Annotated in this window: 36 protein-coding genes; 9 read left to right on the top strand and 27 right to left on the bottom strand. The window is 39.8% G+C overall.

Annotation, left to right across the window (positions count from 1 at the left end; genetic code table 11):
- Window positions 1–219: 219 nt before the first annotated feature.
- Together BTN98_RS09035 and BTN98_RS09030 are read right to left on the bottom strand one after the other, a co-directional pair.
- Entirely contained in the window at window positions 220–1,083 is an 864-nt protein-coding gene (locus tag BTN98_RS09035) for a TraB/GumN family protein (protein ID WP_060997406.1), read from the bottom strand.
- Between the two features lie 200 nt (window positions 1,084–1,283).
- Window positions 1,284–4,196 carry a cation transporter gene (locus tag BTN98_RS09030; RefSeq protein ID WP_060997430.1) on the bottom strand — a complete coding sequence of 971 codons (2,913 nt, stop codon included), beginning with the start codon at window positions 4,194–4,196 and terminating at the stop codon, window positions 1,284–1,286.
- A 103-nt stretch (window positions 4,197–4,299) separates the two neighbouring features.
- Between BTN98_RS09030 and cueR the strand changes: the two genes are divergently transcribed.
- Window positions 4,300–4,692, top strand: coding sequence for a Cu(I)-responsive transcriptional regulator (gene cueR, locus BTN98_RS09025; RefSeq protein ID WP_060997405.1), 393 nt, complete (start codon window positions 4,300–4,302; stop codon window positions 4,690–4,692).
- A 36-nt stretch (window positions 4,693–4,728) separates the two neighbouring features.
- On the opposite strand, the gene BTN98_RS09020 is transcribed toward cueR, so the two are convergent.
- Complete coding sequence (locus BTN98_RS09020; protein ID WP_060997404.1) at window positions 4,729–5,166, bottom strand: hypothetical protein; 438 nt, start codon at window positions 5,164–5,166, stop codon at window positions 4,729–4,731.
- Window positions 5,153–5,818 carry a winged helix-turn-helix domain-containing protein gene (locus BTN98_RS09015; RefSeq protein WP_060997403.1) on the bottom strand — a complete coding sequence of 222 codons (666 nt, stop codon included), beginning with the start codon at window positions 5,816–5,818 and terminating at the stop codon, window positions 5,153–5,155. Before BTN98_RS09015 ends, BTN98_RS09020 begins: the two co-directional genes overlap by 14 nt.
- 712 nt (window positions 5,819–6,530) lie before the next feature.
- Between BTN98_RS09015 and BTN98_RS09010 the strand changes: the two genes are divergently transcribed.
- Window positions 6,531–7,559, top strand: a complete 1,029-nt coding sequence (locus tag BTN98_RS09010; protein WP_060997402.1) for an OmpA family protein — start codon at window positions 6,531–6,533, stop codon at window positions 7,557–7,559.
- A 157-nt stretch (window positions 7,560–7,716) separates the two neighbouring features.
- The gene (locus BTN98_RS09005) at window positions 7,717–8,127 is read left to right on the top strand and encodes an META domain-containing protein (RefSeq protein ID WP_060997401.1); all 411 of its coding nucleotides are present in this window, start codon (window positions 7,717–7,719) and stop codon (window positions 8,125–8,127) included.
- A 69-nt stretch (window positions 8,128–8,196) separates the two neighbouring features.
- On the opposite strand, the gene BTN98_RS09000 is transcribed toward BTN98_RS09005, so the two are convergent.
- From BTN98_RS09000 to tesA, 3 genes are all read right to left on the bottom strand, one after another.
- Window positions 8,197–9,051 carry a co-chaperone YbbN gene (locus BTN98_RS09000; RefSeq protein WP_060997400.1) on the bottom strand — a complete coding sequence of 285 codons (855 nt, stop codon included), beginning with the start codon at window positions 9,049–9,051 and terminating at the stop codon, window positions 8,197–8,199.
- A gap of 432 nt (window positions 9,052–9,483) precedes the next feature.
- Entirely contained in the window at window positions 9,484–10,311 is an 828-nt protein-coding gene (locus tag BTN98_RS08995) for an SDR family oxidoreductase (RefSeq protein WP_060997399.1), read from the bottom strand.
- Window positions 10,308–10,922 (bottom strand): multifunctional acyl-CoA thioesterase I/protease I/lysophospholipase L1, encoded by a 615-nt coding sequence (tesA, locus tag BTN98_RS08990; RefSeq protein ID WP_060997398.1) that lies wholly within the window; start codon window positions 10,920–10,922, stop codon window positions 10,308–10,310. Before tesA ends, BTN98_RS08995 begins: the two co-directional genes overlap by 4 nt.
- Between tesA and BTN98_RS08985 the strand changes: the two genes are divergently transcribed.
- Together BTN98_RS08985 and BTN98_RS08980 are read left to right on the top strand one after the other, a co-directional pair.
- Window positions 10,921–11,631 (top strand): ABC transporter ATP-binding protein, encoded by a 711-nt coding sequence (locus BTN98_RS08985; protein ID WP_060997397.1) that lies wholly within the window; start codon window positions 10,921–10,923, stop codon window positions 11,629–11,631. The genes tesA and BTN98_RS08985 overlap by 2 nt on opposite strands.
- Entirely contained in the window at window positions 11,624–14,131 is a 2,508-nt protein-coding gene (locus tag BTN98_RS08980; RefSeq protein WP_060997396.1) for an ABC transporter permease, read from the top strand. Before BTN98_RS08985 ends, BTN98_RS08980 begins: the two co-directional genes overlap by 8 nt.
- 11 nt (window positions 14,132–14,142) lie before the next feature.
- Here the strand turns inward: BTN98_RS08980 and BTN98_RS08975 are convergent, their stop codons facing one another.
- Entirely contained in the window at window positions 14,143–15,045 is a 903-nt protein-coding gene (locus tag BTN98_RS08975) for a TIGR01777 family oxidoreductase (protein ID WP_060997395.1), read from the bottom strand.
- Window positions 15,046–15,280: 235 nt separating this feature from the next.
- On the opposite strand from BTN98_RS08975, the gene yfcE reads away from it, so the two are divergent.
- Window positions 15,281–15,829: a phosphodiesterase gene (gene yfcE / locus BTN98_RS08970; protein WP_060997394.1), complete on the top strand. Its 549-nt coding sequence runs from the start codon at window positions 15,281–15,283 to the stop codon at window positions 15,827–15,829.
- 69 nt (window positions 15,830–15,898) lie between these two features.
- Here the strand turns inward: yfcE and BTN98_RS08965 are convergent, their stop codons facing one another.
- The 4 genes from BTN98_RS08965 to BTN98_RS08950 all read right to left on the bottom strand — a co-directional run bounded on the left by BTN98_RS08965 (window position 15,899) and on the right by BTN98_RS08950 (window position 20,586).
- Entirely contained in the window at window positions 15,899–16,174 is a 276-nt protein-coding gene (locus BTN98_RS08965) for an Rdx family protein (RefSeq protein ID WP_060997393.1), read from the bottom strand.
- 18 nt (window positions 16,175–16,192) lie between these two features.
- Window positions 16,193–16,954 (bottom strand): sulfite exporter TauE/SafE family protein, encoded by a 762-nt coding sequence (locus BTN98_RS08960; RefSeq protein ID WP_060997392.1) that lies wholly within the window; start codon window positions 16,952–16,954, stop codon window positions 16,193–16,195.
- 131 nt (window positions 16,955–17,085) lie between these two features.
- On the bottom strand, window positions 17,086–19,233 hold the full coding sequence (pta, locus tag BTN98_RS08955; RefSeq protein ID WP_197432872.1) for a phosphate acetyltransferase: 2,148 nt from the start codon (window positions 19,231–19,233) through the stop codon (window positions 17,086–17,088).
- 156 nt (window positions 19,234–19,389) lie between these two features.
- On the bottom strand, window positions 19,390–20,586 hold the full coding sequence (locus BTN98_RS08950; protein ID WP_060997391.1) for an acetate kinase: 1,197 nt from the start codon (window positions 20,584–20,586) through the stop codon (window positions 19,390–19,392).
- Between the two features lie 336 nt (window positions 20,587–20,922).
- On the opposite strand from BTN98_RS08950, the gene yfbV reads away from it, so the two are divergent.
- Window positions 20,923–21,372 (top strand): terminus macrodomain insulation protein YfbV, encoded by a 450-nt coding sequence (gene yfbV, locus BTN98_RS08945; protein ID WP_060997390.1) that lies wholly within the window; start codon window positions 20,923–20,925, stop codon window positions 21,370–21,372.
- A 109-nt stretch (window positions 21,373–21,481) separates the two neighbouring features.
- Here yfbV and BTN98_RS08940 read toward each other — a convergent pair whose 3' ends face one another.
- From BTN98_RS08940 to xthA, 14 genes are all read right to left on the bottom strand, one after another.
- A complete protein-coding gene (locus BTN98_RS08940) occupies window positions 21,482–21,790 on the bottom strand; it encodes a DUF6172 family protein (protein WP_060997389.1) in 309 nt (102 codons plus the stop codon).
- A gap of 393 nt (window positions 21,791–22,183) precedes the next feature.
- Window positions 22,184–23,110: a ChaN family lipoprotein gene (locus BTN98_RS08935; RefSeq protein ID WP_060997388.1), complete on the bottom strand. Its 927-nt coding sequence runs from the start codon at window positions 23,108–23,110 to the stop codon at window positions 22,184–22,186.
- Window positions 23,111–23,217: 107 nt separating this feature from the next.
- On the bottom strand, window positions 23,218–24,048 hold the full coding sequence (gene rlmA, locus BTN98_RS08930) for a 23S rRNA (guanine(745)-N(1))-methyltransferase (RefSeq protein WP_060997387.1): 831 nt from the start codon (window positions 24,046–24,048) through the stop codon (window positions 23,218–23,220).
- Between the two features lie 121 nt (window positions 24,049–24,169).
- Window positions 24,170–25,444 carry a sigma-54-dependent transcriptional regulator gene (locus tag BTN98_RS08925; protein WP_060997386.1) on the bottom strand — a complete coding sequence of 425 codons (1,275 nt, stop codon included), beginning with the start codon at window positions 25,442–25,444 and terminating at the stop codon, window positions 24,170–24,172.
- Window positions 25,434–27,836: an ATP-binding protein gene (locus tag BTN98_RS08920; protein WP_235859478.1), complete on the bottom strand. Its 2,403-nt coding sequence runs from the start codon at window positions 27,834–27,836 to the stop codon at window positions 25,434–25,436. Before BTN98_RS08920 ends, BTN98_RS08925 begins: the two co-directional genes overlap by 11 nt.
- Before the next feature lie 261 nt (window positions 27,837–28,097).
- On the bottom strand, window positions 28,098–28,604 hold the full coding sequence (locus tag BTN98_RS08915) for a YfbU family protein (RefSeq protein ID WP_060997384.1): 507 nt from the start codon (window positions 28,602–28,604) through the stop codon (window positions 28,098–28,100).
- Between the two features lie 314 nt (window positions 28,605–28,918).
- Entirely contained in the window at window positions 28,919–30,673 is a 1,755-nt protein-coding gene (locus BTN98_RS08910; protein ID WP_060997383.1) for a formate--tetrahydrofolate ligase, read from the bottom strand.
- Window positions 30,674–31,234: 561 nt separating this feature from the next.
- Window positions 31,235–31,975 carry a pyruvate formate lyase 1-activating protein gene (gene pflA / locus BTN98_RS08905; protein ID WP_060997382.1) on the bottom strand — a complete coding sequence of 247 codons (741 nt, stop codon included), beginning with the start codon at window positions 31,973–31,975 and terminating at the stop codon, window positions 31,235–31,237.
- A 137-nt stretch (window positions 31,976–32,112) separates the two neighbouring features.
- The gene (locus BTN98_RS08900; protein WP_060997381.1) at window positions 32,113–33,327 is read right to left on the bottom strand and encodes an EAL domain-containing response regulator; all 1,215 of its coding nucleotides are present in this window, start codon (window positions 33,325–33,327) and stop codon (window positions 32,113–32,115) included.
- Window positions 33,328–33,336: 9 nt separating this feature from the next.
- The gene (locus BTN98_RS08895) at window positions 33,337–37,269 is read right to left on the bottom strand and encodes an ATP-binding protein (RefSeq protein ID WP_060997380.1); all 3,933 of its coding nucleotides are present in this window, start codon (window positions 37,267–37,269) and stop codon (window positions 33,337–33,339) included.
- 23 nt (window positions 37,270–37,292) lie between these two features.
- Window positions 37,293–38,894, bottom strand: coding sequence for a response regulator (locus tag BTN98_RS08890; protein WP_060997379.1), 1,602 nt, complete (start codon window positions 38,892–38,894; stop codon window positions 37,293–37,295).
- A 205-nt stretch (window positions 38,895–39,099) separates the two neighbouring features.
- The gene (gene pflB / locus BTN98_RS08885) at window positions 39,100–41,373 is read right to left on the bottom strand and encodes a formate C-acetyltransferase (RefSeq protein ID WP_060997378.1); all 2,274 of its coding nucleotides are present in this window, start codon (window positions 41,371–41,373) and stop codon (window positions 39,100–39,102) included.
- A gap of 54 nt (window positions 41,374–41,427) precedes the next feature.
- Complete coding sequence (gene focA, locus BTN98_RS08880; protein ID WP_060997377.1) at window positions 41,428–42,294, bottom strand: formate transporter FocA; 867 nt, start codon at window positions 42,292–42,294, stop codon at window positions 41,428–41,430.
- A gap of 530 nt (window positions 42,295–42,824) precedes the next feature.
- The gene (gene xthA / locus BTN98_RS08875) at window positions 42,825–43,634 is read right to left on the bottom strand and encodes an exodeoxyribonuclease III (protein WP_060997376.1); all 810 of its coding nucleotides are present in this window, start codon (window positions 43,632–43,634) and stop codon (window positions 42,825–42,827) included.
- 257 nt (window positions 43,635–43,891) lie between these two features.
- Between xthA and BTN98_RS08870 the strand changes: the two genes are divergently transcribed.
- Together BTN98_RS08870 and BTN98_RS20305 are read left to right on the top strand one after the other, a co-directional pair.
- Window positions 43,892–44,140, top strand: coding sequence for a GlsB/YeaQ/YmgE family stress response membrane protein (locus BTN98_RS08870; RefSeq protein WP_060997375.1), 249 nt, complete (start codon window positions 43,892–43,894; stop codon window positions 44,138–44,140).
- A 37-nt stretch (window positions 44,141–44,177) separates the two neighbouring features.
- Window positions 44,178–44,333, top strand: a complete 156-nt coding sequence (locus BTN98_RS20305) for a hypothetical protein (RefSeq protein ID WP_156451830.1) — start codon at window positions 44,178–44,180, stop codon at window positions 44,331–44,333.
- On the opposite strand, the gene BTN98_RS08865 is transcribed toward BTN98_RS20305, so the two are convergent.
- On the bottom strand, window positions 44,282–45,967 hold the full coding sequence (locus tag BTN98_RS08865; RefSeq protein ID WP_065190132.1) for a response regulator: 1,686 nt from the start codon (window positions 45,965–45,967) through the stop codon (window positions 44,282–44,284). The genes BTN98_RS20305 and BTN98_RS08865 overlap by 52 nt on opposite strands.
- Window positions 45,968–46,102 lie beyond the last annotated feature (135 nt).

Genomic DNA, 46,102 nt, shown 5'->3' with positions numbered 1-46,102 from the left:
TTTGGTAGCGCATCTGGTTTGGGACCAGAGGGTCGGGGGTTCGAATCCCTCTTCACCGACCACCATTAAGAAAACCGTATCGAAAGATACGGTTTTTTTCGTCTGTAGTTAGTGGTAGTAATAGTGAATAGTGCAGTTTGGTAGCGTATCTCTGGTTTTTGAGAAAAGAGTGGATCAGAGGGTCGGGGGTTCACCGCTATTAGAACCTAGCTCTTCATCTTAATCACAATCAGCGGTTGTGCCGAAGGTGATCTTCTCAACGGCAAAGCCCTGTTGTTTCATTAAGTTCGGCAATCCTTGTTCACCAATTAAATGAAATGCGCCGACTACCACCATAAACTTGCCTGATTGATAAGCAGGATCTTTGACTAAGGTTTCTGCCCAGCGCTGATTGCGGTTAAAAATTAAGGCATCATCAGTGGTGGGATCAAATTGGCTTTCTTGGAACAGTTGTTCAAGTTTATTACCATCTCCGTGTTGCCAAACTTTCACTAAGCAACGTAATGATGATTGGGTTTTATTCCATTCATTGATGGTTTCAAGCAACATTGGAGTGCCATTTTCCGGTAGCGTTTCAAGCATATTGAATTGTTGGCTAACACTTTCCAACTCCAGGATTGGTAGCTGCTGTTGTTGAGCTCGTTGCAACAATACATAGTCGATACCATAATCTGATTTTAGCTCGAGTTTCTCAGCAAGGGCGAGCTGAAGAGTGACAGCGGTTAACCAAGGTGGTTGTTGAAGTAACTGCTCAAATGAAATGTTGAGTGTTTTAGTGATCTTTTGTAGTTGTTTGAGTGCCGTTGCAGAGAGTGCTTGATGAGTAAAAGGTGGCTTAATGGTCGGGGTTACATGTGATTGTTGTAAAATATTGGCTTCAACAACCAATGCGTCAGCGTGTTGCCATTGCTCAAGAAAAATAGCAGGCAACGGAAACATGGTTTCTTTTCCAGCATGAATCGAACCTAAAATATAAAACTCACGTTGTTGATCATAAATTTTCCATACAATCGGTGTTGCAAGTGCCGATTGGGAAATAAAAGGCAGGAGTAATAATGCTTTTGACAAAAGAGATTTGAACATAAGTTACCGCTGATTAAGTAAGATAGTTAAGTTATAACAAATATTTGAGCTAAGTGAGATCAAAAAAGGCTACCGAAGTAGCCTTAATATGATTGTGTTGATTGCTGAAAGACGATTATTTGGGGTTACGAATACTTGGATGAAGCCAGAACCACCATACAATAAATCCAATTGCAGCAGCACCTAATAAAAAACACATATTATTTCTCCTGATGTTGTTGGTTTGGCTTGAATAAACGTAATCGGTTAGCGTTACTAACTACAGTGATTGATGATAACGCCATCGCCGCACCAGCAATCACAGGGCTTAGCAGTGTTCCTGTGAGCGGGAATAACACGCCAGCCGCAATTGGAATACCTAATGTGTTGTAAATAAAGGCACCAAATAAGTTTTCTTTGATATTTCGTAATGTTGCTTTTGATAATTCTAATGCATCTGCCACACCGTGTAGTGAGTGACGCATTAGAGTAAATTGAGCACTTTCAATGGCAACATCAGTACCACTACCCATCGCGATCCCAACTTCAGCCAGTGCAAGGGCTGGTGCATCATTGATACCATCACCGACCATCGCTACTCGCTTACCTTGTTGTTGTAATAAGGTAATTTGAGCGGCTTTGCCATCAGGTAATACATCGGCAACTACATCTGAAATACCGAGTTTAGCAGCAATAACGTGGGCAGTTTTGACGCTGTCACCGGTGAGCATTACCACATTAAGCCCCATATTTTGCATACGCTTAACAGCAGACAATGAATCATCACGGAGTGGATCACTGATACCTATGATCCCTGCTAAAATACCATTTTGAGCTAGGTAAACCGGTGTTGCGCCTTGGCTGGCAATGAAGTCAAAGTCAGCTTCAGCGTGAGAAATATTAATTTCATTTTGAAGCATGAATTTAGTATTACCGAGTAACAATTGCTGCTGTTCTATGGTGCCAGAAACACCTAATCCAGCATATGCATTAAAGTTATTGTGCGGATAAAGCGCGAGTTGTTGTTGGTGTGCTGATTCAACAATGGCATTCGCTAATGGATGCTCTGACCCTTGTTCTAAGCTGGCTGCTAATTGAATCAATTGTTCACGAGTTAATGCATTATAAATCTTATAATCAACAACTTGTGGTTTGCCTTCAGTTAAGGTACCCGTTTTATCTAATACCACAGTATCAATGCTAGCTGCTTGTTGCATTGCTTCAGCATCTTTAATTAAAATGCCTAACTCTGCTGCACGTCCAACGCCAACGGTTACGGACATTGGTGTTGCTAGGCCTAATGCACATGGACAAGCAATGATCAGTACCGTGGTCGCTGCAACAAGCATATACACCGATGCTGGTTGTGGACCAAAATAATACCAAGCCATGGCCGTCAATATGGCAATGATCATCACACTGGGTACGAAAATACTTGAGATGGTATCCGCTAAGCGTGCTAGTGCTGGCTTACTACTTTGTGCTTGGCGTACCAATTGAATAATACGTGCAAGCATAGTGTCACTGCCAATATGCTCTGCTTTAAATAATAGGCTGCCTTGCTGGTTAATGGTGCCTGCACGAACATGATCACCTGTTTTTTTATGCACAGCCAAAGGTTCACCTGTAAGCATTGATTCATCAATATAGCTATTACCATCAATAACATAACCATCAACAGCCACTTTAGCTCCTGGCTTTAAACGTAACGTCATGCCAGCAATAACTTCGCTCAATGGGCGCTCAATGTCTTGTCCATTTTCAACCACAATCGCAGTTTGAGGTTGAAGATCGATCAAACGCTCTAAGGCTTTTGAGGTTCGGCTACGTGCGCGTGCTTCTAGTGCATGACCAAGAGTAATTAAACCAATAATCATTGCAGAAGCTTCAAAGTACACGTGGCGAGCAGCAATTGGAAACATCGTTGGTGCAATAACCACAGCCATTGAAAATAGCCATGCCGCACCAGTACCTAAAGATACCAGTGTATCCATGGTGGCACGATGATGACGGAAAGCCTTCCAACTATTGATATAAAAATCTTTACCAGCAGTTACCAATAACGCCAAGGTAATTAAACCAACAATTCCCCAGCTTATTTGACTGGCTGTGGAATCAATGATCATACTACCGCCAAAGATCCCCCAAGCCATCATTGGAACCCCTAAGCCGAGTGCAATCATGGCATTACGCATATGAGTTTTTACAGTTTGCTGGTTTTGTTGCTGTTGACGAAGACGGCGGTTTTGATCATCTTCACTTTGTTCTGCACCATAACCCGCTTGTTCTATTGCCGTAATAACCGCCTGTGGTGATGCTTGTCCATAAATTAAGGCAGTACGCTCAGCAAGGTTAACATTGACACTGTCAACGCCATCTACGGCTTTTATTGCTTTCTCTACTGATGCTACGCAACTCGCACACGTTAGCCCTGATAATAATAATTGGGTTGCTTGACCTTGAGGTGGAGCTGTAATTTCTGGCTCTGGCTCTGGCTCTGGCTCTGGCTCTGGTGTTAGAGGTTGATCAATTAACGTTGCTGACTGAGGTTGTGTTATCGCTATCGCTTGATAACCTGCGCTGGTTACTAGTGCGATAATCTCGTTAGCCGTTAATGATGTCTTAACACTGAGGTTATTTTTATCAATAGTAATAATCTCAATATTGTCTTGAGTTAATACGGCGGTTAATTTAGCGACACATTTTCCGCATGATAAGCCGGTTAAATTGAATTCATAGCTGTGTTGTTGTGGGGGAGCGATAACCTGATAGCCAAGTTCAACAATGAGATCGGTTAGTGCTTGCTCACTTATTGAGCCCGATACATCCGCAAGCTGTTTGCTAATATTAAAATGTGCAATATCATGACGTTCAGTTAGTGCTTGTTCAATTTTAGCAATACAGTGACCACAGGATAAGCCACCCAGTGGTAGTTGGTAATGATAGCCAACTTGGTAGCCTAATGCTGTGACAGCATCAAATAGTGGGCTTAAAGGGGTATCATTGGTTACGGTTAACTGCTTAGTATTGATATCAATAATTTTGGTTTGAGGAAGTAGGCTTATGGCATCACGAATTTTATTAACGCAACGCATACAGCGTACATTGGCAAGAGGAAGGATAACAGTATTCATGTGCTCGCCTTTAATGCTTAAATGAAATAATAGTCCTAGCATAATCCTTCCAGTAACTATAATGTCAAGGCTATTTTTAATACGGTAGAGTAAACAGGTGATGATGAGTATCAGCGATGTCGCAAAACAAACCGGATTAACGGCCAAAACGATCCGTTTTTATGAAAGCAAAGGGGTGATAAGTGCTGCGCCGCGAGGTGTGAATGGTTATCGCTATTACAATACGGAGCATATTGCGGAGTTATTACTTATAAAGCGTTCTCGAATGATTGGATTTTCTTTAGATGAGTGTCAGCAGTTACTGGCATTATCAACCAATCCAGATCGTCAAAGTCGTGATGTTAAACAAAAAGCATTACAAAAATTAGTAGAGATAGATCATAAAATAGAAGAGCTAAAACAAATTAAATTAACCTTAGCTGCGTTGACCGAGCAATGTCCTGGCGATAAAAATTCAGCATGTCCAATTATTGATAGCTTAACTAAAAAAGGCTAAATAACCATTTAAGTAGATCATTTAGCCATATGTTAGTTAGTGACCACTATCTGTCATAGACAAGGTGCCATCATAAGGAATAACACGTAATTGCTTTGTTGGTGATGAGCTATAGCTAACCATGCTATTTTTATCTAATCGCTTGAGATTAAATTGATGCCAAAAACTCTCATGGGTCCAATTAAGGCTTTCAATTGCAGCATCTGTGATTTTTTTAGTGTGATCTTCAGTATCTACTACCAATACGGCAGCATTACCAAAGGCGTAAAAATACAGTCCCTTTAAGACAGTATAGCCATTGTCTTTTTTAGGGTTTGGGTAATCAATGAGTGTGTATTGGCCAAACTTGCAACTACCAAATTGTTCGTGGTTAGGCGTTACGTATTTATAGTTAAAATCACACCCCATACCATTAATAACGGGGTATAGCATTAAAACTAATAATGCTATGACGACGTATTTAAATTTTTTCATACATTTTTCCATTGGTATCAATGTAAACCGTGCTTTTGCCGTTCAAGTCTTGTGGTAGTTTTTGTAAGTTGAGCAACTCAATGTTACCACAAATTTTTTGAGTATTAACGGTAACACAAGGTGGAGACTGCCAGCTGCTAGCCCATAGCATCACCCAAGCAAACATCGCTGTTAAGCAAATGCCGTAGCCAATTTTTGCCATAGTTGGGAGTGAATGTGCTGTTGATGTCTGTTTAGTATTATTCGCATCACTACCAACGGTATTGTTATCGCCATTATGATCGGTTGACTGTAATTGTTCTTGATTATGCTGTTCATTATCGACCACAACTTCGGGTTGAAATTGTTGTTGGATAAAGGTGTTATTGGCAATCGTAAATCCTGCCCCTTTAATTGTGATGATAATTTCATTCTTGCTTTTAAATGCCTTGCGTAAATTGGCAATAGCAACATTTAATGAGTTAGGAACCACCACTTTATCTGGCCAGCCAATTTCAAGTAGTTTTTCTCGACTAATAATTTCGCCACTGTTATCGATTAAAAATTGGAGGATTTTTGTTTCGCTAGCACTGAGTTTTGTGGTTGCTTCCTGATTAGTGTAAGCACTCTTTTGCGGCTCAAAAACATCCTTACCGTATTTATATATGATCATGACGTTAACTACCTATCTTAGTATCTGTTTTACGCAGCACACTCTTATATGACGACTGCTTTTTTTATTGTTATTGCTTTCGGTATCGAAGCATTCGGGTGTTTATAGCAATATAAAAGACGCGTTTCTTTAGTAGAGATAAAAAGGGTAACAAGGGAGTCACTCAGTTATTGCTACTCTAAAAAAGTTCATTATCAATCTCGATTCTTTATTTTTAAAGCAAATGCTAACAAAAAAAAATATTTATGGAAGAGATGATAAAGGATAATTACCAGCTCTAAAGGCTAGATATGATTATTTATCACATTATGTGTAGTATAAAAAAGTATGTTTTTCACATTTTTTTTTTACGCGTTACTGGTAAAGGTGTTAGTTGGTATTTATATGTTTTTGTTTTAAAAAAACAAATCCGCACGATGATTTTATGTTTTTTTATATGAATCCAATCGTTAAAAAACTGTTTTTTTATTTATCTAAATTTTTTCTGAAAGATTTATTTTTCAGAAGCCATTTTTTTGACGCGTGTGAAAAAACGCCAATTAATTGTGAACATCATTTTTTATTATTTGCCTTAATGCTAACACAGTCACAAAATGACTGGGTTCCTGACAAAAGACTGTCCTGCGATACACACTTAGAAAAATAGATAGTACGCACTTATACGGGCAGACAATTAGAAAAGTTTTAAAGTATTTAACCAATGGAGTTAAACATGAAATTGAAATCTCTATCTCTAGCTGTAGTAGCAGCTTTATCTCTAGGCGTTGCTACATCTGCAATGGCTGCTGATGCACCTGCAACGGCTACAAATAACACTGCACTAACTCAATCAGCAGCAACTGGTCACTGGTACGCTGGTCAAGGCCACGGCTTCTGGGTTGGTGGTGCACTAGGTATGGGCTATGTTGGTAGCGCAGACTCTCAAATGTTTGGTGGTCAAACTAATGCTCCTAGCGCTAAGCTAGACGCTGGTTACGACTTCAACCAATACGTTGGTGTGTACGGTAGCTACGACTTCATGTACAACCTAGGTAATTCAAACCTAAACCTAGCAACTGTTGGTATTAAAGGTAACCTACCTCTTACACAAAAGTTATCTGCATTTGCTAAAGTTGGTGCAACTTACATCTACGCAGATGATAAGAACTTCGCTGACAATGCATTCCACATGAAGTCTGATAGCTTCTCTGCAACTGGTGGTCTAGGTCTTTCTTACCAAATCACTAACGCACTATCTACTCAAATTGGTGCTGATTACTACCAAAACCTACGTACTTCACACGGTCACGCTGATCTAACTCAAGCGTACTGGGGTATGACATACAAGTTTGGTCAACCAGCTACACCAGTAGTTGTTACTAACAACGTTGAAGTAGTTAAAGAAGTTGCTGTAGAAGCACAAGTACCAACACGTTCTTCTTACGTTCTTCCATACCAAAATGGTGAAACTAAGCTAAACGCTTACGGTCGTTACAACCTAGGTGAGATTGCTGCAACTATGCAAGCTAACCCAGAAGTTAACGCTCAAATCATCGGTCGTACCGATAATGTTGGTGGCCAAGCAATCAACGATAAAGTTTCTGCTGAGCGTGCAGCAAACGTTGCTAGCTTCCTAGAAGCAAACGGTATTAGCGCAACTCGCTTAACTGTTTCTCATGTTGCTAACACTAACCCAATCAAAACTGATAAAGCAGACAGCACTAACTACGTGCAGCGTTCAGTACAAATCATCCTTAAGTAATTAAGGCGATTGTACAAACCGTCTAGTTTTTAACTAGTTTTAATATTAATGCCGATGAGAGATCATCGGCATTATTTTATTCGATTGTTATCTCAATAGCCTGTTTAGATCTGACGAAAGCAAACTATTGAGATTAAGATTGAGTTATAGAGCAATGATGAAAAAAAGTAAGTTTTGTTTATTAATATTATTAGCAATTTCATTAACGGGTTGTTTTTCTAATCAGCAATTAAAGAAGTCAACTCAATTGGTTGGTGATTGGACCCTCAAGGGAGGTGTCTGTATTCCAGGTGTGACTAAGCATAAGCCTAAATTAATCATTAATGCTGATATGAAAGTTTCTGGATTTACTGGCTGTAATCAATTTAAAGGACGTTTAATTGCTGCTGACGGCAGTTTTACTTTACCAAGTGTTACTCGAAGAATTTGTTTGCCAGAGCTTGTTACTCAAGAAGAAAACATGCTGAACGTACTGCGCAGCGCAACCAGCATTGAAGTGATTAATAATACTTTAGTGGTTGATTCCGGTAATAAATTTTTAGTTTTTGAAAAAACTAATGCCAGTTAATTTTAAGATTAGATAAATGAAAAAAGGCCCGTAAGCATGATGCTGACGGGCCTTTTTTATTGGATTAAATCAATATAACAATGAATATAGCTGACGACGGTAATTAGCAGCAATTGGATTACCTTGGCCTAATGCAGCTAAAATATCCATCATAGTTTTTTTAGCACTGCCGTCAGCAAAATTAAGATCACGACGAAGCACCTCAAGTAATAGTGCTAATGCTTCTTCATTACGATTGACTTGACTGTATTGAACTGCAAGTTCAAAAGCAATATTGGCATCGCTAGGGTTGACCGCAAATTTTTGCTCTAGCTGTTGGATTTCTGGTGAATTACCTGCTTGTTTATGTAATTCCAGTTTAGCAACCAGTCCTTTATATTGAGCATCTTGATCTTGCATTGGAATGGTATCGAGAATTAATTCCGCTTCATCAAATAATCCAGCTGCAATTAAACATTCAGCAATAGCTAGCTCAATGGTGCTATTTTTAGGGAATTTTTGTGCCAGTTGACGAAGTAGTGCAAGTGCTTGATTGTAATCTTCACTTGCGACTAATGCTAATGCGTGTTGTAGCTGAAGTTCTTCAGGTGATGGCAAGTGGCGATTTAGCATCTCACGTAAACTTTGTTCAGTTTGCGGGCCGGCAGAACCATCAACAGGTTGACCACCTTTAAATAAAGCGACGGTGGGTAAACCACGAACGCCAAACTGAGAGGCAACCATTTGTTGAGTTTCACAGTTGACTGTCGCAAGCGTAAATTGGCCTTGATATTCACGGGCAATTTTTTCAAGGGTTGCATTTACTTCAAGCGTTTCTGGCATTGAAGGAGCCCAGAAACTGATTGCCACTGGTGTCTGCATCGATTGATCGATGATCTGCTGAAGATTTTGTTCGTTTAATTCAAGCGCGACATTTTGATACATGTGCTGATATCCGTTGGCTATTTGAAAGGCTATAACAAATATATGGGGATGAATCGAGACGAATCAAGAAAACAGCACTAAATGACACTAATTATTAAAAGTCAGCATAATAGCGAGTGTGATACAGACACAGATAATATTAATTTGGCGCAACGACATACTACACCTCAGATAAGAAAATTTATGATGATATGAGTCTTTTGACTTAATACTACTGTAGCGTTTTATTGTGACACTAATGTGACGTTATTATAGTTTTTATACAGGAGAGGGGGTTATTTAGATTTAAAGGCTATTTGTTTAACTTTAAGCATTGTTATCAGGATGATATGACGATATTTATTTTTTAGTTGTTGTTTTTATCACCATTTTAAAGATGTAAAGGTGATTAATATGACCATAATAAATGCTGTTATTATGGTCTATATTTAACTAATTACTCTTTATTAGTAGTTTATCTAACCATTTTGTTGGCAATATGCGACGTAGAAAACCAAAGATATGTGTAGGCTGGGTTACGTAATAACGTGCTTTTGGCTGCTTACTGTGAATTATAGATAACAGCTGCTTAAATACTGCCTCAGGGCCTAAAGTAAACTTGTTATTGGGATTAGCCGCCCCTAATCTATTCAATGTTTGTTGATAAGGCTGTTGATGGCGAGAATGATTGATATCAATATATTGTTCAAATTTCTGCTTAGCATTATGTCGAAAATTGCTTTCAATCGGACCTGGTTCTATTAATGCAACTTTTATTGGCGTATTTGCTAACTCTAATCGTAACGTATCAGTATACCCCTCAAGAGCAAATTTACTGGCGTTATACGCGCCACGATACTTCATTGCTACCAACCCTAAAACTGAACTGTTTTGAATAATTTTACCGTGACCTTGTTGCAACATTAATGGAATCACGGTGCGAGTAAGTTGATGCCAGCCAAAAAAGTTGGTTTCAAATTGCGCGCGTAATGCCTCGGTGGGTAAATCTTCTAATGCGCCTGGTTGGCCGTAAGCGGCATTGTTAAACAGCATATCTAAATGACCATCAGCGAAGACTAACGCTTGTTTTAAGCCGCGATCAATAGATTCAGAACAACTAAGATCAAGTTGAATACACTTAATACCTTGGTTATTTAACCGTTCTACATCACGTAAATGGCGACAACTGGCGATGACGTTATAACCGAGCTTATTGAGTTCTGCTGCACAGTAATAACCTATACCAGAACTACAGCCGGTAATTAAAATAGATTGTGTCACTGGATGGTTTCCTTGTTGAGATAAGGACTAAGTTGCTGAGCCATAAATTGCGCGATCAACGGTTGTGCTTGTGCTGTTGGGTGGAGTCCATCTTTCATCATCAATTGAGGCTGAACAATGATCTCAATAAGGAAAAAAGGCAATAGCGGCACATTCAATGATTGACTCAATGTAGGGTAGGTATTACGAAATAGTTCGTTATAGCGTTTGCCATAGTTCGGTGGAATTTCTATTTGCATTAATAATGGCTGTGATCCCATTTCTTTAATTAAAGTGATCATCTGGGTTAAATTATTGCGTAGTATTTTAGGATGAAATCCACGTAAACCATCATTGGCACCTAACTCGATTAAGACAATGTCGGGTTGATGTTGCGCCAGTAGCTGGGGAAGGCGTGCTAAACCATTACCGCTGGTGTCACCTGAAATGCTGGCATTGATAACCGTTGTTGGTTGAGATTGTTGGGCTAATATTTTAGGAAGAAGACTGGGCCAACTTTTATTGGCAGGCATTTGATAACCCGCACTTAAACTATCGCCCAGTACTAATAGCGTTTGACTCGATGCTGTTGATGTAAATAACAGCATTATTAATGAAAGGATTCGTATCATGTCAGTCTCCGTAATAAAAGCTCACTCTGTTTTCAAACAGGTTACGACAGCCTTGTCGCCTATGACTATATTGCAGGATGTTTCGCTTGAGGTCGAGCAAGGCGAGTCAATTGCATTAGTGGGAGTATCAGGCGCAGGAAAATCGACCTTAATGACCTTATTGGCTGGATTAGATGTGCCAACAAGCGGTGAGATTGAATTATTAGGCCATAACCTGACAAATCTAAACGATGAACAACGGGCACAATTACGCAGTGAATCAATCGGATTTGTATTTCAAAACTTCTTATTGTTACCTACCTTAACCGCGTTAGAAAACGTCACCTTGCCATGCTTAATTCAGAACAATAATATTGATATTGAGCGCGGTAAGCATTTACTTAGCGTGGTGGGATTACAAGGACGTGAAACCCATTTACCGAATCAATTATCCGGTGGTGAGCAGCAGCGAGTCGCATTAGCACGGGCGTTTATGATCAAACCTAAAATTCTGTTTGCAGATGAGCCGACGGGTAATTTAGATCAGCAAACAGCGACGATGATCATTGAGTTACTGTTTGAGCTTAATCGAAATAGTGGCACTACGTTAGTATTAGTCACTCATGATGATGCCTTAGCGGCTCGTTGTGATCGCGTAATGCGATTAGATAATGGCGTGTTAAAGACAGAAAGCCATCGCCAACCAACCAAGGAAGAACGCCATGGCTAATATTGTTGTTATCAGTCATAAAACCATTTTTATGCTACGTTGGGCATGGCGTGAGATTCGACAAGGGCAATTATGGTTGGTTACTCTTGCGTTGAGCTTAATTATTGGCTGTGTGTTTGCATTATCGGCATTAGTGAGTCGTGTTGAGGCGATCATTGTCGATCAGGGCCGATCCGCACTTGCCGCAGATAGAGTCTTGGTTTCTTCACAGCCGGTTGATCTGTCGCAGCTTAAGATCTCAGCAACGGATCCTGTGAAAATGTCACAGCAAACCCGTTTTGGCACTATGGTATTTAGTGATAACGGCATGCAGTTGGTAAGTGTTAAAGCGGTCGATGCTCTTTTTCCATTGCGTGGTGAATTAGGTTTACAGAGCGCTAATACAACCGTATTAGAGCAGCATGTACATCCACAGCAACTATGGCTTGCTGAACGGTTATTTTCACTGTTGAACGTCAATATTGGCGATATGTTAATGGTTGGCGATACTGAACTAAAAATTAGCGGCCGTATTACTCAAGATCCTGAATTATCGTTTAATCCTTTTAGCCAAATGCCGACTGTGTTTATTCATCAACAAGATATTGAGGCGGTTGGAGGTGTACAACCAGGCAGTAGAATCAGTTATCGTTATTATTTTTCAGGTTCAAATACAGCCTTAGATAATATTCGTCAGCAGTTAAGATTAACCCCAAGTCAACGCTGGTTAACGGAAAATGATGCTAGTCGTAGCGGCGATTTTATTGAGCGGGCACGGCAGTATTTATCATTGACGTTAGTGCTGGTGGTATTAATGGCTGCTGCGACGTTAGTGCTTACTTGTCAACACTATGCCGTTACCCGTAAAACGGCGGTGGCGATGATGAAAAGCCTCGGCGCTTCAAGGTCTTTTATATGGCGCTGGTTATTAACCCAAATTAGTTTAGTGTTTGTGGTCGCGATTATTATTGGTTTAACACTTGGATTTGGGCTTGAATGGTTACTGCGTTACCCACTGCAAAATCTATTGCCAAATGATTTACCGCCAATGGGATTAGCCCCGATGGTGATCAGCTTATTACTGGCATTATTAATTGCATTGCCTGCACTGGGGATACCGTTATCACGTTTGGTGCAAACTGCGTCTATTAATTCAGTCCAAGCTTTAACACCAGCCTCGATACCGAACCGTTTATCTTGGCTGTTACTTTCCTTGCCGTTGTTAGCAGCCATAGTATGGATTGGCAGTAATCTATTTGTATGGCTAACCTTGCTAGGTATGGCTGTACTGTTGATCGTATTAGCGTTAGTTGGTGTGGCAGCGATTGCTTTATTACAAAAAATACAACTCGGTGCTGCTTATCGTTTGGCACTAAGCCGAGTTAATCGCAGTAAAACCAAAACTGCGACGCAGCTGGCGGCATTAACCTGCTCATTAATGTTATTGGCAGTGATTGGCTTATTACGCAATGAGTTACTGGCTGATTGGCAACATACGCTCCCTGCTGATGCTCCCAATGTGTTTGCACTCAATATTACCCCTGAGCAACAACAACGCTATTTAGCTGATCTAGATAAAGCACAGTTAACCCGCTCGCAAGGTTATCCAGTAACCCGGGGGCGGTTAGTGGCAATTAATGATCAACGCTTTTATACGTCATCAAATTCAGCCGCAATTGATCAAAGCGCCGATAATACAGAGATAAGTAACGAGCTAAATCAAAACGCGGATGATGACAGTGTCGATCCTGCCTTAAAACGTGAGCTTAACTTTACGTGGGCAACAACACTGCCAACTCATAATGTAGTGACTAAAGGGCAATGGGGTAAAGCTGAAGGTGTCTCGGTTGAATCTGGCATTGCCAAACGGTTGAATATTAATCTCGGTGACAAGTTAGCATTTACTGTGGGTGGACGAGAATTTAACGCTACCGTGAACAGTATTCGCGATGTTGAATGGCGTAATATGAAGCCGAATTTTTACTTTATTTTCACACCAGATGTGTTGCAATCATTCCCCGCAACAGGACTTGTCAGTTTTCGAGTTGGCGAGCAGCAAAATGCATTACTCAATACCTTAGCCAGCCAATATCCAACCGTGACTGTGCTTGATCTACGCATGATGGCGACCCGTATTCAAGGTCTGTTGGCACAAGTCAGTTGGTCGTTAACGGTATTGGCAGGGTTGGGTGTGGTCAGTGGCTTATTGCTGATCATGACCTTATTACGCTTGAGTATTTCAGAGCGCCAAACTGAAATTCAGTTATACCGTACTTTAGGTGCAAGCCGTAAACGCATTGCTGCCACTCTGTGGTTTGAATACGGCATTATTGCGCTATTGGCAGGTATTATTGCAGCTGTTGGCGCTGAATTTGTTGTCGGTCTGCTGGTGGTGAAAGGCTTTGAACTGCCGTTTACGATACACCCATTAATGTGGTTAGGCTTACCTGTGCTGGCTATTGCGTTGGTGTATTTAGTGTCACGGTCGCAGATCAAGAAGTTGTTGTTGCCGTTGCGGTGATAAAGTAAAACTCAATCCCCCAACGTCTGCTTTAACGCTTGCTCAATACAAGGGAAGCTAAAGTTAAACCCTGCTGCTTGTAGCTTATTTGGCAATGCGCGCTGACCATCTAGCAATAGCTGTGATGACTCTCCAAGGGCGAATTTTAATACCCAAGCAGGGGTAAATAACAGGTGTGGACGATGTAAAGTGGCGGCGAGAGTGGCACTGAAAACACAATTGGTAACAGGGTTAGGAGCGGTGAAATTATACGGGCCTTGAGTCTCATTGTGATTGATTAAAAATAAAATTCCTCGCACCATGTCTTGCAGTTGGATCCACGGAAAATATTGTTGACCATCACCAATAGGCCCCCCTAAACCGAATTGGTAAGGCAGTAACATTTTTGCCAGCGCGCCGCCTTGTTTAGCAAGCACGATCCCAGTTCTTAATAGACAAACACGGGTTTGATCTGATTGTGCTTCAAGAGCGATTTGCTCCCAGCGGTAACAGACCTGTTGGGAGAAATCAGTGTTATTGGGTTCAATAATAAACGTTTCATCAATCGTATGATCGTGTTGATCGCCATAAATTCCCACGGCTGAGCCACTGATAAAGGTATGTGGTGGATTATCACTGGCTTGAATTTTATCGACTAATTGTTGGGTGATGTTCCAGCGGCTGTGTTCAATTACTCGCTTTTGTTGTTCGCTCCAGCGTTTATCCATAATCGGTTCGCCAGCAAGATTAATAACCACATCAAATTGATTTAGATTAGGCAGCGATTGTAATGAATCAAGTGCATTAATATGATGACCTAATAATTGATAAGCGCGAGTAGGATCACGGCTAATAATAGTAATGTCATCATGGTTTAAATGAGGGAGTAATGCTTTTCCTATCAGCCCCGTTGCGCCTGTTACTAAGATCTTCATGTGGTTACTCCCTCGCAGTGTTCGATTTTACTATCTTAAATCAACTGATGTTGTTAGCAAGTTAGTGGTGAGATAAATATCAGCAATTATTGTTATCTCACAGTATAAGTGATGCCAATGATAGTCGTTGTCTCTCTATGGTGCTTGATTTCGATGACGTTACAACAATAGTATTTTTATTGTCGCTCACGTAGACTAAAGTGATATATTTTTGATGTTGTAGCTGAGTTTAGTAATGAAATTATTTTTTGCATCTGATATTCACGGTAGTTTAGCAAGTGCTCAAAAAGCAATTGCAGCCTTTGAACAAAGTGGCGCTAAGTATCTTATTTTACTTGGCGATATTCTTAATCATGGTCCACGCAATGCGTTACCTGAAGTATATGATCCAATTAAAGTTGCTGAATTATTAAATCAGTATGCTGATCGTATCACCGCGGTGCGAGGTAATTGCGACAGCGAAGTCGATCAGATGTTGTTAAGTTTTCCAATGATGGCAGATTATAACTTAGTGATGTTAGCCGATGGTCGACGATTATTTTTAACTCACGGTCATATTTATAATGCTGATAGACACCCTCAATTAATGGCGGGTGATGTGATTGTAGCGGGACATACCCATATTCCGGTTGCTGAGTTAAAAGGGGATTATTATGTGTTTAATCCAGGCTCAGTGGCTATTCCTCGTAATGGTTTACCAGCAAGTTACGGTTTATTAGACGCTAACCAGCTATCTGTGATTAGTTTTGAGGGTGAAGTGTTGGCGCAAACAGTGCTTAATTAACATGTTAACCATTAATAAAAAAGCGCATGTTTGAGTTATCAAGCATGCGCTTTTTTGTTGATGGAAGGGTTATCTATCGATATGGCCCAAGTCTCGCTCAGGATCAATTACATCACGAATGCGTTGTTTAAGCTGTTTAGCATCAGGAAACCCGTCATCCTGTTTACGTTCCCAAATTAAGCGGTTATTGCAATGGATTTCAAACCGTCCGCCAGTGTCTGGGTGAAGACTGATAGTTTTAATTTCTTCACTGAAACTATGTAAGAGCTCTTGAGTCATCCATGTTGCTCGCAGCATCCAATTACACTGACGACAATAATAGATATCAATAGTAGCTGTGTTCATGCGTATTCCTGCTGAAGATTAAAGATTGAGTAAGAGTTTAAAGCCAATCACAAAGGTTAAGGTTTCAAAGCAACGTTTAATTAATTGATTACTGCGTTGATGGGCAAGGTGAGCACCAAGGTAGCCACCCAATAATGATCCGATCAATAATACTGGCAGCCATGGCCAATAAATGGTCGCACCTGCCTGATAAATAGCAACAGCACCAATTGTATTCCAGCATAAACCAACACTGACGAGAGTGATTGCAACCGCTTGTTTGTAATCGCAACCAAACCAACGCACTAGAAATAAAGTTACAAATAAACCGCTGCCAGCAGTGAGGGAGCCGTTGATAATACCGATAATAAATAAACTTACTGCACCAACGATAAAGCCAAGCGCATTACGGTGCTGTGGGGCTGAAATTTGTCCGAGCTCTTTGGTAGTGACGGAATAAATACCAAGACTAATAATTAATGCGCCTAATGCAGCTTCGGCAAATTTAACCGGAATTAATAAAATTAGGTTAGCACCAAGGATGACACCAACAGTGCCGACGATGATCACATACAGCGTCAGTTTCCATGCCAAAGTGCCATTACGAATATGTTTTATTGTCGCACCTATGCCTAAAGCGACGCTGGCTATTTTATGGGTTGCTAGGGCAATACTAAAGGGAAGGCCGAGAAAGATAAGCAGTGGAAATTGGATCAGTCCTGCGCCACCACCTGAAAGTGAGGCCAGTGTGTTTGAAATTAGCGAGCCAATAAAAAGCCCTAATGTATTGAGCGCATCCATGCTATGTGGTTATCCTTAACCATAAGTAGGCTTTTAGCATAAAGGCTTAAATCAGCTGTTGCCAGCAATAAAAAACGCCCCAGCACAAAATTTTCGTGCTGGGGCGTTAGAACAGTTTTTAAAGTAATAAATTACTTAGCGTTAGCTTGTTCAGCCTGAATCGCAGTTAGTGCAACTGTGTAAACGATATCGTCTACTAGTGCGCCACGAGAAAGGTCGTTAACTGGCTTACGCATGCCCTGAAGCATTGGACCGATAGATACTAGATCTGCAGAACGTTGTACTGCTTTGTATGTTGTGTTACCAGTGTTTAGATCTGGGAATACAAATACAGTTGCTTTACCTGCTACTGGAGAGTTAGGTGCTTTAGAAGCAGCTACGTTTTCCATGATTGCAGCATCGTACTGTAGAGGACCGTCAATGATAAGATCAGGACGCTTCTCTTGAGCAAGTTTAGTTGCTTCACGTACTTTATCTACGTCTGCGCCTTTACCAGAAGTACCAGTAGAGTAAGAGATCATAGCAACGCGAGGTTCAATACCAAATGCTTTTGCAGAATCTGCAGATTGGATAGCGATTTCTGCAAGTTGCTCTGCTGTTGGATCTGGATTGATCGCACAGTCACCGTAAACCAATACTTGGTCAGGTAGTAGCATGAAGAATACAGAAGATACAATAGATGCATCTGGTGCTGTCTTGATGATTTGGAACGGAGGAACGATAGTGTTTGCTGTAGTGTGAACTGCACCAGATACTAGACCGTCAACTTCGTCGTTCTCAAGCATCATTGTGCCTAGGAATACAGAATCTTGTAGTTTCTCACGCGCCACAACATCAGTCATGCCTTTCGCGCCACGTAGCTCAACTAGACGAGCAACGTAGTTTTCACGTACTTCATCAGAGTTGATGATAGTTACGCCAGCACCTAGAACTACACCTTGTTGCTCAGCAACGCGGCGAATTTCTTCTGGGTTACCTAGAAGCACACATTCCGCGATACCGCGCTCAGCACAGATAGCCGCAGCTTTAACTGTACGTGGCTCATCACCTTCAGGAAGAACGATACGCTTAGCTGCTTTACGAGCAAGTTCAGTTAACTGGTAACGGAATGCTGGTGGGCTTAGACGACGCTCACGAGTTGAACCTTCAGATAGAGACTCAATCCAGTTACCATCGATGTGGCTTGCCATGTATTCGTTAACTAGCTCTACACGCTCTTTATCGTCTGCAGGAACTTCTAAAGTGAAGCTCTGTAGATTTAGCGATGTCTGCCAAGTGTTACCTTGAGCTGTCATTACAGGAAGACCAGTAGCGAATGCACGCTCACATAGATCCATAACAGGTTTAGGTAGGTCGTAACCACCAGTTAGTAGAAGAGCGCCTAGCTCAACACCGTTCATTGCAGCAAGACATGCAGCAACGATAACGTCTGGACGGTCAGCTGATGTTACTAGTAGTGAACCTGGACGGAAGTGCTCAACCATATTTGGAATAGAGCGTGCACAGAAAGTGATGCTCTTAATACGACGAGTTTCTAGATCACCAGTATTGATAATTTCAGCGTTTAGGTGCTGAGCAATATCTGTTGCACGAGTAGCGATTAGCTCTGCGCTCCAAGGTGCACAACCAAGTACACGGATAGGGCTAGAGTTGAACACTTGCATGATTTCAACATTTGAAGGCACAGTACCTTCAACGTCATCAAAGATCTCAGAAAGATCTGGACGAGTACGGCCTTCAGCATCAACAGGTGCGTTAAGTTTGTTAACAATAACACCAGAGATTTGCTTGTTCTTAATACCGCCGAAGTTAGAACATGCTACTTCGATACGCTCTTTAAGTTGCGCTGGGTTATCAGTACCAGGAGATACAACAAATACGATTTCTGCATCTAATGTTTTTGCAATTTCGTAGTTGATTTGGTTAGCAAATGGGTGCTTACGTGTTGGTACAAGACCTTCAATAAGTGCCACTTCAGCATTTGCTGTTGCTGCTTTAAAGCGTGCAACGATATCTTCAAGTAGAACGTCAGTTTTGTCGTTACGGATCAGTTCTTCTGCGCTTGCCATTGAGAATGGGTCAGCCAACTCCATTGTGCTATTTGCACGAATGATAGTCGTTGTTAGATCTGGCTGATCGCCACCGTGACGTGGTTGAGCGATAGGCTTGAAGAAAGAAACGCGAACGCCTTTGCGCTCCATTGCACGAAGTACACCAAGGCTAACGCTTGTTAGACCAACACCAGCGCCAACTGGGATAAGCATAATAGTACGAGACACTATAGATTCCTTTGACTATTGAATCGATACAGCACTGTTCAATAACAATTCGACTTTAGTGACTAAAGCAGAATAATCATAGAGCAGCACCACAGTAAAAGATGGTATTAAAAAAAACGGCTGACTAAAAGGTCAGCCGTTTCAATAATCGTAAGATTAGATCTCAGCTAGAAGTGCTGTATCTTCTGCGATTACTAATTCTTCGTTAGTTGAAACAACCATTGCAGGAACGCGGCTGTTTGCAGTAGTGATAACACCTTCGCCGCCGAAACGTGCTTTAAGGTTTGCTTCGTTATCTACTTCGATACCGAAGATAGCTAAACGGTTAAGAACCATCTCACGGATTGGTGCAGAGTTTTCACCGATACCACCAGTGAATACGATCGCATCAAGACGGCCTTCCATTGCTGCAGTGTAGCTTGCAACATACTTAGCTAGACGGTGACAGAATACGTCCATTGCACGTGTAGCTTCTTCTTTAGCGCCGTAGTTTTCTTCAACGAAACGACAATCAGAAGTCACGCCAGTAAGACCTAGTAGGCCAGACTCTTTAGTGAACATAGTGTTGATTTCAGCAACGCTCATACCTAGACGGTCGTGTAGGTGGAACATAACAGCTGGGTCAAGGTCACCACAACGAGTACCCATCACTAGACCTTCAAGAGGAGTAAGACCCATAGAGATATCTACAGATTTACCGCCTTTGATTGCACATACAGATGCGCCGTTACCTAGGTGACAGTTGATGATGTTTAGTTCATCAAGAGGCTTGTCTAGTAGTAGCGCTGTTTCACGAGCGATGAAACGGTGAGATGTACCGTGTGCGCCGTAACGACGGATACCGTTTTCTTTGTATAGACGGTAAGGAATTGCGTATAAGAAAGCTTCTTCAGGCATAGTCTGGTGGAACGCTGTATCAAATACCGCAACGTTCTTTAGGCCAGCAAAGTTGTGCTTAGCAGCTTCGATACCGATAACGTGTGCAGGGTTGTGTAGTGGTGCGAAATCAGACGCATCTACGATACCTTGAAGAACAACATCGTCGATTAGAGCTGAAGCAGAGAACTGCTCGCCACCGTGTACGATACGGTGACCGATAGCGCCTAGGTTCTCTTTTAGTTCTGGCTTAGAAGCAAGAATAGTATCAACCATGAATGCTAGAGCTTCTTCGTGAGCAGCGCCGTCACCTAGTTGAGCTTCGTGCTTGCCATCAAGTTTCCACTTGATACGAGCTTCAGGAAGACCTAGACATTCTGCTAGACCTGAAAGATGTTCTTCACCAGATACTGGATCAATGATGGCGAACTTAAGAGATGAACTACCGCAGTTTAGAACTAAAACCAGCTTAGACATGAGAGTGACTACCTATAATCTGTCTGAAAGTTGATATTCATGTTTGAATAAAAAAGTACCCCTAGAATAGACGAATTATAATTCATCGTCCTCCTAGAGGAGAAAATCACGCTCTTTCCTGAGAAATAGAATTGAGTTACCTCTAATTCTGGGTCATCCTTGACAGAGCCTAGCTTGCAGTTAAGGTCATTAACGGCAACAATTACATCTAGGCTCGCCTAGAATAACCGATTGTTACGCAATATAACAAAAAGATTTTTAGAAATTTTTAATTTGAATCAAGTTTGTTGTGTGTTTTTTTTAAATGTTATAATTTTTTTTGATGAGTGGTGCATTATGGCTCAACATACAATGTGGAAACACTTTCAGAATGGTCAGCATTACATGACAACATGGCCAATGCGCAAAGAGTTAGCGGCTGTTTTCCCTGAGCATCGGTATATTAAGGCCACCCAATTTGCAACCAAAGTGATGCCGGCAGTTGCCGCTATCAGCATTTTGACTCAAATGGTATTTCATAATTATGATGCGATGCCACAAGCGATTGCGATTGCGTTATTAGCGATATCAATGCCATTACAAGGGTTATGGTGGTTAGGTAAGCGCAGTCAAACGACATTGCCACCATCGTTAGCAAAGTGGTATAGCGAAATTTATCAAAAGATTGTCAGCGAAGGCCACGCGATGCAGCCGAAAAAGTCTCAGCCGTGCTATCAAGAATTAGCAGATGTATTAAATCGAGCATTTAAGCAATTGGATAGGCATGCATTAGATCGTTGGTTTTAATCGACTTTAATGATGTTTTACAACGATATTTGATGTAATAAAAAAGAGTCGTTAATACGACTCTTTTTTGTTTGGTTCTTATCGCGCATTACATAATGGCTAAGAGCGATTATTCTTCGTCGAAATCAAAATCTGGACGCTGTGCACGTGTTGCAGGCTTTGCCAGAATTTCTAAGTATAAAGATGGTAATTCTAGCTTTTCAGCTTCATCAATGTACTTGTTGATTTCTTTTACGTGAATAACTTTTGCTTCTTGCTCGGTATGACCAAACTTGCAATCAAAATCCCAAAAATCAGTACCAGCAGGTAATGTTTTGTTACGCTCACGGCGAATGTATTTCTTCACATCGTGTTTAACTGATTCTACAACACGAGCAGGTGCTTTTTTGGGATGAGTTAAAGCAAATGTTTTTTTCATTGTTTTCCTAATTAATTTGGCTCAAAGAAAAGAGCTCTGGCTTTATTTTACTGTAAATTGTCGTGGGTAGCGATGGGGTAAGGCTGAAATTCGTGCGATAAAAAAAAATTCATCAACTGAGAACTTTTTTGCAACTAATTTTAATGATGGCGGTCTTATCTATAACTGGATAATAAAATTGTTTGAAAACGTAATAATAATGACATGCTATAACCGTATTATAGTACCCATTGTGCACTATTAGTTGATGACTATTCAGGCGATAAACAGGTTGTTAAGGTATAATTACTGAGTAACTCAGAGATATAGCTGTTATCTCTCTTAGAACCCCAACTGCTTGGCCGCCGATGGGGTTCTTCTCTTTCTGGCGTTAGTGATTTAATTATTTTGATGTTATTTGTAACATTTTAAATCACTATTTCTCTGTCCTATGGCTTTCATAGCCGCCATCATTTTATCTTTTTGTACATACCGTTGTGGCAATGGTTGCATCTTTACTGTGAAATCTTGTGCATCAGCATCTAGCGATACTTGATCTGACACCGGGGTGACCATCATTACTTTTAGGGTCGGATTACGCGCTTTAATGCGTGATGCGGTGCCTAAGCCTTCCATAGTATGAAATCGACCAGCAACATGAATAATTTGTTGGTGAGGATGGTGGCTTAAATAATCAACCATGCTTTCTGCCATGGTGTCATCCCATGTTGTTTGGGCTGCAAATTGACGCTTCGTTTGGGCTTCATCGCCATGGTGCATTGAGGCTATAAAAGTTTGTTGATAAGCGTCCATGGCTAACGTTAATGAACGCGCAGCCCATAATCGTTCATTAGGAGGGAGCTTATTAAGGTATTCAGCTCCTTGACGTCCAACACAACGCACAATTGATTTTGGTGCATTTGCTGCAATCACATTTAATTTATTCTGCTTTGCAAATTCGACTAATGGTCGATAATCACTGTCATAATTTGGCCATGCATTGGCTTCTTTTATCAAGGTTTTTTCACCAATATTTCCCGCTAAATAGTCATTAACGACTGCTTGTTTATCGCGCGTAAATTGTTCCATAGATAAGGTTAAATGTGGATTTTGCTGATAAAGCGCCGCCATTAATTGAGCTTGCAAAAGGTGGGCTGCAGGGTGGCTATGCCATTCACCGACTAAAATAATGTCAGCGGTTGATAATGCTTGCGCTAATTGAGTTATAGAGAGAGGTTCGCCTTGAGGGCTAGCGATGGTGTAATCATACAAGGTTGCTGGTGGTGAAGATGCACAGCCAACCAGTAAGCTTGCAACACCGAGATACATCAATGATTTCATTATTATTATACCGACGAGAAAACGATAAATAATAAATGTAATGAGATTGATTATCAATAATAACTGATAATCAATCTCGTTTGTCTATTCAAAGGCGGTTAAATAACTTAACGACGGCGATAAACACGAATTGCAAAATCAGCTTCGCAACTAAAATTTTGCGCTTGTGCGAGTTGTTGCCATACCTGATCAGAGGTTTTCCATGCAAATGGGGTCATTTGCATTAATGCTGTCGCTTCTTCACCACTTAAAGTCATGTCATAGTGAAGTTGCTGATCTGCGACTAATTCAAAGCCTTCAATATTTTCTACAGGCACATCATGTAAATTTACACCGTTATAAATCAACTCTTTAAGTTGGTATAAATGACGTGGTGCCGGTGTTACTGCAACCAAAATTCCGCCTGGTTTTATCGCTCGGTTTAGTTCTTCACCTTTACATGGCGCATAAATACGTACCACACCATCAAAAAAGTGGTCGGCAAAAGGTAAGCGGTGACTCGATGCGACACAGAAATCACAATCATGGTAGCGCTTAGCGGCATATTTAACCGCAACTTTGGAAATATCTAGCCCATGAATACTGATATCTGGAAATTGTTGGCGCAGTTGTACAAATTCAGAGGTGTAATAACCTTCACCACAACCAATATCAAGCAATTCTGTGGCTGTAGGTGGTAGCTGTTGACGTAATTGCGCCATAACAGCATCACGCAATGGTTGATAATGATCAGTATTAAGAAATAAGCGTCGTGCTTGCATCATTTCTTTATTATCACCAGGATTTTTCGAACTTTTATGATGTACAGGCATCAGGTTTACATAGCCTTCTTTGGCCTGATCAAACTGATGATTATTACTACAGCGGTATGATGTTGATGATGTGCTGTGAGCATCCATAGTAAGTGGCAGGTGACATAAAGGGCATTGATAAGACATGTAATAGACCAAAGCTGAAAAACAGCCGTAGAGTGTAATGGTTATTAGCGATTGCCGCTAACAGATTTTGAGTATAAAAAAACAAGCCCTCATCACTGAAGGCTTGTTATGTCATACATGATTAACTCGTGGTGCGTACTTTATATTCCGCTTTATCGAGTCCGTGTTTTTTCATTCTTAAATACAACTTCTTACGTGGTATTTGTAAGTATGATGACACTTCATTAATACGCCCTGAAAACAGGTATAACGCATCCTCAATAACTTGCTTTTCATAGCCATCAACTAAATCATCCAACGGACTACTCATTTGATCTAACGGTTTAGAACGCTCTTGCCCTGCGAGTTTAACGATACCAATGGCATATAACTCAGCGACATTTTTAAGCTCTAAGACGTTTCCTGGCCACTCATAGCGATTTAGAATAGCTAAATAAGCTTTATCAATTGCAGGAATTGTTTTATTGAGTTTCTTACAACTTTGCTTAATATAGTGTTTAAATATCAAAGTGATATCACTACTACGTTGACGTAATGTCGGTAAGTTAAATCGTACTTGGCTTAAAAAGTAGAACAATTCTGGTAAAAATTGCTCAGTTTCAACCGACTCGGTTGGATCGCCATCAAATAGCGCAATCACACGAACTTCTTTTTTACCTTGGCGTTCTTGTTCAAGTAAAAAACGGCACAACCATTGCTGAGTTTCAATCGGCATATGGTGAGGATTACACAAGCATAAACAACCACTACGCGCAGAAATCATACTACGCTGTAAATCAGGTGTGCGCGTAATGTTAGCCGCATTTACCTCAACAAAAGGCCCATTACTTAATTGGCTATTTTGGTGAAGTAATTTTGCAACAGTATGACGGCCTGTACCACTTTCACCTTCAATCAACACATCTTTGGTTGTTAAGGCGATAGTTTTTAATTGCTCGCGAATTTTAATGATTAATGGGCTTTCTCCCAATAATACTTCGGCAGTGGTGGTATGTAAGGTGTTTCGCTGCTCTATAATTTGGCGACGCTGAGGTAAATATTTCTCAAGCAGTGTAATCAACTCTTTTGGCTGCAAAGGTTTTTGCAAAAAGTCGACAGCGCCTTTTTTAAGTGCGCCAACAGCCATTGGAATATCACCATGTCCAGTAATAATAATGACAGGTAACTCATGATCAAATTGCTGAATTTGAGCTAACAATTCCATACCATCTAAACCGGGCATGTACATATCAGACACAATAACACCTGACCAATTACGCTTTAGCATTCCCAATACTAGCGTTGGATCAGTTACGCTTTGTGCTTTAAATCCAGCTATTTCAAGTAGTTCTTGATAGGCCTCGACAACATCATGATCGTCATCAACAATCAGTACTTCAATATCATCACTTATCATATTTATTTAACTCCAGTACGACCATTGCTCCACCTGATAAGCTAGAGGCAAGGAAGATTTCACCCTTTAGTCGCGTCATAATTGAACCACAAATACTTAACCCAAGGCCTAACCCAACATCCTTAGTGGTGGTAAAGGGAATGAATAATTTTTTAATGATAGCGGCATCAAAACCATCACCACTGTCATAGACGGCCAATCGAATTTTATTCGCAGGGCTATCTAGTTGAGTAATTTTTATCTCGCGTTGTTCACAATGCGCCACTGCATCGCAGCTATTGACTAATAAATTAACCAATACTTGTTCTAATTGAACCTGATCGGCAAGTGCAAACAGCGGCTGTTCAATCGTATTTACCATTGTTGTTTGTTGTAGTTTGGCGCGACTTTCAACCAATGTTAATGCTTGTTTGATTGAATCTTGAACGTCAACGTCACTCAATGGCTTGGTAGCTGATTGTTTTTTAGCAAAATTTCTAAAATTAATGATTAGTTTACTCATTCGAGTAACTAGATCGTCTATTTTTGTCAGATTTTGGGGTAGATTTTCGTATTTTTTGTGATCAAGTGCAAGTTTGGCACTGAAGATTCGCGTCGAAATCGCTGATAAAGGTTGATTAAGTTCATGCGCAAGCGATGTCATTGTTTGACCAACGACGGCCATTTTAGCGGCTTGAATTAATTCATCTTGGGTTTCGAGTAAATCGCCTTCAATCCGTTTACGATCTTCTATTTCATCTCGTAGCTGCTGGTTGGTGATGGTCAGTGATTGCGTTTTTTCAGCAACAGTATTTTCTAACCAGCGGGCAGTTGTCTCTTGTTCAGTAATATCCGTCATCGTCATAATAACTTTGTCGTCATTACCTTGAGTAAAAATACGAAAATCTAAACGTAAATATAAACTATGATGATGTTTAGTGACTAATTTAACTGTCATGTTATAGGCACCATTACTCATTAATGGGCCATTAGGCGTGAATAAGTGCTGTAATGCTGTTGTGACTGAGTGGTTAAATAAATCCCAGACTTGATGTTTTTTAGTCAAATTACAAAAATTTAATTGTTTTAACGCCTGTGGATTAACAGATTCGACTATTCCGCTAAGATCGCAAGTAATAATACTGGCTTGAGTATTATTGATCAGATTAAGTGCATTAGAATTTTGAATTTCTTGCATTTGTTGGCAAAAGTAGCGCAAATTATCACCTAAAATACCAATCTCATCCACACCAGTTGTTTGTATATGCGCATTAAGATCACCACTGGCAATGGCTTGTAAATCTTGACCAAGTAAGTTTAAGCGTTTAACCACACCACGGCCAACCAAATAAATCGATAAAATAATACTGAGGATAATAGTAATAAATACCACTCCAAAGAGAACTAAATTACTGATCCAAATAGAATGGCGTGTTTCACCATTGAGTTTTGATAGTGCATTATCAGCATGATTAACTAAGGTTAGTATAATATTTTCTTGTTGGGTTAGTTTACTTTTAATATTACGTTGCGCCTGAATAATTTTTATATTGTTTATATTATCTTGGGTTAATAATTTTTGCAGATTACCATTAGGTATAACTAATTGAGTAAACTCTTGTTGTAATTGTCGGTACGCAATTGTTGATGGATAATTATTTAATTGCTTACTGATTTTATTGAGTGTTACGATTTTTTGACCTATAGCAGCAAATGCTGCATTAATGTCGTTATGTTGACGATGTAGAATAATATCTTCAATAAGTTGATGTAATTCATTTTCATTAACAGTTATTGCTTGAATAACCGAAAATTCAGTCATAACATTTTTAATATTATTATCATGAATAAGTGGCGATTGTTGAGGGTTATTTAACAGCCGCATCATTTGCCATTCAATTTCTAGCCGCAACGGTTGTAATTCATCAATGAGGTCTTGATGTAGCCTCTTAATGGTATTTTCGGTTTGTTTAAGCGCAAATTGCTGAGTATTTCTTTGCTGCAATAAGGCAATATAACTATCAATATTAGCAACTAATTGCTGCTGACCTGATTTTATTTTTGGGTAGTAATATAAACTGGATATGTTGTCTATTGATTGATGAATATCTTTCAAAACAGAAGCGATATTTTTCTTGATAGTTTTGTGCTTGAGTGGATTGGTATTTATATCTAATGCGACTAGTGCAGCTTGTAATTCAGCAGTGCTGCGCTCTAAACGATAACTTGCGCGAAGGGTTGGCATATTTTCATTAGCAATTGTCTCTATTTGTTGGCTAAGCTTTTGCCATGTTAGAGCAGCAATAACACTGACGCTGATGGTTAAAAACGCCATTAATATAATAGCTAAGGTTAGACGACTACCGATAGTATTATTTTTTACGCAACGAATCATGGTTATTTTATATTCCATTGATAATGGCATCTTGCTAATAAAATGGATCTTATTGAACAACAATTAGCAGCAAAGAAATAAAATGATTATACGTAGTGATTGCAACGATCACTAACTGTTTTTATAACAAAGGCGATACTGTTATTAACATGAGGATGGGTTGTTATTCTTAGGCAATGTAAGGGTTACAAAGTGGTTTTTTGTTTTTATAGGGTGAGAATATATTTCAATCAATAAAACCGAGTATCTTGACTCGGTTTTATTGTGCGAATAATTAATTTAGGCAGTAATTATCTGTTGGATTTCGCTGCATGATAAATGGTAATGACGAGGACATGCACGCCAAATTTTTAGCATACGTAGATATTTTTCAAGCATCGGTACGTGGCTATTAAATTGGTGCTCATTTTTAGGGAACTGTGGGTATAAGCCTTCATCATTAGTTAAGAAGCGAACGTAGTTGACTAATTTAGCTTCAGTAATGATATCAAAACCCAAGAATTGTAGTCGACGTTGATCAATGTCTTTTGCACCATCACAACGGCAATCTTCTAAATTGAATGATTCTTGCAGCGCATGATACATCTCCATGATTTCAAGAACGTGTTTACATTCGTCTTCTGACACTTCGCCAAAATCTTTATCAAGTTCGCGCATTTGTAAGCAATAACCACGTTCAACAATCATTTGCAGGCGACGGTATTTATCGGCATTTTCTGGCGTCAGTTTTGCCATGATGTAGTATTGGTTTGATAGAATTAGACGTTGAGCGTTAGTCATATCCATTGCAGTAAGCCTCAAATTTTTTATAGATTACTACACTCACTCAGTTTTTATTAGTTACTGTGGTGAGAGCAAGAAATATTTATTATGAGCGTGAGATTAGCAGGTTGAGTGTAAAATAAAATGATCTGACACCACGAATAGGCTTTTTTTTTGTTAGTGAATGTTATTCATTTGATATAAAAGTAAATTTTTTATCTATTTGATTTTTATTGAAAACCCCTTTTTTTGTGGGTTTATTTGTTATGATGAATGATACTAAAACAGTATTGGCAGTACATATAACCTACCAATACTGGAGTGGTTAATGGGGATAATTAACTTAGGCCAATGATATTGCCATCAGCATCGAGATCAAGGCTCATGAATGCTGGTTTTTCAGGTAAACCAGGCATGGTCATAACATTACCGCACAAGGCATAGATAAAACCGGCACCTGCACACAATTTTAGCTCTCTAACAGGAACAGTGAAATCTGTAGGCGCGCCCTTGATATGCGGCTCTGTAGTAATAGATAGTGGTGTTTTTGCCATACAAACCGCGAGATCATTAAAACCTTGTGCCTTTAATTGGGCTAATTGTTGGGTTGCTAAAGGAGATAGCTCAATGTTTTTAGCACCGTAGCCAACTTCCGCCACTGCCATTAATTTCTCTTCAATCGTTTGATCTAACGTATAAAGAGGTTTGAAATTAGCCGGGGTTTTACAGGCATTAACAACCGCATGAGCAAGTTCAATTGCACCATCACCGCCTTTTGTAAATGCTTCACTTAAGGCAACATCGACATGAACATTGAAGGTTGAGTTTAAAATTAACTGTTTTAATTGCCCAAGTTCTTGATCGGTATCTTGTGGAAAACGGTTAATTGCAACTACCACCGGTACGCCATATTTGGCTGCATTATTGATATGCCAACGTAAGTTTTCAAACCCAGCTAGCAGTGCTTTAGCATCGGGTTCAAAAATGCTGTCAGGTAAAGGTTGCCCTGGACGTAAGTCATACAACCCTGAATTTGCTTTAAGGCCACGTAACGTTGCCACAACAACGGCACAGTCAGGCCCTCTTTGTGCTTGTTGGGCTTTGATATTGCAGGCTTTCTCAAACCCCATATCGGAACCAAAACCGCCTTCGGTTACGGTAAATTCACTTAATTTAAGCGCGATTTTATCGGCAATGATCGAAGAGTTACCATGCGCTATATTAGCAAATGGTCCTGAATGAATAAGGGTGGGTATGCCTTCTAAGGTTTGCATTAAGGTTGGTTCAATAGCCTCACACATAGTGACGGCCATCGCACCCGCAACCTGAAGATCTTCAGTGGTAACAGGCTCTCCATCGAGATTATAAGCAACGACAATTTTACCTATCCGTTGGCGCATGTCGGCTAAATCTGTCGCGAGCGCTAAAATAGCCATTAATTCAGAAGCAGCTGAAATATCAAACCCATCTTGACGCTCAAGGCCGTTAATGGTTTTACCCGGTTCATTTTGACCAATAGTGATCATTCGCAACGCGCGATCATTGTGGTCCATAACTCGTTTCCAAGTAATATTATTAATATCAATTCGAAGTGCAGGCAAGCCAGTATGAGCAGCAAAAGTCTCATAACCTAAGCGGTCTTCATGGTAGAGGCGAGCATCTAATGCGGCTGCAGCAAGGTTATGGGCAGCAGTAACAGCATGAATATCACCGGTTAGGTGTAAGTTGAGTTTTTCCATTGGTGCAACTTGGCTATAACCACCACCGGCAGCACCTCCTTTAACCCCAAAAACCGGCCCCATTGAAGGTTGGCGAATACAAGCAAAAACAGAGTGGTTAATTTTAGCTAACCCTTGTGCTAAGCCAATGGTTGTGACCGTTTTACCTTCACCTAATGGGGTTGGTGTAATCGCAGTTACGAGTACCAGTTTACCTTCAGGTTTATGCACTAAGCGTTTTAATATCGCTGGTTTAACTTTAGCTTTTAAACTGCCTTGAGGCGTAAGATCTTGTGCTTCAATGCCGGCATTTAAGGCGATACGATCAATAGGGGTAAGTAACGTTGCACGGCAAATTTCGATGTCGCTTTTCATGAGAGCTTATTTCCTCATAGGCAGAGATAGTAGTACGAAGATTGTTATTATTGGGTGCTATTGTAATTGCAGATGGCTACTTTTCATTAAAGCAAACGTTTGCTTTTGGTTTATACCATAATTTTATCATGGATAAATATCATTTTATGGTTTTTTGATAGATGCTATTGCTAATTAGTAATGAATAAGCAGTGAATGTTTTTATTTTGTTGTGATAATGGAATGTATTATTCCATTATTAGTTATTGGTTGTTTTTTGCTCCGCCTTTACAGTAGAGCCAATATAAAAAATGACCCTGATCAATTAGGGTGTAAATTTAGTAAAGGAAGTTATTATGCAAGAACAAGAACAAGAACCTGTAACGAAGTGGCAATACACCTTACCTATTTCATTATTTATTATGGTGGCGCTAATTTCTTTTCTTGTTGTTATTTTACCGATGTCCCGATAAATAAACGTTTTTTAAGTATTAAATAGAAAAGAGCGACTTATCTAGCACCTGTAGAGGTAAAGATAAGCCGCTCTTTTTGTATGTCACGTGATGGAATCACGGCATAAAATTAGTACATTACTTTTTTTCCATAGCTAGCAAGAATATTCTTGATCGTTTCCATGGTTTCTTTTTTCGGTGGCTGAACCCCTTTTAGTGGGTATTCATAGCCAAGTGCTTCCCATTTGTGCTCGCCAAGCTGATGGTAGGGCAGCAGCTCAATCTTCTCGATATTGTCCATATCTTTAATAAATTCGCCAAGCAAATGTGCTGAGCGTTCATCATCGGTATAACCAGGAACAACAACGTAGCGGATCCATGTTTTTTGACCGCGTTGATGTAGGTAACGTGCAAAATCAAGTACACGTTTATTGGCTACGCCAACCAGATCTTGGTGAATAGTGTCATCCATTTGTTTAAGATCAAGCATAACCAAGTCAGTGGCATCTAGCACTTCATCAACAACATCAGTATGTTTACGAATATAACCATTGGTATCAAGACAAGTATGAATACCATCAGCTTGCGCAGCACGGAAAAAATCACGGACAAATTCTGGTTGTAGCATAGCTTCACCACCAGAGGCGGTAACACCACCACCAGAAGCGTTCATAAAGTGACGGTAAGAACGCGCCTCATGCATTAATTCTTCGACGGCAGCTTCACGACCGTCATGAGTATCCCAAGTATCACGGTTGTGACAGTATTTGCAGCGCATTAAGCAACCTTGCAGGAATACAATAAACCGAATTCCTGGCCCATCGACGGTTCCGCAAGATTCGAAAGAGTGAATACGACCTGTTACTGACATTGTTTTATTTCTCCGCATACTGCGTTTTATTTATGTGTTATTTTATTACAAAACGATGTCTGAATATAGCGAAAACTCTGGGTTGTTAATTAACTAGACCGCGTTGTTATGATTAACATTGATAGTCGTTTTATTTGCTATGTTATCTCTTTAGAAAGTGAATCATTGACCAGTTGTTGGCTTCGTTGCTGCCACTGTGTATACCAAATTGGAATTAGACTAACAGGCAATGGCGGAGAAATAAAGTACCCTTGCGCTAATTCACAGCCCATATTTTGTAATTTTAGCCACAAGGTAATATCTTCTACGCCTTCTGCGATAGTGATTAAGTTAAGACGTTGCGCTAATACGAGACAGGTCTCAATAATCACTTTTGCAGTGTAGTTAGTGGGCATTGCTTGGACGAAACTGATATCTAATTTTAATGACTTAAACGGCAAAATATCAAGTTGTTTAAGTGATGAATAGCCAGTACCAAAATCATCAATGGAAAGATTAAAACCATGCATACCGAGTCGTGCAGCAGCTTCTAGTGCTTGTCCTGCGGATTCAAAAATATCGGATTCTGTTAGCTCAAAATACAGCCAATGATGCAGTTGTGGATGCTGGTGATGGAGGGTTAATACCGTATTAATAAAACTGCGTTCAACTAATGTATTGGCAGATATATTAACGGCAACTTTGCGGGCACTCAAAATGGCTTGATGACTAATAATATGATTAATAATCAGTAATGCTAGTTGAGTGTCTTTGCCTAGATTGGCTAAAAGTTTAATAAATTTTATAGCAGGTACAATGCCATGATCTGGATGAATAAAACGGATTAAGGCCTCACTCGCTATCCATTCTCCAGTTTTCATATTGACAATCGGTTGGTAATAAGGACTTAGGTAGCCGGCATGTAAAGCATCAAGAATGTCTTGTTCTTTAATCTCTTGCTGTAGTGGAAGTGGTGGGATAGTTGGTTGTAAATCAATTTTAGCCAGCGTCAGCAATTGCTTTAGTTGATCAAGAAGGGTCGGTTTAACTAATGTCCCTAATAGATTGAGGCCGTAGTTTTTACACATTTTATTTACGCTATCGAGCACTTCTGCATCTAATGCACTGGTGATAATAATCTTACCGTTAAATTGCTGCTCTGCGAGGTGGCCAAGAAAACTGATGCCATCCATTTGTGGCATATTGAGATCGCACAACAATAATTGTGGCTGATAATTTTGCATTATTGCTAAGGCATCGATGCCATTCGCTGCACAATGTATTTGGTCGTAATTAGGATCGATCAGATGAGCTAATTGGGTTGCAAGAACTTGACGTTGAAAGTCATGATCTTCAATCAATAATATGTTCATATTTCGATCCTAATTGCTATGAATTTGTAGGGATAATTGTTTAATTAATTGTTCAATATCAGCGTAATATAAGTGTAAGTCAGGCTTATTTATTTGAATCTTTTGAGAGCAAGACTCAAGCTTATCAGCAACCTGTGCTAATTGATGAAAAGCCATCATTCGTGCAGCCCCTTTGATGCGATGGCTGATCATAAATATATTATCATTATTTTGTTGTGTGATAGCGGTATTTAGTTGCTCTAAATCATCAATACAAGCTGTCAAATATTGTTGGAGCAATGTCTGACACACCTCTTTGTCCCCAAAAATCAGCTGTAGTTCATTAATATCAATTATCATCGCTGGTGGCGACTCAATATTTGTCTGAGGTAATTGTGGTAACACTTGAGCCTTATCTATTGTTGCAGATGGTTGTAGCCATCGATCCAACACTGTTTTTAGCTGCTGTTGTATTAATGGTTTTATTAAATAGTCGTTAAATCCCATTGCTCTAAAACGGTCGGTATTTGTTAGAGCATTAGCTGTAACAGCAATAATAGGTAATGGAGAGCTTGCTGTATGTTGCTCTTGTTCGCGAATTATTTTGGTTAGCTCATAGCCATCCATTTCTGGCATATGGCAGTCGGTTAATAAAAGACTGTAATTATTGTTGGCTAAGGCGACTAACGCTTGTTTACCATTATCAACAATATCAACGGCATAATTGAGCTGCTCTAATTGCTGTTTGAGTATTTGTTGGTTTATTGGATGATCTTCTGCCACCAACACATAACGATTTTCAGCGATAGCTTGCTCACGAGTAAGAGGAGCTTGGACAGTATATGCAAATTGACTATCGTTATTGTAAGGTTGAAAAGGTTGAGTTAATGCTCGGTACAGCTGGTTAGGCAGTAATGGACTCAACGAAATATTACGTGCATTGATATTTGAAGTGAGCATTACATCTGCTGAAGTAATGGTGATCCAATTTACCGATGGCAAGTTAATCGCAATCCAATTTAAATTAATATTATGCTCAATGACCCAAGATTGAGGAACAAATAGTGTATCAATGCATTGTATTGATACTGCGGCTGCCAGTTGTTCTTTAGTGGTCGCGGTTAATACCGTAATTGGACATTGCCAAGCCGTCAGGTAATTGATCAAAATCGAATCATTTACCATGGCTAATAGCCCACAATGTTTGTGTAGTGATTTAGTTTCAGTTGGCTGACAAACATCAAACCCAAGTGTAATCGTAAAGCTTGTGCCTTGATCTGGCTGACTTGCTACCGTGATAGTGCCATTCATAAGTTGGATCAATTGGTGACAGATTGAAAGCCCTAATCCTGTTCCGCCATAACGGCGAGCACTGTCTTGGTCTAGTTGCTCAAAAGGCTGAAATAATTTATTGATATCTTGCGCAGAAATACCAATGCCAGTGTCGGTAACTTTAAAACTAATGATCTGTTGGTTATCCTGTTGAGATAATAGATTTATCTCAAGTCTAATCGAGCCGTTAGAAGTAAACTTAATCGCATTATTGAGTAAGTTATTAAGTACTTGTTTTAAGCGCATACTATCAAAGCATAAACTTTGGGCGATATTAGGATCAATCCATAATTTAAAGTCTAGCCCTTTTTGTGCTGCATGAATGGCATGGGGCTGCACTAAAACTGTAGCAACTTTAATGAGTTGTTTTTCACGCAGATCGAGCTTGAGTTTTTTGGATTCAAGTTTTGAAAAATCTAAAACATCATTGACGATATTTAATAAATTTTCACTTGAGAGGGTGAGGTTTTGGTGAATTTGTTGTAATTCAGGTTGCTGTGCATAAGGCTTCATTAAATCCAATAAACAAATAATGCCGCTGATCGGGGTGCGAATCTCGTGACTCATCATCGCTAAAAAACGTGATTTAGCGGTGGTTGCTGCTTGTGATTTTTGTTGAGCTGCGGTTAATGCCAGTTGTTGGTGTTTTAATTGCGTGATATCAATCAAAATACTGTTCCATTGCCAACCTGTTGTTGCAGGCGTTATTTGACAACGCAGTTCAATCCAACATGAGTTATTACCTTCTTGAGTATTAAGCTGAAGTTCTGTACGCCAATAACCTTTCTTGACCGCATTGCGCATCGCAGTAAGTAAGCATTGATAATCATCGCGTAAAGCCATTCGCTGTTGCAGCAATTGGGGGAAAAAATAAAACTTACTTGCTGAGGTGCCGGTAAAATCAATAATTTTTTTACTCATAAACAGAATTTCAATATCCATAGGATCATCACTTTTTTGGTGATGCTGGATTAATACGCCATCAAAATTATTGGTTAAGTAAGTTAATTTATCTTCAACCGCTTTACGGTGTTTTATTTCATTGGTTAAACGACGATTCCAAATCGTAACTGCACCAATAATACAGCAGATCACTAGTCCAAAAATAATAATTATAATCAATAGTTTGTGATAGTCCCCGTCAGCTTTAAGCGTCACTGTATGCCATTTTTTTTGAATGTCATTTAAGGTGTCAGGCGGTAAAGAATCTAGCGCTTTATTAAAAATATCACGTAACAAATAATTGTTTTTGCTAAGGGCAAATGAGATCTTTCGATGGTGGTCATCAAGGTGGCTAGAGACAATTTTAAATTGGCCTAAAAAGTTTTTTTGTAATAACACCTGTGTTGTCGAAAGAGGTAAAGCAGCATAGTTAATTTTACCGTCAGCAAGCGCCTGAAGAATATCATTCTTGGTATTAAAATTATGGATTTGGGTGGTAGGATAGTGTTCTTGAACCAGTTGTGAGCCAAAATCAGAGGCAAGTACGCCGATAACATCATCCTTGCCAATACCCGCTAATTTTGTATGGTTAATGCGATCAATGATGACCCACTTATCATTACCATAAGGGGTGGTAAATGTAACTTCTTGTTGACGTTTATTAGTAACAGCTACCGCTGCGATGATATCAATATCGTTGCTTTCTAGTTTTTGCTTACCGTCTTGATAATCGATTATTGGTATAATCGTTGTCGAAAAATGAAGTTTATTGTTGATGTGTTTGAGAATGTCGTTAACTTGATTAAAGGTAATATCGTTATTATTCAGTATCTCTGACTTTGGAAATTGGTAACCAATACGAATATTTTTATGGTGTTGTAAGTAATTGGTTTCAGCAGCGGTTAAATGCAACTCATGGGGATCTCCCAACATTTGTTGTTGTTTGTTTGTCAGCCAATTATCATAAATTTCAGTAAGTTCTGATTCTGACAATTGAGAATAAGCTTGGTTTATCTTGTTGATAAGCGAACGATTATTTTTAGTTGCTGTGATATATAACCGCTCAAAAGGCAGTGTTGTTAAAGGTGAGAAATATAGCGAATGCTGTAAATCGCCATAAGTGTATAAGTTTTGTAACATAAGACCATTACCAATATAGACATCAGCTAAGCCTTTTTCGACAGCGTTCAGTGCCACTTTATTTGATGGCATAGAAAGAATTTGTTTCGCTAATTGCATATCAACTATTTTTTGTTCGATAGCAAAGCCCTCTTCAAGACTAACAATAATCTCGTTAAGGTCTGTGAGGCTTGTATGCAGGGGAGAACGACTGAGCATGGCATAAGAGGCACTTAAAATAGGAGTACTAAAAAGCATGTATTTTTGGCTCTCAAAGGTTGCTGCGACACCAATCAGTAAGTCAATTTCCTTGCGCTTAAAAGCCGACACCATCTCATTAAAGCTTGGGTAGCAAATACTTCGAACTTGATAGCCAGCTTTAGCTGCTATTGCATCCATTAACGACGGTAGTAAGCCAATAATCTTGTTATTTTTTTTAAAAGCTAACGGTGCCCAGTTAAATGAGGTATAGCCAACTGTGATAACTGGCTTTGCTACGATGTCATGAGCGGGCGCGGCATAAAGGCTAAAACTCAATATTAACGTTAGCAATAGTGTGAAAGTTCGCATCGATAAATACCTGAAATAACAAATCAATATAATGGCCGTTGTAGACTGCGGTATTGGGCTTTTAATTTTAAATACCATTCAGGTTTAAAGTCCTGCGATTCAAAAGTCCATCTGGCTTCTTTAATCCATTGCTGATGCTGTGGTTCATTGTCTACATACCCACGGGATGACAATTCAACTAAGCAGCGTGCTAATACTTCATCAAAACGATAATAAGGCCAGAGTTGTAATATCGCTTGTCCCGCTTCAACATAATATTTTTGTTTGACTAGCCTCAGTGCGTGGCGATATTGCTCATCTGTTCGATGATCTGATGTCGGTTGCATTGTTTCTAACCACATATTTTTTATGATTGAATGTGGTTCATTTTGACGTTGTAGCAGATTGCGCTGTAAACGCTGATAACAGTCAGTTTGATGACGTGTCATGGCTAAGCGTTTGCTAATACAAAGTGCAATCGCATCAAATTCAAAACTGTGGTTTTCTGGGTCTATATGGTGAATAGCATCCATTGCTGCGCTATAACTTTTATAGGCTCCAAGATTATTATCGTTATCTAAATACTGCCATGCTTGCAGCAAGTAAATAAAAGGCCGTTCATGTTTAGTGATGGTCTTCTGTTGGCTGATTGTGCGCCACAAGCGTTCAATAGGTAAGCTTTTTTTATCACTATGCTGCAATTGCAACCAGATAATAAACGCGTGATAACACGGTTTATCCCACACCGAATAGCGAAGATAAGAAATTGCTTCACGCAAATGTTGCTGCATCGCACTGTGGTTTTGAAAATGAGATTCTATCCATAACAAACCAAACAGGCGTTGTAGATTATTTTTGCTAACATTATGCGCTTGTAACCAAAAATCATAACCCTGAGTGATTTTATTTTGTAATAATGCAGCACTGGCACTGTATTCAAGCAGCATTAAATGGTTTGGGTATGCGTGGTGTAATTGGGTTAATAATGGATTAAGCGCCTTAAAATTTTGTTGCTGTATCCATAACTGGATTAATAACAGTTGTGCTGGCAAGCTTTGATATAGCCGTTGAATTAATGTCAATAAAGCTAAAATATCAGCGTGTAAATGCGGTTGCTTTTGATTAAGTAACCGTTTAGCAATTGCCGTCATCGTAGTGCAGTGAATTTCAAGCGGCGGTGTGTGTTGGCTACACATTGATTCAATACCACTTATGCCAACCTGTTGATAATGAGCAAAAGCTCGATTGTTTATTGCACGTAGTTCAAAACTGTATTCTAAACGTTGCTGTAAGCTACTTAAACGTAGTGGTTTAACCAAATAATCATCTGGTTGGTATTCAGAAAACCCCATTAATACCGCTGGAGAGTCATCAGCTGTAAGGATAAAAATGAGCGGAGAATGATTTAATAACTCATGGTGATGGAGGCGTTCAAGCAGTTGTAATCCAGTACTACCAAAACCAAGATTGAAATCAAGAAATAAAATATCAAAGCATTGCTGCTGACAATATTTGATCGCTTCAGCGGCATTAGATGCACAAAAAATATTGGCACTTTGAAATTGACCATTGACTAAAATAAGCTTGGTTGTTTGTTGGATGATACTACTATCGTCGACAATCAATACCGATTGAGTTCTTCGCATTAGAAAGTCGTATCCTGGCAATGTGGGTGCAAATAATTGCAATTGATGGGTGTTTTTTGCGCAGATTAACGATAAAGAATGATATGAACAACATAAAATATGTAACAGGCTATGTCATTGGGCATAAAATTGAGGCATAAAAAAACCGGCTATAATAAGCCGGTTTTTTATTAGGAAGTAAACTTCCTACACAGAAGACTCTATATTATAGAGAAGCTGTGAATGTACGAGCGATAACGTCAGCCTGCTGTTCAGCAGTTAGAGAGTTAAAACGCACAGCATAACCCGATACACGGATAGTTAGCTGTGGGTAGTTCTCTGGGTGCTTAACTGCGTCTTCTAGAGTTTCGCGGTTAAGAACGTTAACGTTTAGGTGTTGACCACCTTCGATGCCTGACTCATGGTGGAAGTAACCATCCATTAGGCCAGCTAGGTTAGTTTCTTGAGTATCAAGATCTTTACCTAGTGCGTTTGGAACGATAGAGAATGTGTATGAAATACCATCTTTAGCGTGTGCAAACGGTAGTTTACCTACAGAAGTAAGTGAAGCTACAGCGCCTTTTTCGTCACGACCGTGCATTGGGTTAGCACCTGGTGCGAAAGGAGCACCTGCACGACGACCGTCTGGCGTGTTACCAGTCTTCTTACCGTACACAACGTTAGATGTGATAGTTAGGATAGACTGAGTAGGGATCGCATCACGGTACATCTTGTGAGTACGGATCTTGTTCATGAAGCGCTCAACAAGGTCACATGCGATGTCATCAACGCGTGCGTCATTGTTACCGAACTTAGGATAGTCACCTTCGATTTCGAAATCGATAGCGATGCCATCTTCGTCACGGATAGGCTTAACAGTTGCGTATTTGATAGCTGATAGTGAGTCAGCAGCAACAGAAAGACCAGCGATACCACAAGCCATTGTACGCTTGATGTCACGATCGTGTAGAGCCATTAGCGATGCTTCGTAGCTGTACTTGTCGTGGCTCCAGTGAATAGCGTTTAGCGCAGAAACGTAAGTCGTTGCTAACCAATCCATGAAGTGATCTAGACGATCCATTGTATCTGTGTAGTCAAGAACTTCAGCAGTTACTTTGTCAGTCTTAGGACCTACTTGGATCTTAAGCTTCTCATCTACACCGCCGTTGATTGCGTAAAGCATAGTCTTAGCAAGGTTAGCACGAGCACCGAAGAACTGCATTTGCTTACCAACAACCATTGGAGATACACAACAAGCGATAGCGTAATCGTCAGAGTTCATGTCTGGACGCATTAGGTCATCGTTTTCGTACTGGATAGAAGAAGTATCGATAGATACCTTCGCACAGAACTTCTTGAAGCCTACAGGTAGTTTCTCAGACCAAAGAACAGTGATGTTTGGCTCTGGAGAAGGACCCATTGTGTATAGGCTGTTTAGGAAACGGAAGTTTGAACGAGTAACTAGTGTACGACCGTCAAGACCCATACCACCCATTGATTCTGTTGCCCAGATTGGGTCACCAGAGAACAACTCATCGTATTCAGGAGTACGTAGGAAACGAACCATACGTAGCTTCATTACGAAGTGGTCGATCATTTCTTGAGCTTGTGCTTCAGTGATCTTACCAGCGGCGATATCACGCTCGATGAAGATGTCTAGGAAAGTCGAAGTACGACCTAGAGACATTGCAGCACCGTTTTGTGATTTAACAGCAGCTAGGTAGCCGAAGTAAGTCCACTGTACAGCTTCTTGTGCAGTTGCAGCAGGTAGTGAAATATCACAACCGTACTTAGCAGCCATAGTCTTAATTTGACCAAGTGCACGGTGTTGCTCACAGATCTCTTCACGACGTTGCATAGTCATTTGAAGATCTTCGCCGTTCTCAAACATTTCTTCTAGAGATTTGAATTGAGCTAGCTTGTCAGCCATTAGCTTGTCGATACCGTAAAGAGCGATACGACGGTAGTCACCAATGATACGACCACGGCCGTATGCATCTGGAAGACCAGTTAGAACACCAGACTTACGACATTTGATGATAGAAGGAGTGTAGATATCGAAAACACCTTGGTTGTGTGTTTTACGAAGCTCTGAGTAAACCTTCTTGATAGTAGGATCTAGTTCACGACCGTATACTTTGCATGAGTTTTCGATCATGCGGATACCACCGTTAGGGATCAAACCACGCTTAAGAGGCGCGTCAGTTTGAAGACCTACGATAGTTTCAAGCTCTTGGTTGATGTAACCAGCGTCGTGTGCAGTGATAGTAGAAACAACGTCAGTATCAAAATCAACAGGTGCGTGAGTCGCGTTTTCCTGTTTGATGCCTACCATTACAGCTTCCCAAAGTTTAGCTGTAGCTGGAGTTGCTTCTGTTTCAAGGAAAGAGCCGTCACCCTCGTAAGGAGTGTAGTTCTTTTGGATAAAGTCACGAACGTTTACTTCGTTCTGCCAATCACCAGCTGTGAAGCCTTCCCATGCAGCAAATTGCTCTGCCATTGTATACCTACCTATACTATTCAGTAGAAAAAAATAAGTGTTATCGTGTCGAACTTAGTGGTGGCTATTGCCTTTAAGTTCTGGACGACGATGAATAACCCAATATGTCATACCAACCAACACACCACCACCTATGGTATTACCAATAGTAACGGGGATTAAGTTGTTTACAACAAAATTATGTACGGTTAAATCTGCAAACTGAGCGGGATTAACGCCAGTCATAGTCCAAAATTCTGGACTTGCAAAAGCGTGGATCACGATACCCATTGGAATCATAAACATATTTGCAATACAGTGCTCAAAGCCACTGGCAACAAACATCGCAACAGGTAACAACATAACCATTACTTTATCAGTGGCGCTACGGCATGAAAAAGTCATCCACGTGGCAAGACAAACCATTAGGTTACAAAGAATACCTAAAACAACAGCTTGTCCAAAACTATGATGAAGCTTATGTTGAGCGATTTTCATTGCATTAATACCCCATTGGCCATTAGCGCCAAGGTGTTGTTTTGCAAACCAAATACACACAACAAAGAATATTGCGCCGACAAAGTTACCGAAGTAAACAATGCCCCAGTTTTTCATTAACTGGCCTGTCGTAATGCGGCCGCTTGCGCGGGCAACTGTAGTTAAAACTGAAGAGGTAAAAAGCTCACCACCACAGATTACGACGAGGATTAAACCTAAACTAAATGCAAGACCACCAACAAACTTAGACATTCCCCAAGGCATATCACCAGCGCCAGTAGTTACTGTTGTGTAAAACACAAAAGCAATTGAAATAAACACACCTGCAGTTATCGCTAGAAAGAATGACTGTAGTGGGTGTTTTGTAGCTTTATAAACGCCGACTTCTTCGGCCTTATGTGCCATAGCTGGTGGCATCAGCGAGTCAAAAGGATTAGTTTCCATTTTCACAGGGGTGCTCTTTATGGTTTAAGTTTGGCTGTGAGAATAATAGCAAAGGTCGTGAATCATAAACTTGATCTGGATCATTGCGGTGAAAATTTATAACAAGATTAGACATATTATGACATTGCAAAATAATGTAATCTTTTGAATTTTAAAGGTATAATTTTTTTGATAAAACTAAAAAAAAATTTTAATGTAATTTTATTTCATAATATATTGATGTTAATTACAAAATTAAGCTTCATTCGAAATCAATGGGTTATCTTTCGCTGTGATCTTTTTTAATATTTTTATGCGACCAAAAGAAGATTGATTCAACTTTTTTTATATTTTTTTGGTGAATGTTTTATCTGATTTTATATTCTTTATTTCCATGCTATGTAAGTATCATTGGCGAATAATGGTGAATATATATGTAAATTCAATAAAAGCCGCTATAGATAATAGTCGGCTTTAGGGAGAAATATATTTAATATGGTTTCGATATCAATATCGATGTAAATAATAACTATTGTCGGCTAATAGTACTATTAGTTGCTAAAAGTAGACCAAATTGGCGCATGATCTGACGGCTTTTCAATGCCACGTAATGGGTAATCAATGCCAGACTCAATACAACGCTGAGCTAATGTTGGTGTGGCTAGAATCACGTCAATCCGTAGCCCTCGATTATCCACAAAACCTTTAGAGCGATAATCAAACCATGAGAATTGATCATCGACTGTTGGATGTAATTGACGGAATGTATCGATAAAGCCCCAATCAAGTAATGTTTTTAACCACTGGCGTTCAATCGGCTGGAACGAACACTTGCCTGTTTTGAGCCATCGCTTAGCGTTAACTGGGCCAATACCAATGTCTAAATCAGTCGGGCTAATATTGATATCACCCATGATAATTAGTTCATCTTCAACCTGATGGCTATTATTAAGGTAGTGCATTAGATCAGCATAGAATTTTTCTTTGGCTGGAAACTTGGTTTCATGGCTAACGTTATCGCCTTGCGGAAAGTAACCGTTCATTACCGTAATATTAGTGCCATTGGGCTGAGCAAAAGTCGCCATGATCATACGGCGTTGCGCGTCTTCATCATCAGTAGGAAAGCCTTTCTGTACACTGATTGGCTCTTGCTTACAAAGCATAGCTACGCCGTAATGCGCTTTTTGACCATGAAAATACACTTTGTATCCCATTGCTTCTACATCGGCGAGTGGAAAGGCTTCGTCATGAACTTTAATTTCTTGTAAACCGATAACATCAGGTTGGTGCTTATCGATAATAGCTTGAAGTTGATGTAAGCGAGCACGTAGCCCATTGATGTTAAAAGAAATAACTTTCATATTTAGTGTCCATAACGGTGAATAATTATTGGCTACAGATACTAGCACATCGACTATCACTTCAATATATGATCATAACAATTAACGATCACGTTAACTAAATAATCGCTTTATTTGGGCATGATGATTATTGCAGGTCTATGATAAATGTGCCGATGTCGTTTATGACAAGTTATTGTTTTTAAATAGACAGCGCACATATCTCCGTTCATGAGCGGGCATATATATTGAATTTATTATTAGAAGGAAGCAGTAATATGGGGATCATTTCTTGGATTATTTTAGGTCTTATTGCTGGTGCATTAGCAAAATGGTTAATGCCTGGTAATGATGGTGGTGGTTGGATAGCAACGTGTGGCTTAGGTATTGCTGGATCTTTAGCCGGAGGTTGGATTGGCTCTTTGATCGGGCTAGGTTCAGCAGGTGGGATTAATATTGGCAGTATCATTATAGCCACTGTTGGCGCGTTGATATTACTGTTTATCTATAATCGTTTTATTCGCTAATAACCGTATTACACCAAGATAGCTATAGGACATCATCATGTTTGATTTTATGAAGCGTTTGTTTGGCTCTGAGTCGGAACAAGAGCGAGCAACTCGACTCAGAAAAGAACAAGCTCAGCAACATCGAAATGAGAAATATGCTCAGGGTGCATCAGATAAGCCAGCTGATGATAATGATGACGGTGATAATTGATCGTAACGGATGATGTTCTGATCGTTATATTGATGTTGAAGCTGCTGAAACCATTCCAATAATGGCGATGGTAATGGCATCTTTTTCATTTGGTGTAGGCTACTTGTTATCTGCAAATGGTTAACCTGTTGCTGTGCAAGTAAGCTAGCAATACGGCCTAAATGAGCTTCTGTATTATAAAGATAATCACGTAAAATGGTTTGATATATACAGTAAGCTCGTTGTGGATCGAGCGTTATTGTGGCTTTTGCTGTGGCGAGTTGATCAACTAACAAACGTACATTTTCAACCAGAAATTTATTTTGCTGTAATTGTGCTATACGATAATGACTGTGCGGATCTAATACTGTTCGCGTCATTAATATCTGATATATCTCGCCAATTAGACGTGTTTCCCCAAAGTGAATTAATAACGGTAGTGCATCAACCATTATTACGGAAGGGGCTTGCGACATCTGTCCAAAATACCTTTTCAAGCCATGTAACAATCGCCGCTTGGTTGTTAATGGTTGCAGTGTGGCAGTAAACCTTGCCAAGGTAATATGCCGAAATGCTGTAAGACATTTCTTTTGGTTGGGAGTAAAGCGTCGATTTGCTTGTTGAAATAACTTTTTAAGTTGTTTGATTAATTTCCGTTGCCGCTGTGGCGATAATTGTTGGCTATGGAGCTGTTCAAAGTGTGCCGTGTATTGAGCCAGATATACGATCCAATCATCATCAATAATCGGTAAATGATTGGCCAACGTTTTACCGACCTTGATAAATAAGGATTGATCGTTGGTATTTACTGCCAGTTGGGCAACCAATAATGAACGGTGGCTAATAGTTGGAGTTAATAATAACGCCTTATAAGCAATCACTTTGGCATTATCATTTTGTTGCTGTTGTTGTAACAAGATTGCCAATTCATCATAGGCTTCAACAAATAACGGCACCTGCTTAATTAGCGTTTGTAATATACAAATAGCGGCAGGAGTATCACCCTGGTGATGAGTTAACTGTGCTTGGCGTAATATCAGTTTATGGTTTTGGCTGTGTTGACTAAATAAGGTTAATAATTGCTGTGCTTGTGACCACTGTTGTTGCTTGATTAATAAATCAATTAATAAAATCTCAATCTCTAGATTATGGCCTTGTTGTCGTAGTAACTGTCGACATAATGTAATAGCAGTCGGAATATGATTATTTTCTATGGCAGTATAAATAGGTCGACGCAGTAAACAGGCTTGATAAACCGCCACTACGCGCTGTTTCAGCATGCCGATATTTAACGGTTTACTCAGAAAGCTATCGGCATCCATTGTCATTGAGGTCACAATAACTTCCGGGGTACGATCGCCAGAGATAAACACCACCCCACAATGTGCACTAATACAATTACTTTTTCTCATTGCGACAAGAAGATCGCTGCCATTAACATCCGCTTCAAGATGAAAGTCGATTAGAATTAAATCGTAGTTGGTGGTACGACAGCATTGAAGGGCTGTATTGCTGCTGGTGGCGATATCAACAGTCGTCAGCTTAATGCTGTGTAAAATATTTTGGATCAGTAATGCAGAAGATAACTGATCGTCAATAATCAGTACCTTTACATGTTGCCAATCGATGTGGGTGTGAAGTGATGCTTGTGTCATAACGATCCATAAACAATATCAGCAATAGTATGCATTATTACACATATGTTACAGTTTGGTTTGATTTGTTGATCGTTTAACAGCAGTTTATTGTAGATATGAAAAAGCCAGCTGCAAAGCAACTGGCTAAATAAT

The organism is Photobacterium aquimaris, assembly GCF_002954455.1.
GTDB classification, from domain to species: Bacteria; Pseudomonadota; Gammaproteobacteria; order Enterobacterales; family Vibrionaceae; genus Photobacterium; species Photobacterium aquimaris.
Note: the sequence above shows the minus strand (reverse complement) of the source record. Positions and strands in the feature narration are given on the sequence as shown.

Excerpts from the sequence above, each read along its gene's own strand:
- BTN98_RS09035 (WP_060997406.1), bottom strand. The coding sequence starts at position 1,083 with ATGTTCAAATCTCTTTTGTCAAAAGCATTATTACTCCTGCCTTTTATT.
- BTN98_RS09030 (WP_060997430.1), bottom strand. The coding sequence starts at position 4,196 with ATGAATACTGTTATCCTTCCTCTTGCCAATGTACGCTGTATGCGTTGC.
- cueR (WP_060997405.1), top strand. The coding sequence starts at position 4,300 with ATGAGTATCAGCGATGTCGCAAAACAAACCGGATTAACGGCCAAAACG.
- BTN98_RS09020 (WP_060997404.1), bottom strand. The coding sequence starts at position 5,166 with ATGAAAAAATTTAAATACGTCGTCATAGCATTATTAGTTTTAATGCTA.
- BTN98_RS09015 (WP_060997403.1), bottom strand. The coding sequence starts at position 5,818 with ATGATCATATATAAATACGGTAAGGATGTTTTTGAGCCGCAAAAGAGT.
- BTN98_RS09010 (WP_060997402.1), top strand. The coding sequence starts at position 6,531 with ATGAAATTGAAATCTCTATCTCTAGCTGTAGTAGCAGCTTTATCTCTA.
- BTN98_RS09005 (WP_060997401.1), top strand. The coding sequence starts at position 7,717 with ATGAAAAAAAGTAAGTTTTGTTTATTAATATTATTAGCAATTTCATTA.
- BTN98_RS09000 (WP_060997400.1), bottom strand. The coding sequence starts at position 9,051 with ATGTATCAAAATGTCGCGCTTGAATTAAACGAACAAAATCTTCAGCAG.
- BTN98_RS08985 (WP_060997397.1), top strand. The coding sequence starts at position 10,921 with ATGTCAGTCTCCGTAATAAAAGCTCACTCTGTTTTCAAACAGGTTACG.
- tesA (WP_060997398.1), bottom strand. The coding sequence starts at position 10,922 with ATGATACGAATCCTTTCATTAATAATGCTGTTATTTACATCAACAGCA.
- BTN98_RS08980 (WP_060997396.1), top strand. The coding sequence starts at position 11,624 with ATGGCTAATATTGTTGTTATCAGTCATAAAACCATTTTTATGCTACGT.
- BTN98_RS08975 (WP_060997395.1), bottom strand. The coding sequence starts at position 15,045 with ATGAAGATCTTAGTAACAGGCGCAACGGGGCTGATAGGAAAAGCATTA.
- yfcE (WP_060997394.1), top strand. The coding sequence starts at position 15,281 with ATGAAATTATTTTTTGCATCTGATATTCACGGTAGTTTAGCAAGTGCT.
- BTN98_RS08965 (WP_060997393.1), bottom strand. The coding sequence starts at position 16,174 with ATGAACACAGCTACTATTGATATCTATTATTGTCGTCAGTGTAATTGG.
- BTN98_RS08960 (WP_060997392.1), bottom strand. The coding sequence starts at position 16,954 with ATGGATGCGCTCAATACATTAGGGCTTTTTATTGGCTCGCTAATTTCA.
- BTN98_RS08950 (WP_060997391.1), bottom strand. The coding sequence starts at position 20,586 with ATGTCTAAGCTGGTTTTAGTTCTAAACTGCGGTAGTTCATCTCTTAAG.
- yfbV (WP_060997390.1), top strand. The coding sequence starts at position 20,923 with ATGGCTCAACATACAATGTGGAAACACTTTCAGAATGGTCAGCATTAC.
- BTN98_RS08940 (WP_060997389.1), bottom strand. The coding sequence starts at position 21,790 with ATGAAAAAAACATTTGCTTTAACTCATCCCAAAAAAGCACCTGCTCGT.
- BTN98_RS08935 (WP_060997388.1), bottom strand. The coding sequence starts at position 23,110 with ATGAAATCATTGATGTATCTCGGTGTTGCAAGCTTACTGGTTGGCTGT.
- rlmA (WP_060997387.1), bottom strand. The coding sequence starts at position 24,048 with ATGTCTTATCAATGCCCTTTATGTCACCTGCCACTTACTATGGATGCT.
- BTN98_RS08925 (WP_060997386.1), bottom strand. The coding sequence starts at position 25,444 with ATGATAAGTGATGATATTGAAGTACTGATTGTTGATGACGATCATGAT.
- BTN98_RS08920 (WP_235859478.1), bottom strand. The coding sequence starts at position 27,836 with ATGGAATATAAAATAACCATGATTCGTTGCGTAAAAAATAATACTATC.
- BTN98_RS08915 (WP_060997384.1), bottom strand. The coding sequence starts at position 28,604 with ATGGATATGACTAACGCTCAACGTCTAATTCTATCAAACCAATACTAC.
- BTN98_RS08910 (WP_060997383.1), bottom strand. The coding sequence starts at position 30,673 with ATGAAAAGCGACATCGAAATTTGCCGTGCAACGTTACTTACCCCTATT.
- pflA (WP_060997382.1), bottom strand. The coding sequence starts at position 31,975 with ATGTCAGTAACAGGTCGTATTCACTCTTTCGAATCTTGCGGAACCGTC.
- BTN98_RS08900 (WP_060997381.1), bottom strand. The coding sequence starts at position 33,327 with ATGAACATATTATTGATTGAAGATCATGACTTTCAACGTCAAGTTCTT.
- BTN98_RS08895 (WP_060997380.1), bottom strand. The coding sequence starts at position 37,269 with ATGCGAACTTTCACACTATTGCTAACGTTAATATTGAGTTTTAGCCTT.
- BTN98_RS08890 (WP_060997379.1), bottom strand. The coding sequence starts at position 38,894 with ATGCGAAGAACTCAATCGGTATTGATTGTCGACGATAGTAGTATCATC.
- pflB (WP_060997378.1), bottom strand. The coding sequence starts at position 41,373 with ATGGCAGAGCAATTTGCTGCATGGGAAGGCTTCACAGCTGGTGATTGG.
- focA (WP_060997377.1), bottom strand. The coding sequence starts at position 42,294 with ATGGAAACTAATCCTTTTGACTCGCTGATGCCACCAGCTATGGCACAT.
- xthA (WP_060997376.1), bottom strand. The coding sequence starts at position 43,634 with ATGAAAGTTATTTCTTTTAACATCAATGGGCTACGTGCTCGCTTACAT.
- BTN98_RS08870 (WP_060997375.1), top strand. The coding sequence starts at position 43,892 with ATGGGGATCATTTCTTGGATTATTTTAGGTCTTATTGCTGGTGCATTA.
- BTN98_RS20305 (WP_156451830.1), top strand. The coding sequence starts at position 44,178 with ATGTTTGATTTTATGAAGCGTTTGTTTGGCTCTGAGTCGGAACAAGAG.
- BTN98_RS08865 (WP_065190132.1), bottom strand. The coding sequence starts at position 45,967 with ATGACACAAGCATCACTTCACACCCACATCGATTGGCAACATGTAAAG.